This window comes from Cellulomonas massiliensis JC225 (genome assembly GCF_000312005.1).
Classification (GTDB): domain Bacteria; phylum Actinomycetota; class Actinomycetes; order Actinomycetales; family Cellulomonadaceae; genus Cellulomonas; species Cellulomonas massiliensis.
Window position 1 is genome coordinate 1,003,509 of record NZ_HE978588.1, and the last position, 57,373, is coordinate 1,060,881.

52 protein-coding genes (1 of these 52 running past the window's edge) are annotated in these 57,373 nt (G+C 71.7%); 32 read left to right on the top strand and 20 right to left on the bottom strand.

Going from position 1 to position 57,373, the window contains the following annotated elements; all coding sequences use genetic code 11:
- A partial coding sequence (locus tag HGCM_RS20365; protein WP_040398927.1) for a Sua5/YciO/YrdC/YwlC family protein occupies nt 1–171 on the bottom strand: 171 nt, incomplete at its 3' end.
- 476 nt (nt 172–647) lie between these two features.
- On the opposite strand from HGCM_RS20365, the gene HGCM_RS04790 reads away from it, so the two are divergent.
- Entirely contained in the window at nt 648–1,427 is a 780-nt protein-coding gene (locus HGCM_RS04790; protein ID WP_019135735.1) for an ABC transporter ATP-binding protein, read from the top strand.
- Nucleotides 1,427–3,991 (top strand): ABC transporter permease, encoded by a 2,565-nt coding sequence (locus HGCM_RS04795; RefSeq protein WP_019135736.1) that lies wholly within the window; start codon nt 1,427–1,429, stop codon nt 3,989–3,991. Before HGCM_RS04790 ends, HGCM_RS04795 begins: the two co-directional genes overlap by 1 nt.
- Before the next feature lie 57 nt (nt 3,992–4,048).
- Here the strand turns inward: HGCM_RS04795 and HGCM_RS04800 are convergent, their stop codons facing one another.
- The 4 genes from HGCM_RS04800 to HGCM_RS04815 all read right to left on the bottom strand — a co-directional run bounded on the left by HGCM_RS04800 (nt 4,049) and on the right by HGCM_RS04815 (nt 10,889).
- The gene (locus HGCM_RS04800) at nt 4,049–6,103 is read right to left on the bottom strand and encodes an elongation factor G (RefSeq protein WP_026075264.1); all 2,055 of its coding nucleotides are present in this window, start codon (nt 6,101–6,103) and stop codon (nt 4,049–4,051) included.
- 193 nt (nt 6,104–6,296) lie between these two features.
- Nucleotides 6,297–7,244 carry an FKBP-type peptidyl-prolyl cis-trans isomerase gene (locus HGCM_RS04805; RefSeq protein WP_019135738.1) on the bottom strand — a complete coding sequence of 316 codons (948 nt, stop codon included), beginning with the start codon at nt 7,242–7,244 and terminating at the stop codon, nt 6,297–6,299.
- A 103-nt stretch (nt 7,245–7,347) separates the two neighbouring features.
- Nucleotides 7,348–8,652, bottom strand: a complete 1,305-nt coding sequence (locus HGCM_RS04810; protein ID WP_019135739.1) for a glycosyltransferase — start codon at nt 8,650–8,652, stop codon at nt 7,348–7,350.
- Nucleotides 8,649–10,889, bottom strand: a complete 2,241-nt coding sequence (locus tag HGCM_RS04815; RefSeq protein ID WP_019135740.1) for a glycoside hydrolase domain-containing protein — start codon at nt 10,887–10,889, stop codon at nt 8,649–8,651. Before HGCM_RS04815 ends, HGCM_RS04810 begins: the two co-directional genes overlap by 4 nt.
- Nucleotides 10,890–11,040: 151 nt before the next feature.
- Between HGCM_RS04815 and HGCM_RS04820 the strand changes: the two genes are divergently transcribed.
- Entirely contained in the window at nt 11,041–11,475 is a 435-nt protein-coding gene (locus HGCM_RS04820) for a DUF2510 domain-containing protein (RefSeq protein WP_019135741.1), read from the top strand.
- Nucleotides 11,476–11,478: 3 nt separating this feature from the next.
- On the opposite strand, the gene HGCM_RS04825 is transcribed toward HGCM_RS04820, so the two are convergent.
- Nucleotides 11,479–12,099 (bottom strand): Pr6Pr family membrane protein, encoded by a 621-nt coding sequence (locus HGCM_RS04825; RefSeq protein ID WP_019135742.1) that lies wholly within the window; start codon nt 12,097–12,099, stop codon nt 11,479–11,481.
- A 228-nt stretch (nt 12,100–12,327) separates the two neighbouring features.
- Here HGCM_RS04825 and HGCM_RS16915 point away from each other — a divergent pair, with 228 nt between their 5' ends.
- The gene (locus tag HGCM_RS16915; protein WP_019135743.1) at nt 12,328–12,573 is read left to right on the top strand and encodes a PspC domain-containing protein; all 246 of its coding nucleotides are present in this window, start codon (nt 12,328–12,330) and stop codon (nt 12,571–12,573) included.
- 16 nt (nt 12,574–12,589) lie between these two features.
- On the opposite strand, the gene HGCM_RS04835 is transcribed toward HGCM_RS16915, so the two are convergent.
- On the bottom strand, nt 12,590–12,970 hold the full coding sequence (locus tag HGCM_RS04835; protein WP_019135744.1) for a winged helix-turn-helix transcriptional regulator: 381 nt from the start codon (nt 12,968–12,970) through the stop codon (nt 12,590–12,592).
- 116 nt (nt 12,971–13,086) lie between these two features.
- Here HGCM_RS04835 and HGCM_RS04840 point away from each other — a divergent pair, with 116 nt between their 5' ends.
- From HGCM_RS04840 to HGCM_RS04880, 9 genes are all read left to right on the top strand, one after another.
- On the top strand, nt 13,087–13,941 hold the full coding sequence (locus tag HGCM_RS04840; RefSeq protein ID WP_019135745.1) for an SDR family oxidoreductase: 855 nt from the start codon (nt 13,087–13,089) through the stop codon (nt 13,939–13,941).
- A gap of 178 nt (nt 13,942–14,119) precedes the next feature.
- Nucleotides 14,120–15,766: an ABC-F family ATP-binding cassette domain-containing protein gene (locus tag HGCM_RS04845; RefSeq protein WP_026075265.1), complete on the top strand. Its 1,647-nt coding sequence runs from the start codon at nt 14,120–14,122 to the stop codon at nt 15,764–15,766.
- Between the two features lie 10 nt (nt 15,767–15,776).
- Nucleotides 15,777–16,868, top strand: coding sequence for a Gfo/Idh/MocA family protein (locus HGCM_RS04850; RefSeq protein WP_026075266.1), 1,092 nt, complete (start codon nt 15,777–15,779; stop codon nt 16,866–16,868).
- Nucleotides 16,869–16,923: 55 nt separating this feature from the next.
- Entirely contained in the window at nt 16,924–17,907 is a 984-nt protein-coding gene (locus tag HGCM_RS04855; RefSeq protein WP_019135748.1) for a TIGR03557 family F420-dependent LLM class oxidoreductase, read from the top strand.
- 30 nt (nt 17,908–17,937) lie between these two features.
- Nucleotides 17,938–18,303, top strand: a complete 366-nt coding sequence (locus tag HGCM_RS04860) for a hypothetical protein (protein ID WP_019135749.1) — start codon at nt 17,938–17,940, stop codon at nt 18,301–18,303.
- 107 nt (nt 18,304–18,410) lie between these two features.
- Nucleotides 18,411–19,568, top strand: coding sequence for a VIT1/CCC1 transporter family protein (locus tag HGCM_RS04865; RefSeq protein WP_026075267.1), 1,158 nt, complete (start codon nt 18,411–18,413; stop codon nt 19,566–19,568).
- Between the two features lie 73 nt (nt 19,569–19,641).
- The gene (locus HGCM_RS04870; RefSeq protein WP_019135751.1) at nt 19,642–20,607 is read left to right on the top strand and encodes a siderophore-interacting protein; all 966 of its coding nucleotides are present in this window, start codon (nt 19,642–19,644) and stop codon (nt 20,605–20,607) included.
- A 391-nt stretch (nt 20,608–20,998) separates the two neighbouring features.
- Nucleotides 20,999–21,274, top strand: coding sequence for a helix-turn-helix domain-containing protein (locus HGCM_RS16920; RefSeq protein WP_019135752.1), 276 nt, complete (start codon nt 20,999–21,001; stop codon nt 21,272–21,274).
- 265 nt (nt 21,275–21,539) lie between these two features.
- Nucleotides 21,540–21,935 (top strand): hypothetical protein, encoded by a 396-nt coding sequence (locus tag HGCM_RS04880; protein WP_019135753.1) that lies wholly within the window; start codon nt 21,540–21,542, stop codon nt 21,933–21,935.
- 553 nt (nt 21,936–22,488) lie between these two features.
- On the opposite strand, the gene HGCM_RS20245 is transcribed toward HGCM_RS04880, so the two are convergent.
- Nucleotides 22,489–22,683 carry a hypothetical protein gene (locus HGCM_RS20245; protein WP_147572671.1) on the bottom strand — a complete coding sequence of 65 codons (195 nt, stop codon included), beginning with the start codon at nt 22,681–22,683 and terminating at the stop codon, nt 22,489–22,491.
- A 187-nt stretch (nt 22,684–22,870) separates the two neighbouring features.
- Here HGCM_RS20245 and HGCM_RS04900 point away from each other — a divergent pair, with 187 nt between their 5' ends.
- From HGCM_RS04900 to HGCM_RS04930, 6 genes are all read left to right on the top strand, one after another.
- Nucleotides 22,871–23,233 (top strand): hypothetical protein, encoded by a 363-nt coding sequence (locus tag HGCM_RS04900; RefSeq protein ID WP_019135757.1) that lies wholly within the window; start codon nt 22,871–22,873, stop codon nt 23,231–23,233.
- Nucleotides 23,233–24,228, top strand: a complete 996-nt coding sequence (locus tag HGCM_RS04905; protein ID WP_161604965.1) for a hypothetical protein — start codon at nt 23,233–23,235, stop codon at nt 24,226–24,228. Before HGCM_RS04900 ends, HGCM_RS04905 begins: the two co-directional genes overlap by 1 nt.
- 363 nt (nt 24,229–24,591) lie before the next feature.
- A complete protein-coding gene (locus HGCM_RS19300; RefSeq protein ID WP_019135760.1) occupies nt 24,592–25,290 on the top strand; it encodes a hypothetical protein in 699 nt (232 codons plus the stop codon).
- Nucleotides 25,291–25,303: 13 nt separating this feature from the next.
- On the top strand, nt 25,304–25,735 hold the full coding sequence (locus HGCM_RS04920; RefSeq protein WP_019135761.1) for a hypothetical protein: 432 nt from the start codon (nt 25,304–25,306) through the stop codon (nt 25,733–25,735).
- 1,312 nt (nt 25,736–27,047) lie between these two features.
- Nucleotides 27,048–27,560, top strand: a complete 513-nt coding sequence (locus tag HGCM_RS04925) for a hypothetical protein (protein ID WP_019135762.1) — start codon at nt 27,048–27,050, stop codon at nt 27,558–27,560.
- A gap of 52 nt (nt 27,561–27,612) precedes the next feature.
- Nucleotides 27,613–27,831 (top strand): hypothetical protein, encoded by a 219-nt coding sequence (locus HGCM_RS04930; protein WP_019135763.1) that lies wholly within the window; start codon nt 27,613–27,615, stop codon nt 27,829–27,831.
- 330 nt (nt 27,832–28,161) lie between these two features.
- On the opposite strand, the gene HGCM_RS19305 is transcribed toward HGCM_RS04930, so the two are convergent.
- Both HGCM_RS19305 and HGCM_RS20370 read right to left on the bottom strand, forming a co-directional pair.
- Nucleotides 28,162–28,881 carry a hypothetical protein gene (locus HGCM_RS19305; RefSeq protein WP_161604966.1) on the bottom strand — a complete coding sequence of 240 codons (720 nt, stop codon included), beginning with the start codon at nt 28,879–28,881 and terminating at the stop codon, nt 28,162–28,164.
- Between the two features lie 232 nt (nt 28,882–29,113).
- Nucleotides 29,114–29,242, bottom strand: coding sequence for a hypothetical protein (locus tag HGCM_RS20370; protein WP_256998709.1), 129 nt, complete (start codon nt 29,240–29,242; stop codon nt 29,114–29,116).
- A gap of 264 nt (nt 29,243–29,506) precedes the next feature.
- On the opposite strand from HGCM_RS20370, the gene HGCM_RS16925 reads away from it, so the two are divergent.
- The 6 genes from HGCM_RS16925 to HGCM_RS04965 all read left to right on the top strand — a co-directional run bounded on the left by HGCM_RS16925 (nt 29,507) and on the right by HGCM_RS04965 (nt 39,295).
- A complete protein-coding gene (locus tag HGCM_RS16925; protein ID WP_019135766.1) occupies nt 29,507–30,043 on the top strand; it encodes an NYN domain-containing protein in 537 nt (178 codons plus the stop codon).
- Nucleotides 30,040–32,154, top strand: a complete 2,115-nt coding sequence (locus tag HGCM_RS04945; protein ID WP_019135767.1) for an N-6 DNA methylase — start codon at nt 30,040–30,042, stop codon at nt 32,152–32,154. The genes HGCM_RS16925 and HGCM_RS04945 overlap by 4 nt, the downstream gene beginning before the upstream one ends.
- A 73-nt stretch (nt 32,155–32,227) precedes the next feature.
- Nucleotides 32,228–33,733: a type I restriction-modification system subunit M gene (locus HGCM_RS04950; RefSeq protein ID WP_019135768.1), complete on the top strand. Its 1,506-nt coding sequence runs from the start codon at nt 32,228–32,230 to the stop codon at nt 33,731–33,733.
- On the top strand, nt 33,730–35,223 hold the full coding sequence (locus HGCM_RS04955) for a type I restriction-modification system subunit M (protein WP_019135769.1): 1,494 nt from the start codon (nt 33,730–33,732) through the stop codon (nt 35,221–35,223). The genes HGCM_RS04950 and HGCM_RS04955 overlap by 4 nt, the downstream gene beginning before the upstream one ends.
- On the top strand, nt 35,220–36,359 hold the full coding sequence (locus HGCM_RS18735; RefSeq protein ID WP_019135770.1) for a restriction endonuclease subunit S: 1,140 nt from the start codon (nt 35,220–35,222) through the stop codon (nt 36,357–36,359). Before HGCM_RS04955 ends, HGCM_RS18735 begins: the two co-directional genes overlap by 4 nt.
- A complete protein-coding gene (locus HGCM_RS04965; protein ID WP_019135771.1) occupies nt 36,359–39,295 on the top strand; it encodes a type I restriction endonuclease subunit R in 2,937 nt (978 codons plus the stop codon). Before HGCM_RS18735 ends, HGCM_RS04965 begins: the two co-directional genes overlap by 1 nt.
- A 283-nt stretch (nt 39,296–39,578) precedes the next feature.
- On the opposite strand, the gene HGCM_RS04970 is transcribed toward HGCM_RS04965, so the two are convergent.
- Nucleotides 39,579–40,184 (bottom strand): AAA family ATPase, encoded by a 606-nt coding sequence (locus tag HGCM_RS04970; protein ID WP_019135772.1) that lies wholly within the window; start codon nt 40,182–40,184, stop codon nt 39,579–39,581.
- A gap of 37 nt (nt 40,185–40,221) precedes the next feature.
- Nucleotides 40,222–40,815 carry a TetR/AcrR family transcriptional regulator gene (locus tag HGCM_RS04975; RefSeq protein WP_026075269.1) on the bottom strand — a complete coding sequence of 198 codons (594 nt, stop codon included), beginning with the start codon at nt 40,813–40,815 and terminating at the stop codon, nt 40,222–40,224.
- A gap of 104 nt (nt 40,816–40,919) precedes the next feature.
- Here HGCM_RS04975 and HGCM_RS16935 point away from each other — a divergent pair, with 104 nt between their 5' ends.
- Nucleotides 40,920–41,660 carry a DUF998 domain-containing protein gene (locus HGCM_RS16935; RefSeq protein ID WP_019135774.1) on the top strand — a complete coding sequence of 247 codons (741 nt, stop codon included), beginning with the start codon at nt 40,920–40,922 and terminating at the stop codon, nt 41,658–41,660.
- Between the two features lie 61 nt (nt 41,661–41,721).
- A complete protein-coding gene (locus HGCM_RS20055) occupies nt 41,722–41,916 on the top strand; it encodes a hypothetical protein (RefSeq protein ID WP_147572673.1) in 195 nt (64 codons plus the stop codon).
- Nucleotides 41,917–42,431: 515 nt separating this feature from the next.
- Here the strand turns inward: HGCM_RS20055 and HGCM_RS16940 are convergent.
- A complete protein-coding gene (locus HGCM_RS16940) occupies nt 42,432–43,328 on the bottom strand; it encodes a choice-of-anchor L domain-containing protein (protein WP_147572675.1) in 897 nt (298 codons plus the stop codon).
- Between the two features lie 443 nt (nt 43,329–43,771).
- Here HGCM_RS16940 and HGCM_RS16945 point away from each other — a divergent pair, with 443 nt between their 5' ends.
- Complete coding sequence (locus HGCM_RS16945; RefSeq protein WP_019135778.1) at nt 43,772–45,448, top strand: glycoside hydrolase family 68 protein; 1,677 nt, start codon at nt 43,772–43,774, stop codon at nt 45,446–45,448.
- Nucleotides 45,449–45,523: 75 nt separating this feature from the next.
- On the opposite strand, the gene HGCM_RS05010 is transcribed toward HGCM_RS16945, so the two are convergent.
- The 6 genes from HGCM_RS05010 to HGCM_RS05035 form a co-directional block, all read right to left on the bottom strand.
- Nucleotides 45,524–47,503 (bottom strand): glycoside hydrolase family 32 protein, encoded by a 1,980-nt coding sequence (locus HGCM_RS05010; RefSeq protein ID WP_019135779.1) that lies wholly within the window; start codon nt 47,501–47,503, stop codon nt 45,524–45,526.
- A 71-nt stretch (nt 47,504–47,574) separates the two neighbouring features.
- Nucleotides 47,575–48,573 carry a glycoside hydrolase family protein gene (locus tag HGCM_RS05015; protein ID WP_019135780.1) on the bottom strand — a complete coding sequence of 333 codons (999 nt, stop codon included), beginning with the start codon at nt 48,571–48,573 and terminating at the stop codon, nt 47,575–47,577.
- A 4-nt stretch (nt 48,574–48,577) separates the two neighbouring features.
- On the bottom strand, nt 48,578–49,513 hold the full coding sequence (locus HGCM_RS05020) for a carbohydrate ABC transporter permease (protein WP_019135781.1): 936 nt from the start codon (nt 49,511–49,513) through the stop codon (nt 48,578–48,580).
- Nucleotides 49,513–50,358, bottom strand: a complete 846-nt coding sequence (locus HGCM_RS05025) for a carbohydrate ABC transporter permease (protein WP_019135782.1) — start codon at nt 50,356–50,358, stop codon at nt 49,513–49,515. The genes HGCM_RS05020 and HGCM_RS05025 overlap by 1 nt, the downstream gene beginning before the upstream one ends.
- Before the next feature lie 181 nt (nt 50,359–50,539).
- Nucleotides 50,540–51,832, bottom strand: a complete 1,293-nt coding sequence (locus HGCM_RS05030; protein WP_026075270.1) for a sugar ABC transporter substrate-binding protein — start codon at nt 51,830–51,832, stop codon at nt 50,540–50,542.
- Between the two features lie 82 nt (nt 51,833–51,914).
- Entirely contained in the window at nt 51,915–52,967 is a 1,053-nt protein-coding gene (locus HGCM_RS05035; protein ID WP_040398931.1) for a LacI family DNA-binding transcriptional regulator, read from the bottom strand.
- A 194-nt stretch (nt 52,968–53,161) separates the two neighbouring features.
- Between HGCM_RS05035 and HGCM_RS05040 the strand changes: the two genes are divergently transcribed.
- From HGCM_RS05040 to HGCM_RS05055, 4 genes are all read left to right on the top strand, one after another.
- Nucleotides 53,162–54,172 carry a LacI family DNA-binding transcriptional regulator gene (locus tag HGCM_RS05040; protein ID WP_040399450.1) on the top strand — a complete coding sequence of 337 codons (1,011 nt, stop codon included), beginning with the start codon at nt 53,162–53,164 and terminating at the stop codon, nt 54,170–54,172.
- 213 nt (nt 54,173–54,385) lie between these two features.
- The gene (locus tag HGCM_RS05045; RefSeq protein WP_019135786.1) at nt 54,386–55,483 is read left to right on the top strand and encodes a substrate-binding domain-containing protein; all 1,098 of its coding nucleotides are present in this window, start codon (nt 54,386–54,388) and stop codon (nt 55,481–55,483) included.
- 2 nt (nt 55,484–55,485) lie between these two features.
- Nucleotides 55,486–56,520, top strand: coding sequence for an ABC transporter permease (locus HGCM_RS05050; RefSeq protein WP_019135787.1), 1,035 nt, complete (start codon nt 55,486–55,488; stop codon nt 56,518–56,520).
- Entirely contained in the window at nt 56,517–57,287 is a 771-nt protein-coding gene (locus HGCM_RS05055) for an ATP-binding cassette domain-containing protein (RefSeq protein ID WP_051016038.1), read from the top strand. The genes HGCM_RS05050 and HGCM_RS05055 overlap by 4 nt, the downstream gene beginning before the upstream one ends.
- A gap of 62 nt (nt 57,288–57,349) precedes the next feature.
- On the opposite strand, the gene HGCM_RS05060 is transcribed toward HGCM_RS05055, so the two are convergent.
- Nucleotides 57,350–57,373, bottom strand: the 3' end of a protein-coding gene (locus tag HGCM_RS05060; protein ID WP_246119489.1) for a glycoside hydrolase family 32 protein. The gene runs 1,485 nt beyond the window's last position; 24 of the gene's 1,509 nt are visible here — the last part of the coding sequence; the start codon falls outside the window, past its right edge; it ends in the stop codon at nt 57,350–57,352.

Genomic DNA, 57,373 nt, shown 5'->3' on the forward strand with positions numbered 1-57,373 from the left:
CCGGATGCGGCGGATGCGCTCCGCGCCCTCGTGGTCGTCCATCCGCGTGCCGAGGGCGTAGCAGGAGTCGGTGGGGTAGGCGACCACCGCTCCGTCCCGGAGCAGCTGGACGACCTGGGCGATCGCGCGGGGCTGCGGGGTGGTGGGGTGCACGTCGAAGTAGCGCGCCATGCTCAGAACCTACGCGCGGCCGGGTCACCCGTCCCGGTGACCCGCACGCCAGGATCGCCCGAACGGCGGTATCGACCCGCGTGTCACACCGTGTCATACTCGTCATGACGGTGAGTGACCGGGCGCTGACACCGCGTCGGGGCGGACCGGGGGTAGCAACGTCTCGGGGGACCGAGACCCCGCCCCGACCGGTCCGGTCGCTCGAGACCGGGGGTGCTGCGCGGGTGCCGGGCGGAGGGTCGGGCACCCGCGCAGCGGTCTCAGCACGGTCGCCGCGGTGCGGTGGCGCCCGTGGGTCGACGTCGGGCGGGTGGGGTGCGTCCCACCCGCCTCGTCGGCCGTCCAGGCCCGGTCGTCGGTCGAGCACCCCCGCCCGCACCCCGGCCGTACCCCTGAGCCGGATACCGCACGCTCAGGGTGGGCATCCGGGACCTCTCCGATGTCGCCGGCCGCGGGCGGCGAGGACGATCGTCCTCGTGACCCTCACCGATGCCCGCCCCACCGAGACCCCCATCGCGTCCGCCCGCGGCCTCGTCAAGACGTACGGCCGCGGCGCCACGACCGTCCGCGCGCTCGACGGCGTCGACGTCGACTTCGAGCGCGGCCGCCTCACCGCCACCATGGGCCCGTCCGGGTCCGGCAAGTCCACGCTCATGCACTGCCTCGCCGGCCTCGACCGCCCCACGGAGGGCACGGTCGTCGTCGACGGCGAGACGGTGTCGGCGATGTCGGAGCGGCACCTCACGCGCCTGCGGCGCGACCGCCTCGGCTTCGTCTTCCAGGCGTTCAACCTCGTGCCGACGCTGACGGCGCTGGAGAACATCACGCTGCCCCTCGACATCGCGCGGCGGAAGGTCGACCGCGACCACCTCGACGCGGTCGTGCAGGCCGTCGGGCTCACCGACCGGCTCGGTCACAAGCCCGCCGAGCTCTCGGGCGGCCAGCAGCAGCGCGTCGCGTGCGCCCGGGCGCTGGTCACCCGGCCCGCCGTCGTGTTCGCCGACGAGCCGACGGGCAACCTCGACTCCACCTCGGCCCGGGACGTCCTCGGCTTCCTGCGCCGCTCGGTCGACGAGCTCGGCCAGTCCGTCGTCATGGTCACGCACGACCCGACCGCCGCGTCGTACGCCGACCGCGTCCTGTTCCTCGCCGACGGCCGGATCGTCGACGAGCTGCGCGACCCGACGCCGGACACCGTCCTCGAGAAGCTCGGCGCGCTCAGCCGCGACGCCGCCGCGCCCGCCGGGGCGCACTGATGCTGCGGGTGGCCCTGCGGGGGGTGCGCGCCCACGCGGTGCGGTTCGGGCTCTCGGTCCTCGCGGTCGCGCTCGGCGTGGCCTTCGTCGCGGGCACGTTCGCCCTGCGGACGATGCTCGCGGACACCTTCGACGGCATCGTCGAGGCGTCGGCGCCGGCCGAGGCGTACGTCCGCGGGGCGGACGAGGTCGCGGCCGGCGACATGCAGGTCGGCGACAGCCGCAACCGGGTGGCGATGGCGCTGGCCGACGAGGTCGCCGCGGTCGACGGCGTGCGCCTCGCGCTGCCCGACGTCTCGGGCCCGCTCGTCCTCGTCGGCGCCGACGGCACCGCGGTGCAGTCGACCCAGGCGCCGAGCCTCGGGATCGCCTTCGACCAGCGTGACCCCTCGATGTCGCTGCTCGACGGCCGCGCGCCCCGCTCCGCCGACGAGGTGGCCCTGGAGGAGGCGACGCTCGCGTCGTCCGGGCTGGCGCTCGGCGACGCGACGCGCGTCGTCGTCGGCGGCGAGGTCCGCGACGTCACCGTCGTCGGGGAGGTCTCCCTCGGCGGCCCGATGGCGGGCGCGACGCTCGTCCTGCTCGAGCCCGACGCGGCGGCGGCCCTGTACGCGCCGGAGGGCACCGTCTCGAGCATCGCGCTCTACGGCGACGCGGGCCTGAGCGAGCAGCAGCTCACCGACCGCGTCGCGGACGCGCTGCCGGACGTCGCGGACGGCGCCCGCGCGGAGGTCGTCACGGGTGCCGAGCTGCGCGACGGGCTGCAGGAGGACATCGGCGAGATCCTCGGGTTCGTCACGACGTTCCTGCTGATCTTCGCGGCGATCGCCCTGTTCGTCGGCGCGTTCCTCATCGCCAACACGTTCGCGATGTCGGTGCGCCAGCGGGTGCGCGAGTTCGCGCTGCTGCGGGCCGTCGGCGCGTCGCCGGCGCAGGTGTTCGCGACCGTGGTGGGGCAGGCGCTCGTCGTCGGGCTGGTCGGCGCCGGGCTGGGCGTGCTCGGCGGGCTCGGCCTCGTCTCGCTCGTCCGGGTCGTGCTCGGCACCGCCGGGATGGACCTGACGGGCGACGTCCCCCTGACGGCGCCCGCCGTGGTGATCTGCCTCGTGCTCGGCGCGGTGGTGTCCGCGGTCGCGGCCGCGTTCCCCGCCCGCACCGCCGCCCTGGTGGCGCCGGTCGAGGCGATGCGCGGCGAGGTCACGGTGCGCGAGCGGTCGCTGCGGTTGCGGGCCCTGCTCGGCGGCGTGCTCGTCGCCGCGGGAGCCGGCTCGGTCGCCGCCGCCGCGCTGCGGCCGGAGGCCGACTCCGCCGAGCAGCTCTACGGTCTCGGCGCGGCCGTCGTGCTCGTCGGGGCGCTCGTCGCCTCGCCTCCGCTGGCGCGCTCGGTGCTGCGGGTGCTCGCGGTGCCGTTCGCCTGGGCGCTGCGGCCGGTCGGCCGGCTGGCGCAGGGCAACGTCGTGCGCAACCCGCGGCGGACCGCGAGCACGGCCGGCGCGCTGATGATCGGCATGGCGCTGGTCGGGGCGGTGTCCGTCATCGCGTCCTCGGCGCAGGCGTCGCTGCGCACCGTCGTCGAGAGCTCGACGGACGCCGACCTGGTGCTGCGCTCGGCGAACCAGATGGTGCCGGCCGGCGCGGCGTCCGACGTCGCGGCGCTGCCCGAGGTCGGGTCGGCCGACGAGGTCGCGTTCGCGTACGCGGCCGTCTCGCCGGACCCGGGTCAGGACCCGTCGACGGACGACACCGCCGGCGTCGTCGGCCTCGCGCCGGGCGTGCTCGGGGGCGCGGTGCTCGTCGACGAGCGGGACGGCGACGTCGACGACCTCGCGGACGGCACGGCCGTGGTCAACACGGCGGTCGCCGACGGCGACTGGCACGTGGGCGACGCGCTCGTCGTGCGGACGTCCGAGGGCGAGCGGGACCTGCGGGTCGCGGCGGTCATCGACAGCCGGGTGCTCGGCTCGGCGGTCGTCGTCACGCGCGACGTCCTGGACGAGCTCGCGCCCGGCGACGCGCAGATGGTCGACACGGTGTTCGTCGACGCCGCACCCGGCGTCTCGCAGGCCGACCTGCGCGACGCCGTCACCGCCGCCGTCGCGCCGTACGTCGTCGTCTCGGTGCAGGACCGCGACGAGTTCGTCGACGGGATGGCCGCGCAGGTCGACCAGCTGCTGGTGATCCTCTACGCGCTGCTCGGGCTGTCGCTCGTCATCGCCGTGCTGGGCATCGTCAACACGCTCGCCCTCTCGGTGATCGAGCGCACCCGGGAGATCGGGCTGCTGCGCGCCGTCGGCCTCGGCCGGGTCCAGCTCGCCGGGACCGTGACGGTCGAGTCGGTGCTCACCGCGCTGTTCGGCACGCTCGTCGGGCTGGCGGTCGGCGTCGGGCTCGCGTCGGTCCTGCCGACGGTCTACGCCGACGACGGGCTGGACCAGCTCGTCGTCCCGTGGTCCGGGCTGGGCGTGATGGTCGGGCTGGCGGTCGTCGTCGGGGTGCTCGCGGCCCTGTGGCCCGGGGTGCGCGCGGCGCGGATGCGGGCGCTGGACGCGATCGCGAGCGAGTAGCGGCAGACGAAAGGCGGCCGGCGACCCGACGTCGCCGGCCGCCCTTCGCCGCGGCGGTCAGGCCGGGACGAGGTGGTCCGGGCAGACCTCGAACCGGTCGGGGCGGATGGTCAGCTCGGCCCGCCCGCCCGTGATCGAGCGCAGGTCCAGCACGTACCGCGCGAGCTCCTTCTCGGGCACGCTGGCCTCGATCGTCACGGAGCCGTCGTCGCGGGAGGTGGTCGCGTTGATGCGGCCGCGCCGCGACGAGAGGTCGCTCATCACGTCCCCCTGCGCGTGCGACGGCACCGTGACCTCCACGTGGCTGATCGGCTCGAGCACGATCGACCCGGCCTGCGCGAGCGCCTCGCGGACGCCGACCGAGGCGGCGGTGCGGAACGCCATGTCGGACGAGTCGACCGAGTGCGACTTGCCGTCGTAGACCTCGACGCGCAGGTCGACGACGGGGTAGCCGTGCGGCCCGCCGTGCTCCATCGCCTCCAGCACGCCCTTCTGCACCGCCGGCAGGTAGGAGCGCGGGATCGCCCCGCCGACGACCGAGTCGACGAACTCGAACCCGGACCCCTGCGGCAGCGGCGAGACCCGCAGCTGCACCACGGCGTACTGCCCGTGCCCGCCGGACTGCTTCTTGACCTTCCCCTCCGCCTCGACCGACCGGCGGATCGTCTCGCGGTAGCCGACCGGCACCGGCGAGGTCGACACGTGCACGCCGAACACCCGCGCCAGGCGCTCGATCGCCACCGTCAGGTGCGTGTCGCCGAGCCCGCGCAGGACGGTCCGGTCGCCCGAGCGGTCGACCGAGAGCGTCGGGTCCTCTGCGGTGAGGCGGGTGAGCGCCGCGGAGAGGCGGTCGTCGTCGGACTGCGTGACGGGCTCCAGGGCCAGTGCGTAGACGGGCGGGCGCTCGCGCGCGGGGACCGCCGTCATGCGCGCGCCGGGGCCGGCCTTGTCGGCGAGCAGCGATCCCGACGGCGTGCCGGTGAGCTTGGCGACGGCCACGACCTCGCCCGCGGCCGCGGACTCCACGGGCACGTGCTCCTTGCCGAGGAGCCGGAACAGGGCGGGGACGCGCTCCTCCGTGCGGGTCGTCGTGTTCACCAGCCGGTCGCCGGGCCGCAGGGTGCCGGAGAGGACGCGCAGCAGCGTGACCTGCCCGACGAACGGGTCGGCGGTCGTCCGGAACGCGTGCACCAGGAGGGGCCCCGCCGGGTCGGCGACGACGTCGACGCGCGTCTCGCCCGCCAGGACCGCCAGCGTGCGGTCGGCCGCGGCGGGCGTGAGCTCGCACAGCAGGTCGGCGAGGCGGTCGATGCCGACGCCGGTCGCGCTGGAGACGACCAGGACGGGGAACGCCTCGCCGTCGCGGACCTCGTGCGCGAGCGTGCGCTCGAGGTCGTCCGCGCTGGGCACCTCGCCGGACAGGTAGCGCTCCAGCTGGTCGTCGTCGTGGGAGACGATCTCCTCGGTGACCTCGTCGTGGAGCCGGTGCTCCTCGTCGGCCACGTCGTCCGGGAGCGCCGCGTCGTGGTGGGTCCCGTCGCCGTCGTACTCGTAGCCGTGCTCGGTGAGCACGTCGGCCACGCCGCGGAAGTCCTGCTCCTCGCCGAGCGGCAGCTCCAGCGGGACGAAGCCGTCGCCGAAGGCCGCCCGCAGCTCGTCCAGGACGTGCCGGAAGCTCGCGCGCGCCTTGTCCTCCTTCGTCACCACCACCATCCGCGGGACGCCCGCCTCGGACGCCAGCCGCCAGGCGGTGCGGGTGCCGGCCTGCACGCCGTCGACGGCCGAGACGACGACGAGCGCGAGGTCCGACGCGCTCACCGCGGCGTCGACCACCCCCACGAAGTCGGGCGACCCGGGTGTGTCCAGGAGCGTGACGTCGTACCCCGCGGCGCCGCAGCGCCATCGAAAGGGGGCGACGCCGAGGCTGAGCGAGACGCCGCGGGCGATCTCCTCGGGCTCGTGGTCGCTGACCGTCGACCCGTCCTCGACCCGGCCTGGCCGGGTGAGCACGCCGGCGCGGTGCAGCAGCGCCTCGACGAGGGTGGTCTTGCCCGCCCCGGCGGCGCCCAGCAGCGCCACGGTGCGGACCCTGGGCGTCGTTGCCTGGTCCATGATCGTCTCCCGGCCGCCGCGTGACGCGGGCACCGGCGGTGGTACCCCGCGGCTGCTGCCCACACTAATGACGGGCCCGCGGCGGCGACAGGACGTGGGTCCCTGGCGACCCCAGGGGCGCAGGACGGCTCGGGGACGACGACGGCGCGCGACCCCGAGGGGTGCGCGCGCCGTCGTGCCGGAGCGGGTGCGGTCAGTACGCGTCGACGATGTCGACGACGAAGACCAGCGTCGAGTTGGCCGGGATCGAGCCCTGCGCGGTGTCGCCGTAGCCCTGGTCAGGCGGGATGACGAGCATGACCTGGCTGCCGACGGTCTGGCCGACGAGGCCGGTGTTCCAGCCCGCGATGACCTGCGCCTGGCCGAGCGGCTCCACGACGAAGACCGACTTGTCGTCCCACGACGAGTCGAACGCGGTGCCGTCCCACAGCCAGCCGCTGTAGCGGACGACCACCGAGTCGCCCTCCGCGACCTTCTTGCCGTCGCCCTTGATGAGCGGCTGCGCGACGAGCTCCTTGGGCGCGTCGCCGGACGCGGGCTCGATCGACGGCGTGCCGTCGTCGGCGAGCGTGACCGTCGGCAGGCCGTCCTTCGGCGCGACGGCCTCGCCCTCGGCGCGCGCGGCGGGCGTGCGGGCGTCCATGACCTCGATCGCGTAGACGGCGGTGCCCTGGCCGTTGTCGACCGCCATGGCGATCCGGGCGCCGACGTGTGCGCCGGTGAGCGCCGTCTCGAGCGGCTCGATCTGCGTCTTGCCGGCGACGAGCGACTGCGGCGAGGCGTCGTAGGTGCCGCCCTGCTCGGAGCCGTCCGCGCCGCTGACGACGAGGATGTGCATCGGCAGCACGTCGCCGGTCTCGATGGCCTTCCCGTCGCCGTCCTCCACAAGGCGCGCGACCGGGGTCGTCACCGTGAACGGCTCGCTGGGCAGCGTGATGGTGGGCTTCTCGCCGGACTTGCCGGAGATCTCCACCTTCTCGAGCGCGGCCTGGTCGGCGACGGCGTTCGCCGAGGCGGACGCGGACGCCGAGGCGGACTCGCCGGGCTCGGGGGTGTCCTCGCTGCTGCAGGCGGCGAGGCCGAGGCCCAGGGTCAGCGCGAGGGCGGTCGCCGTCAGGCGCGCGGTGGTCGTGCGGCGCACGGGGTTCCTCCGTCGAGTCGGGGACCGCCGATCCACGCGGCGGACCGGGTCACGGTACGCGACCTTCCTGGGAGGCTGCCGGGAACGTCCGGCACCCGAGGTCCTAGACCGCCGCGGGGGTGCGCAGCGCCGCCACCCGCTCGAGGATCCGGTCCAGCACCGTGCCGCGGTCGAACTGCAGGGCGTGCAGGCGGGCCCGGTCGGCGAGGTCGGCGCGCTCGTCGTCCGACATGCCCAGCACGGCGCGGTCGATCGCGGCCGCGAGCGAGTCCGGGTCGCCCGTCGGGACGATCAGCGCGCTGTCGCCGACCGCCTCCGGGATCCCGCCGGTGTCCGTGGTGATGACGGGTCCACCGCCGGAGAGCATCTTCTCGACGAGCGCGATGCCGAAGGTCTCGACGAACTCGGGCCGCGGCTTCGACGGCAGCGCGAACGCCGCCGCACCCGCCATGAGGTGCGGCTTCTCGTCGTCGTCCACGTCGTCGAGGAACCGGATCCGCCCCGCGACGGCCGAAGCCGCCGCCTGCTCGCGCAGCGCCGCGGCCTGGGGCCCGGTGCCCGCCACGACGAGGTCGACCTGCCGCGCCGCCTCCGAGCGGGCGTACGCCTCGATGAGGTCGTCGACGCCCTTGGCGTGCGCGAGCCGCGACAGGAACAGGACGTACCCGCCGTCGGTCAGCCCGCGGGCGGCGAGCACGCGAGCGGTCTCCTCGTCGTCCCGCCGGACGTACGCGCCGACGTCCACGGCGGGGTAGGAGATCGCGACGCGCTCGCGGATGCGCTCGGCGAACCGGGTGCCGTGGCGGGCGTCGATCGCCTCGGCCTCGACGACGACGAGGTCGCGCGTGTACTCCGACACGGCGAGGCAGACGTCGTGCTCGAGGTAGGCCGTGAGCACCTGCGCGGCGGCGCCGAACTCGTCGCGCTCCACGCACGCGCGCACGACGTTGGTGACGTCGGAGCCGACGGCCTCGGCGACCGTCGTCACGTCGACCGGCAGACCCGTCGCCCGGGCGATGCGCGCCGCGTCCGCGACGACGAACGCGTGCGGGCTCAGGTACAGGGACATGGCGACGGTGGGGACGCCGTCGGTGAACAGCTCGACGAGCCGCCCGGTGAGACCGGCGATGTAGCGGCCGTCGACGACCTTGTAGTCCCCGACGGGCTCGGGCCGCTCGACGACGATCCCCTCGCGGTAGGGCAGGAGGGTGTCGAGCGGCTTGAGCGGCAGGCCGGAGCGCTGCAGCACGTCGATCGGCCAGGTGACGATGCGGACCTCGTCGAACCCGCGGTCGAGCGCGGCCTCGGCGAGGTTGCGGGCCTCGCCGGAGTGGCCGCAGATGACCGGGTCGGCCCGGACCACGACGACGAGGCGGCGGGTGGGGCGGCTGCCCGTGGTCGTGCTCATGGGGTCGTCCCTCCGGTCGGGGTGGGGAGCTGGGGGCGTCGGGCCGGGGCGGTCGACGAGGGCGGGCGCTCGGCCTTGCCCCACGGCGACGGGTCGGGGCCGAGCTCGACGAGGAGCCGGCCCCCGCGGTGCACCTCGTGGCCGCTGAGCCAGGTGCGGTCGAGCGGGTGCCCGTCGAGCCAGACCGCCTGCACGTACTGGGCCGGCCGGTCGGGCGCGGGCTCCCGGAAGCCGGCGGTCTCGAGCGTCAGCGTGCCGCTCGGCACGTCGATCGCCGCCTCGCGCCACGTCGGCGCGTTGACGAGGAACGTGTTCTGCCCGGCCACCGGGAAGAGCCCGAGGCTGGCCCAGACGAACCACGACGAGAGCCCGCCGGAGTCGTCGTTGCCCGGCAGCCCGCCGCGGCCGGTGCCGAACTGGTTCTGCACGACCGCCTGCACGACGTCGGCCGTCCGGTCCGGCCGCCCGGCGTAGTGGTACGCCCAGGGCGCCTCCATGTCGGGCTCGTTGTTGAGGCCCTCGAAGCGCTGCAGCGCGTAGCCGGCGGTCATCTCCTCCAGCGTCGGGTGCACGCCCGGCTGCGTGACCGCCGGTGCCCCGAAGCCGAAGAAGCGGTCGAGCAGCCCGACGAACGCGTCGTCGCCTCCCGCGAGGCCGATGCGGGACGCCATGTCGTGCAGCAGCCGGAACGAGTAGTTCCAGCGGCCGCCCTCGTAGAACTCGGAGTCGTGCAGGAGCCCGGTGCGCTCGTCGTAGGCGTTCGCCCAGCGGGCCGCGAGCGGCTCGAACTGCTCGACGAGCGTCGCGTCGCCCAGGTGCCCGGCGACCACCGCCGTGCACCAGTACCCGAACGCGAGGTCGAGCGTGTGGCTGATCGGGTGGGCGCGCCCCCGCAGCAGGAAGTCCTCGCCGTACGTGCGCCGCAGGTCGTTGTGCATGTGCACGAGCGCCCAGTCCCAGTCGACGCCCGGCAGCCCGAGCTGGCACAGGTCGGCGAAGAACGTGTGCGCGAGCGCCGAGCCCTGCCGGCTGAACCGGTCGGCGCCGCGCGCCATCCGGTAGCCGATCGGGAGGTTGCCCTCCTCCTCGGCGATGTGCAGGAGCGCGTTCGCGAGCTCGACGGCGCGGTCGGGGACGAGGGCCGTCAGCAGCGGCAGCTGCGTGCGGTAGATGTCCCACATCGTCGAGATGTCGAAGACGAACGGCCCGGGCGTCGGCCAGAACGGCGACTCGTCCGCCGCCAGGCACGGCTTGACGAGCGAGTGGTACAGCGCGGTCGAGAAGACCGTGGACGCCTCGCGCGTCGGCGCGTCGACCCGGACCTTGTCGAGGTGCTCGCGCCAGGTCGCGGCGGTGTGCGCGCGGCGCCGCTCGAAGCTCGACGGGCCGGGGCCGCAGTCGTCCTCGAGGTTCCGTCGCGCCTGATCGACGCCGCGCAGGCTGAACCCGATCCGGATCTCGATCGTCTGGCCCGGCTCGCTGGGCCCGGCCCACATGAGGCCGAACGTGCGCAGCGTCGTCGGGCGGATGCGGTCGAAGTCGAGCCGCGTGCCGCCGGGCATGAGGCGCCGGTCGTACCAGAGCATCTGGCGCCACTGCGCGGCGTCGCACTCGACGTGCACGGCGAGCGGCGCACCCTCGACGACGATCTCGCCCTGCGCGACGCCCGGCGCGACCGAGTGCAGGTGCGCCCGCAGGGGGACCGTCCGGCCGTAGGGGATCGTCAGGCCGCCCATCGAGAAGTCGATGACCACCCGGGCGTCCCGGTGCGCGGGGAACGTGTACCGGTGCACCGCGCTCTTCGGGCCCACCGTCAGCTCCGCGCGGATCCCGCTGCCGAGCGTCGCGGCGTAGTAACCCGGCTCCGCGTACTCGTCGTCGACGTCCCACGTCTGCCCCAGGTCGTCCAGCGGCTGCAGCATCGGCGTGACGCGGAAGTAGTTGTAGTACTTGCGGATCGCACCCGTGCCCGACTGCTGGAAGTGCGTGAAGCCAGACGCGACGGTGCGCTCGTGCAGGACGGGCGGCAGGCCCTCGGTGGACAGGTCGTAGCGGCCGTAGCCCGTCGGGTAGGCGCCGCTGTACGCGCAGGCGCTGACCATGCCGAGCGGGTGGGTCGCGCCCGGGTGGGTGTTGCCCACCTGCGGCTTCGGCCACCACCACGAGGCGGCGAGGCCCTGCGGGGGCGGCAGGTGGGTCGCCTCCGTGCCGATGAAGGGGTCGACGAGGTCGTACATCGCTCGCTCCCTTCCGTCCGCCCGGGACCGGGCGACGCCGCCGTGATCCGCCGGACGGTACGGCAGGAGTGTGTCGCGCACGTTGCACGACCGTGAAGGGTGCGGCGGCGCCCGGCTCAAGCCGGTCCCGGCCGCCGCCGACATACGGGGCATGAGCGACACGCGGAACCCGCCGCCCGGGTGGTACGCCGACGGCGTGACCGTCGGGGCGCTGCGCTGGTTCGACGGCGAGCGGTGGACCGAGCACCTGCAGGTGCAGACGCCGCCCGCACCGTACGGCCAGGTCCCGTCTCCGCACGCGCCCGTGCGGCAGCCGGCGAACCCGGGCGTGGGGGCCGACCCGTCCGACGCGGTGCACTGGCTCATCCCGACGGGCCGCTCCTGGCAGTCGATCGCCTCCGGCTACCTCGGCCTCGTCGGCCTGCTGCTGTGGCCCCTGGCGCCGTTCGCCGTGTGGACCGGAGCGGTCGCGCTGCGCCGCGCCCGCGACGGCGGGCACGGTCGCGGCCGGGCCGTGTTCGGCATCGTCGCCGGTGTCGCGGGGAGCGTCATCGGCGCCCTAGTGCTCGTCAACGCGTTGCGCTGACGGTCAGTCGGTCGCGCCGCCGACGAGGGCGCGCCGGCGCATGCGGCGGTCGACCAGGATGATCAGCAGTCCCAAGGCGTAGAAGCCGACGCCGTACATCAGCACGTTGAGCAGGAAGCCGCCCCAGCCGAGCTCGCCGAGGTCGATGAACCCGTATGGGTAGTCGAGCCCGAAGACCGTGCCGCGGATCGTCGTGAAGGTGACGTACGCCAGCAGGTAGCCGAACCAGTACGCGGCGTAGCGCCAGCGCATCCGGCGGTGCGCGTCGAAGAGCAGGAAGTCGAGCACCGCGAACGCCGGGTTGATCTGGTGCTCGATCTGACCGGACGTGAGTCCGGGGAAGATCTGCGGCGCGTCGGCGGCCTCCGGCGCGAGGACGAACGCGGCGACGAGCCCGGTGATCGCGAGGAACAGCGTCACGCCGCCCTTGAACCAGGCCGGCGGCTGCCCCTTGCCGCGGATCGACCCCACCGCGCCCCAGACGAGGACGATCGCCAGGAGGAAGCCCGACTGGTTCGTGAAGTAGAGCAGCCCGTCGACCTCGCCGTGGAGCCAGATCTCCTGGGTCCCGATGAGCGCGAGCATGGCGACGAACAGGCGCAGCAGCGCCACGACGTAGTTCACGTTCTCCCCTTCGACCAGCGGCTCCGTCGCCGCTGGGCGTCACGGTGCCATGAAGCGCCCGGTCCGGGCGAGCACCCGGGCGGGTTGCGCCGACGTGTCGCCGGGGGTCTGTCCGGGGCCAGTCCGGGGTCGGGCCCGGGTCCGACCGGGGTGCTCCCGGATACCCGCACGAGCGTCGCGGGGCGAGGCTGGTGCTGTCGGCGAGATCCGCCGCGAAGGAGGAGGACCATGAACGACTACCACGCACCCCTCGGCCGCCAGGGCCTCATCCGCCCGCGGTACGGGCGCGTCCTCGGCGGCGTGTGCGCGGGCCTGGGCCTGCGCTTCGGCCTGAACCCGTGGATGGCACGGCTGCTGTTCGTGCTGATCCTCATGCTCGTGCCGGGCAGCCAGATCCTTGTGTACCCGATCCTGTGGATCCTCATGCCGTCCGAGTCGGCCACCTGGCGCCCGCGCACGGCGACGACCGCGTAGCCCCTCGGAGCGTGGCTCAGCGGGCCGGGCGGGCGACGATCTCGTCGGCGTGGTCGGCGACCCAGCCGAGCAGCGGCAGCAGGTGCGCCGCGAGGTCGGTGCCCAGCGGCGTGAGCGAGTAGTCCACGCGGGGCGGGATGCTCGCGGTGACGTCGCGGTGGACGAGGCCGTCGGCCTCCAGGGTCCGCAGGGTCTGGGCCAGCATCTTCTCGCTGATGCCCTCGACCGTCCGGCGCAGCTCGCCCCAGCGCATCGTCCGCTCCGAGAGCGAGGCGAGGACGAGCACGCCCCACTTGCTCGTCACGTGGTCGAGGACCACCCGCGAGGGGCACGCGGCGGAGAGGACTCCGTCGGTGAGGAGGCGGTCCAGGACGCTGACCTCGTTGCTTACCGTCACGTCCGTACCTTACGCCGAAGTGGGTACGGCGGATCGGGAAGTGATCGCGTTGCCTGCTCGTTGGCGCCGACCGAGAGGGTGGGCACCGGCCCGCCCGGCCACGAAGGAGCACGCGCATGTCCATCGCCGTCACCGGCGCCACCGGTCACCTCGGTCGTCTCGTCGTCGAGCACCTCCTCGCCGGCGGCGTCGCGCCGGGCGAGGTCGTCGCACTCGGCCGCCGCCAGGACCGTCTGGACGAGCTCGCGACGCAGGGCGTGCGGACCGCGGTCGCCCCGTACGAGGACGCCGACGCGCTGCGCCGCGCCCTCGACGGCGTCGAGACGCTCGTCCTCGTCTCGGGCAGCGAGGTCGGGAAGCGGGTCGAGCAGCACCGCGCCGCGATCGACGCCGCGAAGGCGGCCGGCGTGACGCGCGTCGTCTACACGAGCGCCCCCCACGCCGACACGAGCACGCTCGTCGTCGTCCCCGAGCACAAGGCCACCGAGGAGCTGCTGCGGGAGTCGGGGCTCGCCGTCGTCGTGCTGCGCAACAACTGGTACACGGAGAACTACGTCGGCACCGTCCAGCAGGCCGCGCAGACCGGCGTGATCCTGGGGAGCACGCACGGCGGCCGCGTCGCCAGCGCGTCGCGCACCGACTACGCCGAGGCGGCCGCGGTGGTCGCGCGCGGCGGGCACGACGGGCGGACCTACGAGCTGTCGGGCGACGTCGCGTGGAGCTACGACGACCTCGCCGCAGCGGCGTCCGAGCTGCTGGGCCGTCCGGTCGAGCACCGCGACCTGTCGGCCGACGAGCACCGCGCCGCGCTCGTCGCCGCCGGGCTCGACGAGGGCACCGCCGGCTTCGTCGTCCAGATGGACGCCGACACCGCGAACGGCGACCTCGCCGACGCCACGACGTCGCTCCGCGAGCTCGTCGGCCGCCCGACGACCCCCCTCGTCGACGGCCTCCGCGCCGCCCTGTCCTGACCCCTCCCCGCCCGCCCGCCCCCTCCCCGCCCGCGAGTTCGTAGCGCGGCGACCGGTTCGTGGCTCAGACGCTACGAACCCGTCGGCCCGCTACGAACTCGTCCGGACGGCGCGAGGGCGGGCGGGCCGGCCCGGAAAGAGGTTCGGGGGGCGGGCCGGCTCGGGGGAGGATGGGGCCGTGAGTGCGACGGTCCAGGCCCGAGGTGTGTCCGCAGGGTTCGGGGACCGGGAGCTCTTCTCCGGTCTCGACCTCGTCGTCGCGCCGGGGGACGTCGTCGGGCTCGTCGGGCCCAACGGCGCCGGCAAGTCCACGCTGCTGCAGATCCTCGGCGGCCGACGAGCACCCGAGTCGGGGACGGTCGTCGTCAGCCCGCCCGACGCGCCGCTCGGCTACCTCGCGCAGGAGATCGAGCGCGACCCGGACGAGAGCGTGCGGGCGTTCCTCGAGCGTCGGACGGGTGTCACGGAGGCCCAGCGGCGGATGGACGAGGCCGCGGACGCGCTCGCGGCCGGCGAGCCGGGCGCCGATGACACGTACGCCCACGCCCTGGAGCGGTGGATGGCGCTCGGCGGCGCCGACCTCGACGCCCGCCTCGGCACCGTCGCCGACGACCTCGGCCTGACGGTGGACCTCGACCTGCCGATGACGGCGCTCTCCGGCGGCGAGGCCGCGCGCGTCGGGCTCGCGGCGCTGCTGCTCTCCCGGTTCGAGCTGTACCTGCTCGACGAGCCGACCAACGACCTCGACGCCGACGGCCTGGCCCGCCTGGAGCAGTTCGTCGACGAGGTGGACGCGCCGGTCGTCGTCGTCAGCCACGACCGCGAGTTCCTCAGCCGCACGGTGACGACGGTCGTCGAGATCGACCGCTCGCTGCAGCGGGTGGCCACGTACGGCGGCACGTACGACGCCTACCTCGACGAGCGCAGCACCGCCCGCCGCCAGGCGCGCGAGGCGTTCGAGGAGTACTCGGCCCGGCGCGAGGCGCTGCAGGCCCGGGCCCGCCGGCAGCGCGCGTGGATGGAGAAGGGCGTGCGCAACGCGCGCCGCAAGGCGACCGACGGCGACAAGCACGTCAAGCACCACCGCGGCCAGACGTCCGAGAAGCAGGCCGCGAAGGCGCGGCAGAGCGACCGGATGCTGGAGCGGCTCGAGGTCGTCGAGGAGCCGCGCAAGGAGTGGCAGCTGCGCATGACGATCGCGACGGCGGGCCGCTCCGGCGACGTCGTCGCGACGACCCGGGCGGCGACGGTGCGGCGGGGTGACTTCGTGCTCGGCCCGGTGGACCTGCAGCTCGACCGGCAGGACCGCGTGGCCGTCACCGGGCCGAACGGCTCGGGCAAGTCGACGCTGCTCGCGCTCCTGCTGGGCCGGCTGGCTCCGACCGAGGGGGCGGCGAGCCTGGGCTCCGGCGTGCTCGTCGGCGAGGTCGACCAGGCCCGGGCGGCGTTCGAGGGGGACGAGCCGCTGGGCACGGCGTTCGCCCGCGAGGTGCCCGACTGGCCGACCGCGGACGTCCGGACGCTGCTGGCGAAGTTCGGGCTCGGCGGCCACCAGGTGCCGCGCCCGGCGTCCTCGCTCTCGCCGGGCGAGCGCACCCGTGCGGCCCTGGCGCTGCTGCAGGCGCGCGGCGTGAACCTGCTCGTCCTGGACGAGCCGACGAACCACCTGGACCTGCCCGCGATCGAGCAGCTCGAGCAGGCGCTCGACGCGTTCGACGGCACGATCCTGCTCGTCTCGCACGACCGCCGGATGCTCGAGACGGTCCGCCTCACGCGCCGCTGGCACGTCGAGGACGGCCGCGTCACGGAGGTCGTCCCGGACTAGGGTCGGCAGCATGGCTCCCCTCCCCTTCGGTGTGGTCGGCAGCGGGTGGCGCGCCGAGTTCTTCGTGCGCATGGCGCGGCTCATGCCCGAGCGGTTCACGTGCGTCGGCGTCGTCACGCGGTCGGCCGAGCGCGGCGAGCAGGTGGAGCGCGCGTGGGGCGTGCCGACGGTCCGGACGATCGAGGAGCTGATCGTCGCGACCGGTGCGACGACCGACCGACCGGAGCTCGTCGTGACCGCCACGCCGTGGCCCGTCACGCCGGACGCGGTGCGCGAGGTCGCGGCGGCGGGGGTGCCCGTCCTGGCGGAGACGCCTCCGGCGCCGGACGTCGAGGGGCTGCGCGAGCTGTGGGCGGACGTGGGCCCGACAGGGCTCGTCCAGGTCGCGGAGCACAGCCCGTTCATGCCCGCGCACGTCGCGCGCCGCCAGGTCGTGCTCTCCGGCGCGATCGGCGAGGTCACGCACGTGCAGGTCTCGTCGACGCACATGTACCACGCGGTCGGGCTCGTCCGGCACCTGCTCGGCGTCGGCCGCGGCGAGGTGACGGTGCAGGCGGCGGCGCTCACGGCCCCGTTGATCGACCCGATGGACCGCAACGGGTTCACCGGCGACGACGAGCCGCACCCGGCCCGCACGCTGCTCGCGACCCTCGACTTCGGCGGCGGCCGCTCGGCCCTCTACGACTTCACCGACAACCAGTGGCACAACCCGCTGCGCACCAACCGCATCGTCGTCCGCGGCTCGGCGGGCGAGATCGTGAACGACACCGTCACCCGCTGGGCCGGACCCCGCACGGTGCTGGAGTCGACGATCCGGCGGCGCGTCTCGGGGCTCGAGCAGAACCTCGACGGCTTCGACCTCGAGCACCTCAGCCTCGACGGCCAGGTGCTCTACCGGAACCCGTTCCACGGCGCCCGGCTCGCGGACGACGAGATCGCGGTCGCGGCGCTCCTCGACGCGACCGGCGCCTGGGTCCGCGGCGACGCCCCGCCGCCCTACCCGCTCGCCGACGGCTGCCAGGACCACCTGCTCGGCCTCGCCCTCGACGCGGCGACCGACGGCGCGATCACCACCGCCCGCGAGGCCTGGGCGGACGCCTGAGGGCGGTACCCCGCCCCCGGATGCGGGCCCGCCCGACTCGGACGACGGTAGGACCGTGACCCGATTCGGCTACACCCTCATGACCGAGCAGTCCGGCCCGCGCGAGCTCGTGGGGTACGCCGCGGACGCCGAGCGGCGCGGCTTCGACCTCCTCGTCTCGAGCGACCACTACTTCCCCTGGCTCGACAGCCAGGGGCATGCGCCGAACGCCTGGACGCTGCTCGGCGCGGTGGCGCAGGCGACGAGCGACGTCGAGCTGATGACGTACGTGACGTGCCCGATCCTGCGCTACCACCCGGCCGTCGTCGCGCAGCAGGCGGCGACCCTGGGGGTGCTGTCCGGCGGGCGGTTCCTGCTCAACCTGGGCGCGGGCGAGAACCTCAACGAGCACGTCGTGGGCGAGCGGTGGCCCGCCGTCGGCGAGCGCCACGAGATGCTCGAGGAGGCGGTGGAGATCATCCGCGACCTGCTCACGGGCGAGCGCGTGACGCTCGAGGGCTCGTACTACCGGGTCGACTCCGCGCGGGTCTGGGACCTGCCCGACGACCCGGTCGAGATCGGCGTGGCCGTCTCCGGCTCGCAGTCCGTCTCCCGGTTCGCGCCGCTGGCCGACCACCTCGTCGCCGTGGAGCCCGACGCGGACCTCGTCCGCGGCTGGGCCGAGGCCCGGCCCGCCGACGCCGGACCGTCCCGCACGATCGGGCAGGTCCCGATCTGCTGGGACCCCGACCGCGACGCCGCCGTCGCGCGCGCCTACGACCAGTTCCGCTGGTTCGCCGGCGGCTGGCACGTGAACGCCGACCTGCCGACCACGGAGGCCTTCGAGGCAGCGAGCCAGTTCGTGCGCCCCGAGGACGTCGCGGAGCAGATCCCCTGCGGCCCCGACCTCGACCAGATCGTCGAGACCGTCTCCGCCTACTGGGAGGCGGGCTTCACCGATGTCGCGCTCGTCCAGGTCGGCGACGAGGGCCAGCAGCGCTTCCTCGACGAGGCCGCGGGGCCGCTGCTCGAGCGCCTGCGCGCGGCGGCGCCCGCCTGACCCTCGTCCCCTCCCGGAAGGAGCACCGCCGTGTCCGTGACCGCGTTCCAGGACCTGCCCCTCGCCGACCGCGACCGCGAGTGGGACGGCGCCGCCGCCGAGAGGCGCGTGCGCGCGTGGGCGAAGGCCGAGGACGAGCCGAACGAGCGCTACCGCGACGCGCACGTCTGGTACGACGCCGAGGCCAAGGAGAACTTCACCGCGTACAAGCTGCTGATCGCCGACGTCGTCGACGGGCGGCTCGTCGCCGTGCCCCGCGGCGTGTTCGCGGCGGCCGCCGTCATGCAGGGCAGCCGGGGCGGCGTGGACGTGCCCGACAAGGACCGCGACCGCATCAGGAGCCACCTCGCGAAGTATTACGCGAAGCTCGACGACACCCCGCCGTGGGAGTCCTGACCGGCCGGACGGGCGCCCGGCACGCGCCGAACCGGGTCCTCTGACCTGCGGATTCGGGCGTCCGAAGACCGCCGGATGTCCGGATTGCGCAGTCATGGGATGTCACGATGGAGCGCGTGCCACCCACTTCCGCCCAGATCCGCCGCTGGCGCCGGTACCTCGCCGACGAGCGCGCCGAGGCCGCCGTCTACCGCGACCTCGCGTCCCGTCGCACCGGTGAGGAGCGCGCGATCCTGCTCGCGCTCGCGGACGCCGAGCGCCGGCACGAGCAGCACTGGCTCGACCTGCTCGGCGACGACGTCGGCCGCCCTCTGCGGGGCGACTGGCGCACGCGGTTCCTCGGGTTCCTGGCCCGCCGGTTCGGCTCGGTCTTCGTCCTGGCGCTCGCGCAGCGGGCGGAGGCGCGGTCCGAGTACGGCGACGAGGCGGACGCGACGCCGCGCATGGCCGCCGACGAGCGGATCCACGAGGAGGTGGTGCGCGGGCTCGCCACCCGTGGCCGCCAGCGGATCTCCGGCACGTTCCGCGCGGCGGTGTTCGGCGCGAACGACGGGCTGGTCTCCAACCTCGCGCTCGTCCTCGGCATCGGAGCGAGCGGGGCGGCCCAGCACACGGTGCTGCTGACCGGCCTGGCGGGCCTGCTCGCGGGCGCCCTGTCGATGGGCGCAGGCGAGTACGTGTCGGTCCGGTCGCAGCGGGAGCTGCTCGAGGCGTCCCGCCCGGCGCAGGCGGCCGGTGACGCGCTGGCGTCGCTCGACGTCGACGCGAACGAGCTCGCGCTCGTCTACCGCGCCCGGGGCATGGACGCCGACGCGGCCCAGGAGCGCGCGGACGTCGTCCTCTCCTCGCTGGAGCGCTACCAGGCGCAGCAGCAGGTGTCCGGCGCGCTGCTGCGCACCTCGGTCGCCCTGCCCGGCGGCACCCCCGCGCCCACGGCCGACGACGAGGAGGCCGAGGCCGCGCCCGAGGTCGACGAGCACGAGGCGATCGGGACGGCCTGGGGTGCGGCGAGCGCGAGCTTCTGCTTCTTCGCGTCCGGCGCGATCATCCCCGTGCTGCCGTACCTGTTCGGCGCGAGCGGGCTCGCGGCCGTGGCGTGGTCGGCCGGGCTGGTCGGCCTCGCGCTGCTCGGCACGGGCTCCATCGTCGGGCTGCTGTCGGGCACGTCGCCGGTCAGGCGCGCGCTGCGCCAGCTCGCGATCGGCTGGGGCGCCGCCGCGGCGACGTACCTGCTCGGTCTCGCGTTCGGGACGAGCGCGGCGTGACCGTCCGGCGGTGGACGTGGGGTGCGTCACTCCCTCTTCACAGGTGAGGGTTGCCTTCCCTTATGCTGCTCGCGTGACGACGACCACGACGACGCCCGACGCCTCGGCGCCCGCTCTCGAGGTCGCCTCCCCGTTCCGGATGTTCGCGGTGACGGTGTCCCGCATCGACCGGGTCTGCGAGAGCGTCCTGCGGGTCACGTTCACCGGCGAGGACCTCGACCGGTTCGCGGACAACGGGTTCGACCAGCGCATCAAGTTCTTCCTGCCGATGGAGTGCGGGTACGGCGAGCTGCTCGACCTCGCGTCGACCGCCGACTGGTACGGCCGCTGGCGCGAGCTGCCCGACGACCGTCGCCACCCCATCCGCACGTACACCGCACGCGGCGTGCGCCCGCACGCCCGTGAGCTGGACGTCGACATCGTCCTGCACGGCGACGGCGGCCCCGCCTCCCGCTGGGCGCGGTCCGCGCGGCCCGGCGACGAGCTCGTCGTGCTCGGCCCGAACGCCGACGCCGTCGGCCCGCACGGTGGCGTCGACTTCGTCCCGCCGGCGACCACCGACCGGCTGCTCATCGCCGGCGACGAGACGGCCCTGCCCGCGATCGCGGGCATCCTCGAGCGCCTGCCCGCCGACGCGCGCGGCGAGGTCGTCATCGAGATGCCGACCAGCCTGGACGTGCTCGAGCTGACCGCCCCCGAGGGCGTGACGGTGCGCTGGCACGGCCGCGACGGCGCCGCGCACGGCAGCTACCTCGTCCCCGCGGTCCAGGCCGCGTGCGCGCGCCTCATGCCGGGCGAGGCCCCGGAGGCCGAGGTCGTCCTGGAGGACGTCGACGTCGACCACGGGCTGCTGTGGGAGGTGCCCGTCGACGCCGAGGGCCACCCGCTGCGGGCGTCCGCGTCGCTCTACGCGTGGCTCGCGGGCGAGGCCGGGGTCATCAAGGAGCTCCGCCGCCACCTCGTCACCCGGTGCGGCGTCGACCGCAAGGCCGTGGCGTTCATGGGCTACTGGCGCGAGGGGCGCAGCGAGCACAGCTGAGCGCCCCCTGCGTGCCGAGGCTCGCCGACCGTGAGAACGGGACGTGACGGTGAGAACGGTGAGAACGGGATCGTCCGCAGTGGTGAGCGTGAGACCAGATGCGTCCGTACAGGTCCTTTCGCCGCCGTTTGAGGCGCAACCGCTGCGGCCGTCGCGTCCAATCCGGGGCCGTGGCGACCAGCTGCGGGCGCAACCCCGCCTCCACGTCCGCCTCGTGGTCTCGCCGCGGCACTGGCTAGCCGGATTGGTCGACGAGCTCGCCGGAGACGCACACCGACCGTGGGGCGTTCTTTGGGCGTGGCGCTCGGCGATGCTCGAGGTGGCAGACCGACGCTGTCCTGACGCATCGCGGGGTGACAAGGGGTACCGCAACGTATAGACAACGGTGTCCATGATCGACTCGGTCCTGGCAGTGCCGTACCGTCCGGGTGTGCAGAACGACGACCGCAAGGCCGAGCGCCGCGCGGCGGTCGGCCGGCGAATCCGCGAACTGCGCCAGTCCCGGGGCCTGACCCAACAAGACCTGGCGACGCGGTCCGGTCTTGCCCGCAGCTACATCGCGAGCCTTGAGACCGGCGACCGGAACATCTCCAACGACGCGTTGTGGGCGCTGGCCGACGCGTTCGGTCTGACTCCCGCCGCGTTCTACCTCGGTTCGGAGCGGTAGCCCTCCCTTCCATCACTGTGCGTCCCAACCGTTCGCCCGGTGGACATCGCGTCCAGTATGGCACGAACAGAGTGTTCCGCATAGTGTCATCCATTCGATGCCCGGCGTCGGCATGGAGGCGGTGCGTCCAGCATCTCGGACTCCGGTGATCATGCGGCATCGCCACGCCAAACACTCCCGTGCTTGACGCCTCTGGCATCGCCCTGCTTCGCTAGGTATGTATCGGATAGTAGACATGCCTCGTGTCCGGTGAAAGGAGTGGTCGATGTCAACAGCCAGCAGCGAGTGGGGCCCGAACCTCAGCCCGCGCCTCGCCGGCGCGCGCTGGTGGGGTGGCGCCATCGTCACCACGGCCCTCGGCGTCGCCGCCGGCGCGTCGACGCTCCTGGCTGGCGGGCCGACCGGTGCGTCAGTCGCGATCTTCGCGCTGACCGCCACCTGCGCCGCGTACAAGGTCGGCGCCCGGCTGGAGTCCCGACGAGGTTGGCGACAGGGCTACGAATCCTCAGCCCGCGTCATCATCGAACGCGTCCAAGGCCGCGTGTCCGACATCGAGACACGCGCCGTCCTTCTCGGGGACCCGACACCTGAGCCCTGGGACCCGCACGTACCCATCAAGATGCCGCCGGGCTGGCGCCGCAACGAGGCGCAGCATGGGTGACGCAGCCGTCCCGACGCTCACCCTGGCGAACGCGATGAGCACGTGGGCCGTGCGGTCGATCGACCGGCGCCCGTACCTCAGCAGTTGGTGGTGCCAGGACGCGGCCATCGTCACCGAGCCAGGCACCGGCGACGTCCAAGCGCACCTGCCGCCGCGGCTGTCAGCGATGCCCCGCACCGGTCCGTGTTCGTCGACGGGGCCGGCTGGCGACCGCTGGGGGCCGCTGGTGCGTCTCCCGCGGTGGCTTACCACGGAGTCGTCGTGAGCAGCGGGGTCGTCGACGACGACAGCGGCGACGCGTTCGTCGGTGCCCGACGAGCGGCCGCCGACAACTTCAGGCCCGGATGGTCGCTGCCGCGGACACGTGGTTGGTGTGGTGCGCCACCGCTGGTGTGCATCCCCTCAGCGGTGACGTCGGGGACCTGGAGCGCGCCGCCCGGCAGCTGCGCGGCTCGGGCGCGACGGAGCGGGACGTGCTGGACCTCGTTGACCAGGTCGGCTTCATGACGGGGATGTGGCGTACCGCGGCCTGGGTCCAGCTCCGGCGAACGATCTAGGCGGGGGCTGCGGTGCGTGTCGTCGAGGAGCTCGTGCTGGCGGAGGCGTCCGGGTCGTGGCTGGTGCGGTCGGGGTTGCAGCCGCCGTTCGTGATGGACGCCGACGTGATGGCGGTCAGCCGGGTGCCGTACGTCGCCGGCCCGACGGCGGTGATCGACGGGGTGTGGTTGCGCATCGGGTGCGTGCTCATCCCCGGCCGGGACGGCTGGAACGACATCCGGGTTGGTGCACGACACCTCTACCACCTGAGGTCGGGTTAAGGCAGAGGTGACTACAGCTCGTGGTGGCAGGAGCCGGTCACCCGGATCGACGCCGTCACCGAGGACGACCTGGCGGTACTCCCCGGCTGGCTCCCGGCCAGGGCCGAGGGTCAGGACATGCCGATCTTCGAGGTCGTACTCGCGGACGTGGTCGGTGTGCTGGCGGTGTACTCGACCACCGCGACTGTCTACTACCTGGACGCGGATGTTCCGGCGTTGTTGCGGGTCCCGGGCGCGAGCTCGCGCACCGGGCCGAGTGACTTCAGGTGGGTGCCGCTGCTCGAGGTCGAGTCGGCCACCCGCGGCGGCCTCGGTGTGCTGCGGGTGGGTGACCGGCACCGCTGGTCCTTCGCCTACCAGGACTCCAACCACCCGCAGGCGCCGGCGCGTGGGTGGTGGCTGCAGCAGACGGCGGTCCGCATCGAGCCGGTCACGGACCCGGACCTCGCAAGACTCCCGCCGCGGATCGGGGCCTGGTGATGGACGAGAACATTCGGGACGTCGAGGCGCTCACGCTCGCTGACGCGACGGGCATCTGGGCGCTGGGCACCCACAAGGGACAGCTCTGGCTGCTCGACGCTGACGACCACCGGCTCGCCCTCGTGGCCGCGCCCGACCAGGGTGCCGAGGGGTCCTCGGCGGCGATCCGCTGGTCGCGGGTGGTGCTGGTGCTCCGGGCGCCCGACACCGAGACCGGGGTCCTGCACGTCGGTTCCCTGCACCTGGTCGAGCTGGACCACGACAACCAGACCGGCACCCGGACGCACTTCGTACCGATGCGAATCACGTCGATCTCCCGCCTGACACCCCCCGGCCTGGTCGCCCCGCCATCGCCCCCAGCGCGTGCCAGCGCCGCGGCGCCCGGACAGGCCAAGGCGAGCGCGCGTGAGCGGCGTCACGCCGAACTGCGGGCGCGCGCACTGGCGGGTGACGCGGTGGTGGTTCTGCCCGACGGGGAGCACGTCGTCATCAAGGACCTGGACGAAGAGCCCATCGTGCTCCCGGACCGCGCCGTCCAGGACCTGTTCGCCGTGGGTCTGGCACTGGGGCCGACGCCCCGCGTCCGCAAGCGAGACCGTCCCCGGCTCGTCGTCGATGACCGGGCCGAGTTCCGCGCGGGCGGCGTCGACCTCTCCGTGAAGGAAGGGCTACGCGCCGTCCGGGACGGCCTGGCCTACGCCGTGCGTCGCGGGCTGGAGGACGCCCGGGCCGACGTCGACCAGGTTCTCGAGCCGGAGCCCGCCGCGGATCTCCCGGCGACCGCCCACGACCCTCCCGTACCCGGCGAGGCTGGTGAGTTGACGGTCGACCTGACCGAGCTCGGTGCACCGACGGACGACCTGCTCGACCAGGTCACCGAACACGGGCGTCGCATCGTCCTGACGAACGAAGGACACCGCTCTGCGGTGCTGCTCCCGTGGCCGCAGTGGCGCGACCTCAACCGCCCTCCGGACCCCGCCGGCCGGTCGACGTGACCCCCGAGTGCCTCGACCCCTTCACACACCCGGGCCGGCTCATCGTCACCACGGAATCGGGTGCGACGTACCTGTTCGACTCCCGCAACGACGACCGCCCCGTCACCGTCACCCGGGTCATCGCTCACAGCCTGGGCGAACCGGCGGACCTTCGCCGGGACGGCCGACCGATCGCCGTGCTCGCGGTGGCGCACGAGAGTGACGGGAGGTACGCGGCGGGGATCCGCGTCGGTTCGCCGATGTGCCTGTCCCTCGAGCCGCTCGGCCCGCACGCCGAGATGACGATGCGGATCTCGACTCCCGTCACACAGATGACCCACCTGCCGGACGGCTCACCCGGCCCTACACCCCCAGGAGCCTGACGTGCCCGACGGCGAAACGGCCGACCGGCCCGTGGCCGACGAGCGCCAGCCAGCGGCCGAGCGCGAACGAGCCAAGCGGATCGCGGCCCGCCGCGCCCTGCTCGAGCTGCTGCCGGTGGGCCCGCAGGACCTGGACGCCGCCGCACGGCGCTGGTGCTCCTGCCACCCCCAGCCGGCAGGCGACCCCCATCACGGCGAGACGTGCGTCTGCCAGCTCACCGAACCCGAACGACGCCAACGCACCGCACGCGCTCGCGAGACCGTCCGGCAGATCGCCGAAGGGTCACGGCCCGCGCGCGAACAGCACCTACGCGAACTCCCGGCGACCGCCGCCGAGCTCGGCGTCGACGCCCACGAAGAAGTCATCGCCGCACCCTGGGTCCTCACCGGCACCGTCGACGGCGTCGCCTGGTACATGAGGGAGCGGTGGGACACCTACGCGATCGCCATCTCCAGCGGTGAGGACCCGAGCATCCAGCCCTGGGGCGCACGGGGCGTCCAGACCACCACCATCCGCGAAGGCGACGCCAACGACCTCTACCAGGGCACCCCGCCCGACTACGGTCACGCCCTGCGGTTCATCGTCGGCGTCATCCGCGAGCACCTCACCCGGGCCAGCTGCGAGCACCCGCACCGCGACGGCGACCGCTACTGCCCACGATGCGGCGTCGCTCTCACCGACCCCGCCCAGACCCGGTGAACGACGGCACGCCATGAACGACGACTCCAGCGGCCAACCGAACGTCGAGCACGGCCCGACCAAGCCCGCCAAGCAACAGGCGCGCGTCACCGGCAGCACATGGGCCGAACAGGTCGGACCGTCCCTCACCGAAGCCGACACCGCACGGCTCCTGGATAGGGACGTGTGCGCCGTCGCGGACGACCCCGGCCTGCTGCGGCTCCGCACCGACAACGGCCGACTCGTCTATCCGTTCTTCCAGTTCCACGACGGCCACCAGATCGACGGCATCGCCGACGTCGTTCGAATCCTGCCACCGGTCCTGTGCCCAACCACCATCGCGTCCTGGCTGACACACCGGCAGCCGTTCACCGGTGGGCGGCGTCCCCTTGACGCGCTCATCGACGGCGACAGGACGCTGGTCCTCGACGCCGCAGCCGACCTGGCCTCCACCGCCGCGGGCTGAGCGGAAGTCGCCACTCGTCGGGAGTGGTCCCGCGCGTTGGCCACGAGACCCTCGGTCGCGGACCGCCCGGCGCACCTATCACGCCCCCAACAAGAGCTCTCAGAGCACCACCCACAGGGGACGGACCGAAGATCGGGGCCGCACGACAGCGTCAACCTCAAGGTGTACGGACGAGCGTGTCACGCTCGGCGGCTTCGTCCGCTCAGGGCCCGCTATGAAGGGGCCGAGAAGGTTAGGGGATGCGCGAATAGCGGGTTCGTCGAGGGTGCTTCCGCTTGTAGCGCGCCCACCACGACTCGGGCAGCGGAGGTGGCAGCACCGCCCCAGTCTCGCGAACTCCGCGACCCGCACGATGCCCTCGGCCGCCCACGGCTCCACGGATCTCGAGTTTCGGTGTACTCGGCGCGCTCAAGGCACCATACAGCCCGCTGACCTGGGGCGACACCGCCTCCGCGCCCACGCCGCACCACGCTCACCACAGCGAACATTATGAGAATCGCCAAAGCGCGTTATGAGGCACTGACGCGCAAGCCTCGGATCAGGACCTTCATGATTTGTGCTAGGTCCCTTCCAAGCGCGGATGGTGATCGCGGTGAACGCTGGCTCGTGTGGTGCGCGAGCAACGGTGTGAACCCTTTGGACGCGACCCTAACCGACTTGGAACGCGCTGCCACACAGCTCCGCAGCGCCGGGGGAACGGACTCGAATGCTCGACCTTCTCGACCAGGTCGGCTTCATGACGGGACTGTGGCGCACGGCAGAATGGCTTTAGCTCCGTCGCGCCCGCTAGTTCGCCCGGGCTGGCCGACGTGGAGTTCACGATGCGCACGCCTCGTGCGCGCTGCCAGCTCAGTCACCATCGCGCGCGCCACCAATGGTGAACACCCGCAACGGGCTCGCCGTCATGGGTGGGGACTGATATCCACACCCGACGAACGCCGCGCGCTTCGGCGAGCACGTGAACGCGCCGACCGGATTCTCAAAGCTACCTACCGAGACGACCCCGTCAGCCCTGGCCAGCGACGGCCGCCGACTTCCCCATGAACCCGACGACCGCTGCTCGAAGGCGCCACGCCAGTCGCCGGTGCCCGAGCGCGCGCGCCCGCGAGACCGCGCGGTGTCGCCGGATGGTCCGCCTGGGGCATCAAGCGTCGCCGCCACCGCACGACGGGGGATCGGTGGCATGAGCCGTCAAGCGCTGCGCCCCACTCGAAGCTGAGGTCCTGGACTCGCTCGCCGACTGACCCCGGCGCACTGACCCGTGGGTGCCCTGCGGTACGTTGCCGGAGGTCCAAGCCTCGAGGGAGAGCGTGTGCACGAGCAGGAAGTCCACTGGCGCACCGACGGCCATCAGCTCGACCCCACGGACGACATCGGGATGCTCCGGTTCGAGGTCGCGGACCTGAACGTCATCATCAAGGCGGCCGCGGCCGCCAGCCCGCTGTACGACGACATCGTCGCCGCGCGAGGCCTGCCGGGCGGCACGAGCGTCCTCCCGCTGAGCTGCTTCGCCCTCACCGACGAGTGGACACCGGAGCGTCTCGCCGAGGGCACCCGGTTCCGGATGTACCGGGAAGCGCCCGCGCACGTCCTCCTCGACGCCGGGTTCGAGCTGTGGCCGACGGCCGTCTCCGACGAGAACGGCCCCGACCCGCGCAACGAGGTCCACTTCGACCTCATCGTCGCCGCCAGCACCGACCTGCGGCTGGAAGAGCTCGGCATCGACCAGCCCAAGCAGACCCGCGCGAACGCGCGCGAACGCCTCGCCCCGGCATTCCGGCGTGCCCTCGACCTGCTGGGTGATCCTGTGGACCTGCCCGGGTAGTTGCCTACCCGCGCGGGTAGAGTTCAGGATGAACCGGAAGAGGAGGTGCACGATGGCAACGCTGGTCCGCATGCAGAGCATGCTCGAAGTGCCTCCTGCCGCGCGCCCGAACGGGTTCGTGCACGTCCACTCCGTCCAGCTCGACGAACCTCTCGACGTCGGCATGTGCGTGGAGTTTCAGGACGAGGGCGGCAACTGGCTGACAGGCGACGTCGTGGCCGTCACGACCGACCGGCTCGGCCCTCGGTACACCCTGCGCCTGCAGGGCTGACCGCTTCCCGTTTCTCCGCAACAGCCGGGGCGGCCGCATCATCGTGCCCCCGAGCCATCCTGCGACTCCGCCGATCGACTCCCTCACAGCGCTGCGGTCCTATTCAGAGTCGATCGACGGCTAAGCGCAACGAGAGCTCGGTACAGGTGTCCGGCGCGATCGGCGGCGGTCAATCCCGCGCCCCAAATCCGGAGAAGTGGTCAGATTCCGCGGTGGGGACCCCGTCGTCACCTTAGGCGCGCCGGGCGGCTCCTCGCCCGTTCGCCCCAAGCAGTGGGCTCGGGAGAGACCACCCGCGCTTCCGGGGCGAGTTCGTGCATCGCTGCGGTGTCAGATGCGGGAGCGGGTCTTCAGCAGAGTGGCGACACGCTGCGTGCTTGTGAGCCAGGTACGAAGTTCGGGGTCGATCCATCCGGCGACGTCGTACGCGGCTTTAATCTGCCGTTGGGTGCGTCCCGCGTTAAGTAAGGGCTCGAGGTGCGCGACCCGGTTCCTCAACTGGTAAACGCGGTCGACCTCATCCGTCACCGCTTGCCCGCTGTAGCCGGTCGGCAAGTGCGGGAACGCATGCGCGATCTCGGCCTTCCACAGGAGTTGGCGGCCTGCGTCCGTGTCGGGCAGCAGGAAGCGCCAAGTCCCGAACGACGTCTGCGCGAGCACGTCAGCGTGTCCTACCGTCGGATTCGGCCGCCCTGCGGCCGCAGTGGCAGCTCGGTCAGCGGCCTCGGTCACCGCCCGCTCGGCGAGTCGTGCCAGCAATGGAGCTGGGTCGAGGAGCCAGTCGCTCCCGTAGCTCCGATTGGTGTCTCGGTCGCGCTGGGTCGCGTTCCAGATGCACAGGCGCGCGTCGATCGCGTTGCGCAGGATCACCTCGAACCTGTGGAGGATTCCGTACACGCCGGCTGACAGGTCGATGTTCCACTCGTACAGTCGCAGGGCCCGAGTTGGGTTGCCGCCCGTGCATGCGAGGTACGGCGCGAGCCTCGGTGCTGCGATCGACGCCATGCGTGCCGCGTGAGGGGCGACCCCCGCTTGAGCCGGTGTGGACACGTTGGTAGACTAGATGACGAAAGCGGAGACAGGTTCTTCGTTATGCTCTTGTCCAGTGGTCCGCCCGGTTCAGTCCGGCGGGCCATTGGCGTTATATAGGCGGTTCGTTGCCTGACTGGCTCGCATCGATGCGTCGCGTGACGGCCTGGATTCGCCGACGGTGGGTAAGCGGTCGATCCCGCTGCCTCCATGGGCGCGGACCGGCAATGCCCGAGGCGTCGGCTTCAGATTGTCAGTGCGAGAGACCAACTCCGTCGGCGGTCACCGCTTCCACTCGACCTTCCGCTGCTGGCAGTTCGTTCTCTTCCAGCCGGCGCGAACGCAGTTCGATGGAACCCAGTTCGGCTCGAATCGACTGCACGCGCGGATCGTTGCCGCGCGCATTCGGAGTTGCCTCGGACGAGGCGCTGCTCAGCGGCCCCGCGACGGCGCAATCCGAGCGACACCCTTACCCGCTCGGCAGACGCTTCGACGCTCCGGGACCATGCCACGTCGCGAGTTCACACTTCACGGCAGTCTCGATGTGTGGTGTGAACTGACTTCGACGCTTGACGGGTGCTGGGGTCTGTTCTACGATCGCCTCAAGGGGTCGGAGTCGCCGACTCAAGAACGCGGAGGACTACCAATGAACCGGCAGCACATCCCGCATGGGACTGCCCAGGCCCGTGCACTGTGCACCGGCCGGACTCTGTACCTGATCGACATCGAGAACATGGCAGGCTGCAGCAGCCTGGCGACTGCCGAGGTGGCCACCATCCAGGCGCGCATGCGGGCGATGGGCATGCTGGCGACCGGTGACCCGGTTGCCGTGGCGAGCAGCCATCACAACGCTCTCGCAGCACATTTCGGTTGGACAGGCTCGGCTCAGCGCCTGGTCCGTAGCGGGCCGAGCGGCGCCGACCAGGAACTGCTGAGTGTCATCGCCGACGTTCGCTGGATCTCGGCCCGCTACTCGCGTGTCGTGCTCGCATCTGGGGACGGCATCTTCGCCAATGCGATCGCTGAGCTGAAGCGGGCGGGTTGCCGGGTGACGGTCGTCCCTCCAGATCAGGGGCTCTCGAAGCGGCTGCGCCTGGCTGCCGGCCAGGACGTCACGCCGATGCCCGCCACTGCGCCGAGCAACGTAATCTCGCTCTTCCCTATCCACAAGGACGTGATGTGAACGCCCGGGCGCACGAAGCAATCCTCATCACCAAGAGCGACATCGCTGAGCTCGCTGGGGTCGGGCGCTCCACCGTGAGCAACTGGACGAGCCGACACAAGGACGATTTCCCGGCACCCGTCGCCGGCACCGCGACGAGTCCCCGCTACGACGAGGCGGCAGTTGTCGCCTGGCTGAACGCGCGCGGGCGGACGGTTGACACGTTTCAGATCGACCGGGCACTTTGGAGTTCCCTTGATGCTTGGCGCGGCTTCGGACGCCCCGAGGCAGTATCGGCGCTAGCGGGCTCAATGGTTGCCTGGCGGTTCCTGAGCGACCCCGACTCGCCCGGCTTTGACCCCGGCGTCGCCCCTGGGGCGCGATGGCACGCCGTCGCAGAGGAGCAGGACGCGTCGCTCGGGCCCCGACTTCGAGCGGCGATGGAGAGCTACGACGAACGTCAGCCGACCGAGTACAGGCTGTTCGGCTCAGTGACCTCGGGCCTGTACACCACACTCTTCGACGAGCTCGAACGACGACCCGATGCACTGCGTGCCTTCGTCGTGGCGCTGAGTTCGATCGACGCCAACAGCCTCGCTCGGGCGTACGAGGCGTTCCAGGACCGACTCACCACGTCCGTGCTTCGCGGATATGACGACAACGCGACGAGCGAGACGCTCGTGGATCTGATCGCGTCGGCAGCGGCCTCCGTGAGTGGGCCGGCACATGACCCGTGCGTCGGCTCGGGGCGCCTCCTGCTCGCCGTCGCCGAGCGCGGAGAGGAGCGTCAGCCGCTGAGCGGACAGGAGTTCGCCACGTCGGTCTGCATGCATGCCCGGCAACGCGCGTTGCTCACGGGCTATAGCGTGACTGTTCGAAACGAGGACGCCTTCGAATCCTCGAGCTCGGCCGACGCTGCGGTCGTCGTCCTCGATCCGCCTTTCGGACTGCGTTCGCACGACCCCCAGCGCCTCGCTCTCGATGCCCGTCTTCGGTTCGGCATGCCTCCCGCCTCGAACCTCGACACCGGGTGGCTTCAGCTGGCCATCTGGCATCTGCGGGAAGGGGGGCGTGCGTTCGTGCTGCAGCCCACGGGCAGCGCGTACCGCGGCGGCCGGGAGGCGGAGATCCGAGCCGAGATGGTTCGCGCCCGCGCGGTCGAAGCTGTCGTCGCGCTCCCTGGAGGGCTCGCCGCCCGCACCAACATCCCGTTGAACCTCTGGGTCCTGGCGCGCCCAGGCGAGGCCGCCCACCCCTCGCGCGTGCTGCTGATGGACCACAGCACAGATGCGAGCCTCGACATTCCGGCGATCGCCGCCGCGCTCAAGGATTGGCGCGAGCGCCGGATCAAGCCGGCCGGCGCGCGCGCCGTCGCTGTGTCGTTCGACGAACTCGCGACGGAGCAGTTCAACCTCGGCCCACAGAGGTGGCTAGCCGTCGCCCAGCCCGCGCCGACCGTCGACAAGATCCGTCAGCATCTCGAGAGCCTGAAGTCGAGCCTCGCCCGGCTCGAAGAGCTGCCAGTACCGCCCGCAGCAGACCTCGATGCGCCACCCGCACCACCGCGTATGGCGACTATCAAGGACCTCGGGCAGTTGGGGGTCGTCACCGTGATACGTCCACCGGCACGGCCGATCCGAGACCTGCTGAGTGCGAGCGGCACCCTCGTCGCGACATCCCGCTGGATCCGTGACGGGGCAGACTCCGTGCGCATCGACACTGACCGCCTGAAGGGAACGCCCAGGATCACCGAGCCCGGTGATGTCGTGGTTGAGCTCGCCCATCGCATCGCCGCACGAGTCGACACCGAGGGCGGCCGCGTCGTGGCAGCCCCTCACACGTGCTTACTGCGGATCATGTCGGCAGACCTCGACCCGCACTACGTCGCGGCGATGCTGACCAGTCGCGCGAACGACTCAACTATCGCGGGCGCTACGGTCCAACGCGCTAGCGTGCTCGGATTCAGGGTTCCCGTTGTACCGATCGCGCAGCAGCGGCAGATCGTCGAGACGCTGGCCGCGCTCGACGAAGTCACCAATGTGACAGAGGACGTTCTCGACGCGGCTCGTTCAAGCCGCTGGGCGCTGGTCGAAGGCGTCTCAGCCGGCACCGCGGCCCCGGCGGAGGCGTGATGCGCCCAACGGCACCCGCCGACCATCCCGACCAACCCCTCAACGCACCAGCTTCGAAGACGACAGGACGACCATGACCGACCGCGTCACCCAGCCTGAACTCGAGCAGTACCTCGCACGTGCGGCCGACCTCCTGCGCGGCAGCATCGACCAGGCCGACTTCAAGGCGTACATCTTCCCGCTGATGTTCTTCAAGCGGATCAGCGACGTCTACGTCGAGGAGTTCGAGGCCGCTCTCGAGGAGTCCGGGGGCGACCACGAGTACGCCGCCTTCGCCGAGAACCACCGCTTCACGATCCCGGACGGCCACCTGTGGTCCGACGTGCGAGAGCGCACTGAGAACATCGGCACCGCGCTTCTGACGGCGTTCCGCGAGATCGAGAAGGCCAACCCCGAGACGCTGTTCGGCATCTTCGGTAACGCCAACTGGACGAACAAGCACAAGCTCCCTGACCGCAAACTCGCCGACCTGATCGAGCACTTCTCGACCAGGACCTTGTCGAACGCAACCGTTCCTCCAGACGTGTTCGGAAACGCGTATGAGTACCTCATCAAGCGATTCGCGGACCAGTCGAACAAGAAGGCGGGCGAGTACTACACGCCGCGCTCAGTGGTCGGTCTGCTCGTGAACATCCTCGACCCGCAGGAGGGCGAGAGTGTCTACGATCCCGCCTGCGGAACCGGCGGCATGCTGATCGAGGTCATCGAGCACGTCAAGGAGCACGGCGGCCACGTCAACACGCTGTGGGGCAAGCTCTATGGCCAGGAGAAGGTGCTCGCCACCTCCGCGATCGCGCGTATGAACCTGCTGCTGCACGGCGTCGAGGACTTCAGGGTCGTCCGCGAGGACACCCTGAGGAACCCTGCCTTCTACTCCGGCAACCGCCTCGCCCAGTTCGACTGTGTGGTCGCCAACCCGCCCTTCTCTCTGAAGAACTGGGGCGAGGACGAGTGGGCCTCGGACAAATGGGGCCGCAACACGCTCGGCGGGGTGCCACCGAAGGGGTACGCCGACTGGGCCTGGGTCCAGCACATGCTTACCTCAGCGCGCTCGACGACGGGCCGGGTTGCTGTCGTCCTGCCGCAGGGCGCGCTCTTCCGGCAGGGGGCCGAGGCGCGTATCCGCTCCCACGTCCTCAGGCACGACATGGTCGACGCCGTGATCGGCCTCGCCCCGAACCTGTTCTACGGCACAGGGCTTGCGGCGTGCGTGCTGGTCCTGCGCCACACCAAGCCCGCCGAGCGGCGCGGCAAGGTCCTGTTCATCAATGGCGAGTCCCTGTTCAAGCGCGGGCGCAACCAGAACACTCTCGAGCCCAAGCACGCCGAGCGGCTCTTCGAGCTCTACCAGGGGTTCGACGAGGTCGACGGCCTCGCCCACGTCGTCAACCTCGCCGAGATCACCGGCAACAACGACAACCTCAACATCCCGCTCTACGTCGCCCCCGCTGACGACGGCGAGAAGGTCACGCTCGCCGATGCGCTCGCCAACCTCGAAGCCGCGCACGCCCGCGCCGCCGAGACCCGCGCAGCGCTGGAGCAGGAACTTGCGAACTGGGGATTGGAGGCCAGCGCATGAGCACGCGCATTACCCAGCGCGAGCTGGAGTCCTACCTGTGGGGCGCGGCGATCGTGCTCCGCGGCCTCATCGACGCCGGCGACTACAAGCAGTACATCTTCCCGCTCGTGTTCCTCAAGCGGATCTCCGACGTGTATGACGAAGAGCACGCCACGGCGATGGAGATCTACGGCGAGAAAGCACTCGCCGACCTTCCGGAGAACCACCGCTTCGCCATCCCCGCGGGCTGCCACTGGGACGACATCCGCTCGACGACGGAGAACATCGGCGCCACGATCGTCAAAGCCATGCGCGCCATCGAGTCCGCCAACCCCGACACGCTCCCCGGTGTGTTCGGCGACGGCGACTGGGGCAACAAGAACCTCCTGCCAGACTCGACACTCGCCGACCTCATCGAGCACTTCTCCACCAAGACGCTGTCCATCGCGAACCTGCCCGAAGACGAGCTCGGCAACGGCTACGAGTACCTGATCAAGAAGTTCGCCGACGACTCCGGGCACACCGCCCAGGAGTTCTACACCAACCGCACGCTCGTGCACCTGATGACGCTGATGCTCGAGCCCCAGCCCGGCGAGTCGGTCTACGACCCCACCTGCGGCACCGGCGGCATGATCATCTCCGCCGTCGCCGAGCTCAAGCGACAGGGCAAGGAGTGGCGCAACCTGCGCCTCTACGGCCAAGAACTCAACTACGGAACCTCCGCCATCGCCCGCATGAACCTGTTCTTGCACGGCATCACCGACGGCCACATCGCCCACGGCGACACCCTCGCCCGGCCGGCCTTCCTCAACGCCAAAGGCGGCCTGGAAACCTTCGACGTCGTGCTCGCCAACCCGCCCTACTCCATCAAAGCCTGGAACCGCAACACCTTCGCCAAGGACCCCTACGGCCGCAACATGTGGGGCGTCCCGCCCCAGGGCCGCGCCGACTACGCCTTCTTCCAGCACATCGCCAAGAGCCTCAACCCCAAGACCGGACGAGCAGCAATCCTCTTCCCCCACGGCGTCCTGTTCCGGCGCGAGGAAGCAGCGCTGCGCGAGGCACTCGTCAAGTCCGACCTCATCGAGTGCGTCCTCGGACTTGGCGCCGGCCTGTTCTACAACAGCCCGATGGAGGCTGTCGTCGTCACCCTGCGCGCCAACAAGCCCCCGGACCGCGAGGGGAAGGTCCTGTTCATCAACGCGGTCAACGAGGTAGCCCGCCAGTCCGCGCAGTCATTCCTCCGGGAGACTCACCAGCAGAAGATCCTCGACGCCTACCGCGCGTTCGACGACGTCGACCAGTTCGCCGCCGTCGCGACCCTTGACGAGATCGCCGCGAGATCGCACAGCCTCGCGATTCCTCTCTACGTCGCGGGAGCCAAAGCCTCAGGCGCCGGGGAACAGATCGACGTCGCCGATGCCGTCGGCGAATGGCGAGCCGCAGCAGACACGTCCGACGCCGCCATCGCCGACGTCCTCGAGCTTCTCCGATCGGAGGTCAGGGCATGACCCTGAACCTCGACAAGTCCACGTGGAAACGCGTCGCGTTCGGTGACGTCGTGCGCAATGTCAACGAGACCGTCCGCTACCTCGAATCCACAGGACTCGACCGGATCATCGCGATGGACCACATGGACCCAGGCGAACTGAAGATCAGTCGCTGGGGCACAGCCGAAGACGGCACAACATTCACGCGGCGCGTGAAGCCCGGCCAGACCTTGTTCGGCAAGCGCCGCGCCTACCAACGCAAGGTCGCCTACGCGGAGTTCGACGCCATCTGCTCTGGAGACATCTACACCTTCGAGGCCGACGAGACTCAGATGCTCGGGGAGTTCCTCCCGTTCCTCGTCCAGTCGAACGAGTTCTTCGACCATGCCCTCGGAACCTCGGCTGGCTCGCTGTCACCACGCACCAACTGGCGTGACCTCGCCAACTTCGAGTTCGATCTTCCACCGCTTGACGAGCAGAAGCGCATCGCCGAGCTCCTCTGGGCCGTCGAGCTGCACCGGCTGGCCGTCCTCGGCCTTTCGGCGTCGCTGCAGAGCGCGCTCGACGCCCGTCTCGGTGAACTGTGGGATGCCGATGGGGGCAAACTGGCGATCGGCGAGATTGCCGACTGCGTCACAGGCACCACGCCTTCGAAGTCCAACGCGTCCTATTGGGACAACGCTGAAGTGCCGTTCTACACACCGTCGGAGATTGATGGGGAAACGATCCGCATCGCGCGACAGCGAGTAAGCGAGGCGGGGGCCAAGTGCGGCAGGCGTCTTGCGCCTTTCTCCGTAGCTGTTGCATGCATCGGCGGCGACATGGGCAAGTCCGCAGTCATCCAAGAACCTGGGATTTCTAACCAGCAGATCACCTCGATCATTGGGCTCGGAGAAGACGACGCGTACTTGGTGCAGTCGCTCCTTGCGCATCCTCGGGGTCGGCAAGCCATGGAGGCGCGCGAGACGACCACGATCGTGAGGAAGCTCAACAAGAGTGACCTCATGAAGGTAGAGGTGCCCTGGCCTGACGATCGTTTGGCCCTGCGCCAGCTGGTCGCAAAGAGGCGAGCGGGATTGGCCGGGGCGGACGCGGAGCGCGACGCTCTCCGCCTCCTCACCTCAGCACTCGAGTCAGCTGTCTTCGGAGGCGAGTGATGGCCCCCCAGTTCAATGAGGCGAACACCGTCCGGGACTTCGTGCGCGATCTGGTTCAATCTGTCGATGTCCAGTTCGTGCCGGGGAACGAGCTTCCGCGACGCACGGACGAGGTGCTGCTGGAGGGCTCAACCAAGGCTGCGCTCGCGCGCCTGAACCCTGAGATTGCAGCCGACCCCGCCAAGGCGGACGAGGTCATCTACAACCTCCGGGCGATCCTGCTCTCCGCTCGTACGTCTCCGCACCCGGTGCCGGCGAACGAAGAACTCATGGCGTGGCTGACCGGCCAGAAGTCGATGCCGTTCGGCCCGAACGGTGAGCACACCACCGTCCGCCTGATCGACTTCGACCACCCCGAAGACGACTCGTCGAACCAATGGATGGTCTCCACCGAAGTCACGTTCGCCCAGGGGCGCGTGGAGAAGCGGTTCGACATTGTGCTGTGGTGCAACGGCCTCCCGCTCGTCGTCGGCGAGGCGAAGACCCCGATCCGATCGGCGTACACGTGGATCGACGGGGCCGCGCAGATTCACGACGACTACGAGGCGTCCGTCCCCCAGTTCTTCGTCCCGAACGTCTTCTCATTTGCGACCGAAGGCAAGGACTTCCGGTACGGCACCGTTGGCATGCCCGTCGAACTGTGGGGTCCATGGCGGGAAGACCCCACCGACGAGGACGGGCCGGTCAAGATCGGCCTCGAAGCGGTCCGCGAGGCCGTCCAGGGCGTCCTCGCGCCCCGCGCCGTGCTGGAGTTCCTGCGGTTCTTCACGCTGTACGCGACCGACAAGAAGCACCGAAAGATCAAGGTCATCGCGAGGTTCCAGCAGTTCCAGGCGACCAACCTCATCGTCGAGCGCGTGCTGCACGGGCGGATCAAGCAGGGTCTGATCTGGCACTTCCAGGGGTCGGGCAAGTCGCTGCTCATGCTGTTCACCGCGCTGAAGCTGCGGGCCATAGCCGAGCTGACGAACCCGACGATCCTGATCGTCGTCGACCGGATCGACCTGGACACCCAGATCACCGGCACCTTCAACGCCTCCGACGTCCCGGGACTCGTGTCGACCGACTCGCGCGCCCAGCTCCAGTCGCTGCTGAGTACCGGCGCGCGGCGGATCATCATCACGACGATCCACAAGTTTGGTGAGGCTCCCGGCGTCCTGGACGACCGGCACAACATCATCGCGATGGTCGACGAGGCCCACCGCTCCCAGGAGGGTGATTACGGGCAGAAGATGCGCCAGGCGCTGCCGAACGCGTTCCTCTTCGGTCTGACCGGCACCCCGATCAACCGGCGCGACCGCAACACCTTCATGTGGTTCGGCTCCCCCGAGGACGAGGGCGGCTACCTGTCTCGGTACTCCTTCCACGACTCCATCCGAGACGGCGCAACCCTGCCGCTGCACTTCGAGCCGCGCCTGTCGGAGATCCACATCGACCAGGAGGCGATCGACACCGCGTTCGCCGAGCTCGCCGAGTCAAGCGACTTGTCTGAGCAAGACAAGACGACGCTGTCGAAGAAGGCAGCCTCGCTCGAGGTGCTCATCAAGGCGCCGAACCGAGTCGCGCAGATCGCCGCCGACATCGCCGAGCACTTCCGCACCAAGGTCGAACCCGAGGGGTTCAAGGCGCAGGTCGTCGTCTACGACAAGGCCTCGTGCGTTGCGTACAAGCACGAGCTCGACAAGCACCTCGGGCCCGAGGCGTCGACGATCGTCATGTCCAAGTCGCGCGGCGACTCACCGGAATGGGCGAAATGGACGCCGAACGCCGAGGAGCTGGAGCAGGTCACCGCACGGTTCAACGACCCAGCCGACCCGCTGAAGATCATCATCGTCACCGCGAAGCTGCTCACCGGCTTCGACGCCCCGATCCTGTACTGCCAGTACCTCGACAAGCCGCTCAAGGAGCACACGCTCCTGCAGGCCATTACCCGCACCAACCGGGTCTACCCGCCCCGCAAGACCCACGGCCTCATCGTCGACTACCTCGGCATCTTCGACGACGTCGCCAAGTCTCTGGCATTCGACGAGAAGTCGGTCCTCCGGGTCATCTCGAACATCGCCGAGCTCAAGGCGCAGTTCGCGCCGGCGATCACCGCCGCGCTCGCGTTCTTCCCCGGCGTCGACCGTACCGTCGGTGGCTACGAGGGTTTGATCCAGGCGCAGGCCGCGATCGCCGACGACGCCCAGAAGGACGCGTTCGGTCTCGCGTACAGCGTCGTCTCCCAGCTGTGGGAAGCGATCAGCCCGGACCCGATGCTGGCAGAGTTTGGCCACGACTACCGCTGGCTCACCGACGTCTATGAGTCAGTCCGGCAGCCCGACATCACCGGCCGGCTGGTCTGGCACGCGCTCGGGGCCAAGACGCTCGAGCTCATCAATGAACACGTCGAGGTCGAACTTCCGCAGGCCGCCGACACCATCGTGCTCGACGCACAGACCATCGAAGACCTGATGGCCGGAAAGAAGGACGCCACCCCGGAGGAGATCGAACGGCAGATCACCGCCCGGATCGCCCGCCACCTCAACAACCCCGTCTTCGTCGAGCTCGGACAGCGGCTCAACGCGCTGCGAGAGAAGTACGCCGACATCCAGCACTCAAGTCTCGACTTCCTCCGACAACTACTTGAGCTGGCACGGGACACCGTGGCCGCCGAGAAGGCCATCAACGAGGTGCCTCGTGAGGAACGCGGCCGGGCCGCGCTCACCGAGCTTTTCGACGCGCTCAAGGGAGACCAGACGCCAATCATCGTGTCCAACGTCGTCGACCGGATCGACGAGGTCGTTCGCGCCGTCCGGTTCGAGGGATGGCAGTCGACGATCCGCGGCGACCAGGAGGTCCGCAAGGCACTGCGCTCGACGCTCTACGTGCAGTTCAAGATCCGCGATAACGACGTCTTCGAGAAGGCGCTCGGCTACGTGCGGGAGTACTACTAGTGGGGCGCGAACGCTGGTACGCGCTTCGTCGAGGGCCGATCCGTCGGAGAGTGGCGGCTGAAGCCCTCAAGGCCTGCGATCTGATCGGCCGTGAGCGGTAGCGCGCCACGCCCTCGCGAGGGACCGGCCGTAGTACGTGCCAGTGAGGCGTGGCGCGCTCTGCACTTCGTGACGCTCTGACCTGCACCTTCTCAGGTTCGACGAGCCAGCGGATCTCACGTTCGCTGATCTGAGCGCACCAAATCTCATCTCCGCAGGCCCTCGGCATGCGGGCATCGGACGGTCACCGGACGAACCCGGCCGCGACCTTCAGGCGCTGCACCTGGTACCTCCAGGGCGCCAGCCGCGGCGCGTCCAGCGTGAGGCCGGCGTCGGCGGCGATCCACTCGACGACCTCGTCCGTCGTCCGGTCGTCGGTCTCCACGTGCGTGGCGTAGTGCTCCTGGGCGAGGGCGGCCACGCAGCGCGGGATCTGCTGCACGGCCCAGGTCTCGCGACGCAGGCCGGTGCGCCCGAGCGTGACGCGGGTGCGGAGCCGCGCGCGCAGCGTCTCCGGTCTGGCGACGAGGGTGTAGTGGCGGACGTCCACCCCGCGGGCACGCAGACCGCCGACGATCTCCTGGAAGTACTCGTCACGCACGATCGTCATCGGCACGAGCACCGGGCCGGCGTGGGTCGCCTCGGCCTCCTGGAGGATGTCGACGACCGCGGAACGCCACGGGGCGAGGTCCTGGAAGTCCTCGGGGCGCACTGCGGGCGGGAGCGTCCGCCGGAGGGCGAGACCGACGGGCTCGGGGTCGGCGACGTGCGCGTCGGCCGACCGGCGGCGGAGCTCGACGGCGGTCTGGCTCTTCCCCGCGCCGAACGCGCCGTTGATCCAGACGATCACCCGTCGGAGCCTAGAGCGCCTGACGTAGCACGGCCCGTCAGTGGCGGCCGGCGGCGCCGTGCCGCGCCCAGCCGTCGTCGAGGAGCCGGAAGCCGGCGTCGACCGTCGCGCGGGGGTCCTCGCTCCTGGTCGCGAGCAGCTGGATCTGCAGCGCGAAGCGCACGTACAGGCGGATCGCGTCGTCCGGCTCGGCGAGCCCCGCCTCCGCGGTGAGCTGGTCCACGAGCGCGTCCTCGTGGCGCAGCCACATGCGCTCGGCGTGGTCGACCAGCGACGGCGTGCGGGACATGAGCGCGAGGACCTGCCGGTAGGGCTCCGAGGAGAGCTCCGCGATCTCCGCCAGGTAGTGGTCCCGGAGCGCGGCCGAGACGCTCGTGCCCGCCCGGCGGTCCCGGACCGCGGCGACGAGGCGCTCGTGCCGCTCGGCCTCGTCCGAGAACGCGAGCGACTCCTTCTGCGGGAAGTACGCGAACACGGTCGTCGGGGAGACGTCCGCCCGGTCCGCCACCTCGCGCACGCTCACGGCGTCGAAGCCGCGCTCGAGGAACAGCTCCAGGGCGGCGTCGCGGATCGACTCCCGCGTCGCCGCCTTCTTGCGCTCCCGTCGGCCTGCGCGGGGTGCCTCGCTCACGACGATCAGCATAGGACCGAACTCGAACTGACACCAATACTGTATTGACTACACGTTTGAACCGGGTCCAGACTCGGCGTTCTCCGACGGAAGAGAGGCGTCCCATGACCGACATCGCCACCCAGGAGCACGCCGGCTCCCCGGGCGCTGCCCCGCCGGGCACCGGGCGCGACGGCCAGCGGCGCGCCGCCGGCGCCTGGCTCGTCGCCGGGCCGGCGATCTTCCTCGTCGCCGAGCTCGTCACGGCGGCGGCGTGGACCGACCCGCCCTACAGCTACACGTACGACTTCATCAGCAACCTCGGCGTGCGAGGCCCGTCGACGCTCTTCGGCCAGGCCATGGAGTCGCCTCTGTACTGGCTGATGAACGCTGGCTTCTTCGCGTTCGGGATCGCGATCCTCGTCGGCGTCGCGCTGCTGCGCGGGGTCTCCGGCTGGAGGCGGTGGGCGGCGCTGCTCCCGGCCGCGCTGCTGGCCGGCGGCGGGGTGCTGCTCGGTCTGTTCCCGGGCTCCGGCGAGGCGCTCGAGAACGGCACCGGGGACCTGCACAGCACGGGCGCGTTCGCCGGCTTCCTCGGCGGCAACGCCCTGGCGATCGTCCTGGGGCGCTTCCACCGGCGGCTCGGCCTCTCGGCGGGGATGGGCCGGGCGCTCGTCGTCGTCGGCGTCGTCGGTCTCGTCTCGACGGTCGCCTACCTCACCCTGATCATGCTGTCCGCCGGCAGGTCGACCGTCGGCGTCATCGGCCTCGTCGAGCGCGGGGCCGTGCACCCGTTCCTGATCGGCACGCTGTGCGCCGGGGCGTCGATCCTGCGGAGGCCCACCCCGACGAGGCGGCGCGACTGAGCCCGCGCCGGTGAGCCCGTGCCGTCAGGCCGCCGCGCGTCGCGCCCGGACGACGAGCGGGATGCCGACCCCTGCGCCGACGGCCACGATCCCCAGCAGCCACCACACCCAGGCCGGGGTGCCGCCGTCGGTCTGCTCCGGCGACGGGGTCGGCGTCGGCGTCGGTGTGGGCGTCGGCGTGGGCGTCGGTGTCATCGTGGGCGTGCTGCTGGGCGTCGGGCTCGGCGTGGGAGCCGCCTCGGTCCCGGTCGGCTGAGCCGACGGGGGTGTCGCGACCGGCGGCTCGGCGGGCGTGGTCGGCGCGGGCGTGACGACGGACGTCGGCGACGGACGGGCCGGTGTCGTGGCCGTGGCCGTGGCCGTGGCGGTCGGCCGAGTCGGGACCGTGGCGGTCGGCGTCGGCCGTGCGGGCCGGGTCACGGTCGGCGTCGGCCGTGCCGAGACCGTCGGCAGGGTCGCCGTCGGCGACGGCACCGTCCTCGTCGGGCTCGGCCGCTCGCCGCCGTCGCCGCACGCGGCCAGCAGCAGCAGGGCGACGAGCGCACCCAGCACAGCGGGTGTCCTCCACGTGCTCCGCCTCGCAGGTGCGGCCACGGCGCGTCCCTTCCGGCAGCTGCGCGGCGGCAGCTGCCGCCCAGGACGCCGCACGAGCCGCGCCCGTCAGAGCCGACGGTAACGGCGGCGGTGCCCGCGCGGAAGGCCCACCCGGCGTGCCGCCGCTGCCCGGGGCGCGGTGCCCCGCGGTCCCCGGGCAGCGGACGCCCGACGGGGTCAGGGCAGCGGCCGAGCCAGCCTGGCCGCCGGCGCCAGGGCCCTCGCCGGGACGCGGGTGGAGCGGAGCGAGTCCGCCGCGATGAGGGCGGCGGTGTCGAGCTGTCCGTCCCCCGTGTCGGCGACCGCGATGCGGACGGCGACACGTTGCCCCGGGGTGACCCGGGCGGTGCAGGTGAGCGACCAGGTGAAGGCGTTCAGCTCGGTGTCGTAGTCACCGGCCCCGGGGTCGTTCGCTGCGAAGTTGGCCTCGTAGTAGCGGCGGTTCGTGTCGGCGTTGACGGTGTCCGTCCCGACGAGGACGCGCGTGGACGGGACGTAGGAGCACGGCGCCCCGCCCACCCAGATGGCGAACGCGTCGGAGTAGCCGCGCTCCTGCCAGACCGCGTACTCCTCCGAGCCGAGCGCGTACGTGAGGCGCAGGACCCGACCTCGCGGCACGACCTGCATCACCAGCACGGCGGCGTCGTACGTCGACGTCTCGAACAGGCGCGTCAGCCGACGGTCGCCCGCGCCGCCGAGGTCGCCCGTCGTGGTCAGCGACGCGTTGGGACCGAGCAGCGACGAGCGCGTGAAGTCGACGTCGTCGTCGGAGTCCGGGTCGGCGTCGACCACGGAGCCGGTGGACAGCACGACGCCGTCCGCGTCGAGGTCACCGACCTCGACGCCGGAGTACGTGCCGGCCTGGAAGGGCTGCCCGACGAACCTGGCGCTGCGCAGCGTCACGTTGCGTCCGACGAGGGTCGACGCGAGCTCGAAGGCGGTCTGGTCCCGCAGTGAGACGACGTCCTGCCCCGGGGACGCGGCGGCGGACTGCCCCCCGGCGGCGAGCCCCGCCGCGAGCAGACCCGAGATGGCGACCGTCGCGAGCGCGCGACGGGCGTGTGGCTCTTTCATGATGCTCCAGGTGACTTCGGGCACCACGTGCCGCATGGCGCATGGTGCGACGTGTGCGCTGACGCGATGGGGGAACCACCTGTGTCGCCCGAAGTGGCGGCGTCGCTGCCGCCGGAGCGCGGCCCGGGAGCGGGCCCGCCTCGTCCCTCCTGATGTGTCCGGTCGTCCACCGGACGGAGTGGCGGTCTCCTTGCTGAGGCCATGTGGCCGACCGTGGGTCGGCGTGGTCGGGGGCTGTGCGGCGCATCCCGACGTGGTGAGTCCTTCCTACTCCCGCTCCCGGGCACGGTGTCAAGGGTTGTGTGATGCCCATCGCCGTCTCCGTGACTGCGGCGTGCCCAGGTGGTTGACACCGCGACCGACCGCGGGTCTACCGTCGGATCGCTGGGGGAACAGCTGGTCGCTCGAAGACGTCACTCCCGCAAGGAAGCGAGATGACCTTGATGTCTTCGACCCCGGCGCGCCGTGCGCGCCGTTCCTTCGCCGTCGCGACCGCGACGGCACTGCTGATCGGTGGGGCCGCCGTCGCGGCGCCCACCTCGGTCGCCGCGGACGACCCGTCCGACGACGTGACGATCCTGCGCGAGCCGGGCTTCCCGGCGCCGTCCCTGCACAGCCAGAAGGCGTTCGACATCGAGTCGGACTTCACGGCCAGGTGGACGCGCGCGGACGCCCTGCAGATCAGGGCGATGAGCGATCCCGGCGCGCCCGCCGGTGCGAACTCGCTGCCCGAGGAGTACACGATGCCCGACATCCCGCAGGACTTCCCGGTCCTGACCGAGGAGGACGGCACGCAGATCTGGGTGTGGGACACCTGGACGCTGACGGACGGCCGGTCGAACCAGGTGAGCTTCAAGGGCTGGGAGGTCATCTTCGCGCTGACCGCCGACTCGACCGCCGGGTACACCTTCGACGCCCGGCACACCCACGCCCGGCTCGGGTTCTTCTACCGCAAGGCGGACGTGCCGGCGGACCAGCGCCCCGAGAACGGTGGGTGGATCTACGGCGGCCACGTCTTCCCGGACGGCGCAGCGGGGGCCATCTTCGAGGACCAGTCGTTCTCGACGGTCACGGAGTGGTCCGGCTCGACCCGCATCATGGACGGGAACAAGCTCCGGATCTTCTACACCGCGGTGGCCTTCTACCGGGACGCGAACGACGAGGAGATCCAGCCCGCGGACCCGCGCATCGTGCAGTCCGAGGGTCGGATCTTCGCCGACGAGGACGGCGTCTGGCTCACCGGCATGCGGGACCAGCACCAGCTGCTCGTGCCCGACGGCACCTACTACCAGACCCGGGAGCAGAACGCGTTCGTCAACTTCCGCGACCCGTTCACGTTCGAGGACCCGAAGCACCCGGGCAAGACGTACATGGTGTTCGAGGGCAACACCGGAGGCGAGCGGGGGTCGGTCCCGTGCACCGAGGCGGACCTCGGCTACCGCGAGGGGGACCCGTACGCGGAGGACCCCGACACGGTCACGGCGTCCGGCGCGAACTTCCAGATGGCGAACGTCGGCCTGGCGGTGGCGGACAACAAGGCCCTGACGAAGTGGCACTTCCTGCCGCCGATCCTGTCCGGGAACTGCGTGAACGACCAGACCGAGCGCCCGCAGATCTACCTCAAGGGCAACAAGTACTACCTGTTCACGATCAGCCACCGGCACACCTACGCCCGGGGCGGCGAGAACGACTCGGCGGACCCGCGCTTCTGGTACATGGACGGACCGGACGGCGTCTACGGCTTCGTCGGCAACGGGGTCCGCTCGGACTTCCAGCCGCTCAACGAGGGGAGCGGGCTCGCCCTCGGCAACCCGACCAACCTCAACTACGAGGTCGGGACCCCGGCCTCCCCGGGGAACGGCCAGACGGCGCGCTCCTTCCAGGCGTACTCGCACTACGTGATGCCGAACGGGCTCGTGGAGTCGTTCATCGACGCGATCGGCAACCCGGACGTGCGGCGTGGAGGCACGCTCGCCCCGACGGTCCGCCTCGACATCGCCGGGACGTCCGCGGTCGTCGACCGTGACTACGGCGACAACGGCCTCGGAGGCTACGGCGACATCCCGGCGAACCGGGCACAGGCCGTGCCCGCGACGCCGGACCCGCGTCCGCTGCCCTGAGCACGGCGCCGTTCCCTGCCCTCACAGCACCCAGGGTGCTGTGAGGGCAGGGCCGTGCCGCCAGGGCGCCCGCGCTCAGTCGCTGAGCACGACGTGGTCGACCATGAGATGGCCCCAGGAGCCGGTGGCGTCGTCGAGCACCTGGAGCTGGGCGGTGCGGCCTCGCAGCTCCCGCACGTCCCACGTCACGGGGCGCAGGTGCGGTGAGTCGTCGCCCGTGGCGGTCCGCACGGGCCGGCCGTCGACCAGCAGCTGGACCGAGGTCGCCGGTTCGGAGCCGAGCGGGTGCCGGCCCCCGGCCACGAGCAGGTGCACGGTGCGGCGGTCGATCGTGAAGGGTGCGGAGGTCAGCACCCCGGTGGCGGCGTCACCGGGTCCCACGAACGTGTCCGCGACCCGCGCACCCACCTGACCGAGCAGGTCGCCGGCCGTCGGCGCCGCGGACGCCAGGTCGCCCGTCGCCGTCCAGCCCTGCGGCCACCCGTCACCCTCGAAGTCCGCCAGGACGCGCGCGGGCCTCTGCTCCGGCGCCGCGAGGTCGGTGATGCGGACGTCGTGGAACGTCGCCCGACCGCCCACCGAGTACAGGGCGAGCCCGTCGTCCGAGGGCCCGGCGAAGACCTGCGAGGAGTGGACCTGTCGGCCGTCGTCGACGAACACCTCGACGCTGGTGCGGTCCACCAGGATCCGCAGGTGCACCCGCCGTTGCCCGGGGTCGAACGGCGCCCTGCTCTCCACCCGCTCTCCGGTGGCGTCCGGGTGCCCCGTCCCGCCGCGGTTCAGGTAGCTGTAGCCACCGTGGACGCCGGCGTCGGCATGCCGGGTCCCGTCCGCCGAACGCCGGAGCTGGACGCCGACGTTCGTCGCCTCCTCCCACGTGACGTCGGCCTCGAGCTCGTAGGCCACGCCCCGGTGGTCGACCGGCAGGTGGCCGTCGACCACCACGTCGCCCAGTGCGCGCGTGCCGGTCGCCAGCGAGTGCAGCGACGACACCGGGCGGGAGGCGAGCGCGTACGAGGCACCGGTGCGCTCCAGGCGCAGCTCGCGGACGACGGAGTCCGTGCCGTTGAAGCCGTCGGCGTCCCACGTGGGTGTGGTGTACGGGTACGCCCAGCTGTTCATCCACGCGACCGCGTAGCGCCGCTCGTCCGGTGCGGTCGGGTCCTCCCAGGTCACGGCTCCGTACCAGTCGAACCCGTGGTCGAGCCAGCGCGGCCGGGCCTCGTCCTCGCGGAAGGCCGTGCCGTCGAACGAACCCGTCCAGTATGCGAACGTCGCGGGGTCACCGGTGGCGTACCCGTTGGCGCTGACGCCGAGCACCCACCTCCACGAGCCGTCGTCGGCACGGATCCGGAACAGGTCCGGGCACTCCAGCAGGCCCAGCCCGGGCTGCTCGAACGACGAGCGGTACTCCCACCCGTGCAGGTCGCTCGACGTCCAGACGCTGACCGCGTCGCCCTCGGCGACCAGCGCGACCCACCGCTCGCGCTCGGCGTCCCACACCACCTTCGGGTCGCGGAAGTCGCGCCGGCCGCCGTTCGCGATGACGGGCTCGTCGCCCGCGGGCCGGAAGGTCCGCCCTCGGTCGGTGGAGTACCAGAGGAACTGCGCCTGCGGGCCGGAGGCGTCGACGATCTGGCCGGGGGTGGGGTGGTCCATCTGCGTCACCATCATGACGACGGCGCCGGCTCCGAACCCGGCGGTGCCCCTCTCGTCGACGACCGCTGAACCGGACCACAGGTCGTAGTTCGCGTTGGTGCCCTTGGGGGCTGCGACCCCCTGGTCGGCCCACCGGACGAGGTCCGTCGACGTCGCGTGGCGCCACGCGGTGCCGATCCGCGCGGGGTAGTCGGCGTTGTACAGGTAGTAGTAGTGGAACTGCCCGTCGAGCCACAGGGGCCGTTGCGGGTCGTTCTTCCAGTGGTCGGGCACCGTGAAGTGGTACGCGGCGCGGTACGAGTCCGGTGGGCCGGCCGCTGCTCCGGGTGCGGCGGCGGCCGTGGTCGCGAGGGCGCCGACGGCGACGAGCGCGGTCGCCAGGGTTCGTCTGTGCATGCGGTCTCCGTTGACCTCTGAGCGATGGGGGCAGGCTCGGGCGCCGCCACGTGCCGGCGCCCGAGCCGGGTTCAGGACCGCGACGCGTCGCCCTCGGGCGCCGTCGCCGTCGCCGCCAGGTCCTCCGCGTCGAGGACGAGGGTGGCGCCCTCGCGGCGGACCGGCATCGGGTCGCTGATCGTCCCGACGAACCGGCCGTCGGCGTCGTCGTGGTGGAACGCGAGCAGCGCCCACGAGCCGTCGCGACGCCGCACGAGGCGGCCGCTGTACAGCGAGGAGTCGGTGAGCTGCGCCGCCCCGGCGATGTCGTACGGACCGAGGAGGTCCGCGGCCGAGGCCGCCCAGACCCCACCCGTGGTACCCGTCGCGCGGCGGGAGCCGGACGCGTCCGTCGCGAGGCAGGAGAAGAGCAGGACGGGAAGGCCGTCCACGAGCTCGACCTGCATCACCTCGAGCTGACCGAACCCCTGACCCGGCTCGCTCAGGGGTGGCCGCACCTCCCACGTGCGCAGGTCCGGCGACCAGGCGTGACCGACGACGCCGCGCTCGTCGGCAGGTCCGCGCCCCGCCCGAGCGGTCACGAGCATGTGCCACCCCTCGCCGCCGGGATCGGCGAACACCCACGGGTCGCGGAACGCCTCGTCGTGCCACTGCCCGTCCTCGAGGCGCTCGTACCACCGCGGGTCCGCGCTCAGCACGGGGTTGTCGGGGGACTTGTGCCACGTCAGCAGGTCGGCCGAGGTCGCGTAGCCGATGCGCTGGACGTTGCCCGCGGGGGTCAACGTGGAGCCCGTGTAGAACAGGAACCAGGTGCCGTCGGGGTGGCGCACGACCGACCCGGTCCAGGTCGCCAGGTCGTCCCACGCGCCGGCGTCGCCGCGCACGAGCGCGTCGGGCAGCCGCTCCCACGCCACGAGGTCGTCGGACACGGCGTGCCCGATCGACGCCCGGTAGTGCCGCGCGTCGGGGTCGTGCAGCGCACGCGAGGCGTACAGGAAGAACAGGTGGTGGCGCTCGCCGTCGTCGGCGAACCAGAAGTCCCACACCCACGAGTCGGGCAGCTTCAGCATGTCCTCACCCCTTGACGCCGCTCGCGGCGACGCTGCTGACGAATGCGCGCTGGAAGGCGAGGAACACCACGAGCACCGGGACGGTGATCATCGAGGTGTAGGCCATGATCTCGCCCCACGCGGTGTTGAGCTGGAAGAAGTACTGCATCCCGACCATCACCGGCCGCAGCGACTCCTGCTGCACCGTCATCAACGGCCACAGGTAGGAGTTCCACGCCGGCAGGAAGGTCAGGATCGCCACGGTCGCGAACGCCGGGCCTGCCAGGGGCACGACGATCCGGCGGTAGATCGTGAACCAGCCGGCGCCGTCGATGCGGGCTGCCTCGTCCAGCGACCGTGGGATGGTCGAGAAGTACTGCGTGAACAGGAAGATCGAGAACGCGTTCGCGATGAACGGGACGATCTGCACCTGGTAGGTGTTGAGCCACCCGAAGTCGTACTTCGGCACACCGTTCTCGAAGACCAGGGTCGGCAGCTTCGAGACCCAGTAGACCATCGGCACCGCGATCGTCTCGAAGGGCACGATGAGCGTGGCGATGACGACGCTCAGCACGAGACCGCGGCCTCGCCAGCGCAGCCGCGACAGGGCGAAGCCGCACAGGCTGTTGACGAACAGCCCCAGCACCACGATCGCCGTCGTGACGATCACCGAGTTGAGCATGAACCGCCCGACGGGGACGCGGTCGAAGACGTCGGCGTAGTTCTGCAGGCTGATGTCCCCGACCGGCAGGAACGCGCGCCACGAGTCGGTGTCCGACAGGATCTGGCTGTCCGGCTTCAGGCTGGAGACCACCATGAACACGAGCGGGAACAGGAAGAAGACCGCCAGGGCCGACATGGCGAGGTAGGACCACGTGCGCCGGCGCCGGCGGAGCCTGCGCTCGCTCGGCTCCGCGGCGCGGCGGGCCGGGGCGGCGGTGGGTGCGGTGACGGTGGCCATCAGCTGTCCTTCTCCCGCGTGAGGGCGCGCTGGACGAGGGCGATGACCAGGACCAGGACGAAGAAGATCAGGGAGATCGCCGCGCCGTAGCCGGTCTCCTGCTCCCGGTAGCCCTTGCGCACGGCGTGGTAGACGATCGTGGACGTCGAGTTCACGGGGCCGCCCTGCGTCATGACGTCGATCTGGACGAACAGGCCGAGCGCGGCGATCGTGATGGTGACGAGCACGAACACCGTCGTCGACCGCAGACCGGGCCAGGTGACGTGCGTGAACTGCTGCCACGGGGTGGCGCCGTCCATGCGCGCGGCCTCGTAGAGCTCCTCGGGGATCGTCTGCAGCCCGGACAGCCAGATGAGCATGTGGAACCCGACGGCCTGCCAGATCGAGAGCACGATGATCGCGCCGAGCGCGGTGTCGGGGTCGTTCAGCCAGGCCTGCCCCTGCCACGCACCGAAGGTCACCGTGTCGATGAACGAGTTGATGAGCCCGTCGGGCTGGTACATGAACTTCCACAGGATCGAGACGACGACGATCGACGTCACGACGGGCACGAAGTAGACGACCCGGAACCACGTCACCCCGCGCAGGCGCTGGTTGACCAGGACGGCGAGCAGGAGACCGAAGCCCGCCTGGACCGGCACCACGACGACGGCGAACAGGAACGTGTTGAGGACCGAGCGCAGGAAGACGGGGTCCGACGTGAAGGCCCGGACGAAGTTCTCGAGCCCGACGAACCGCGGCGGGTTCGGTGAGATCAGCCGGGCGTTCGTGAACGAGAGCACGAACGCGAGCAGGACGGGGACGACGAGGAAGAGCACGAGCAGCACGACGGCCGGTGCGGCCATCGACAGGCCGGCTCGGCCTTCGCGCCGTCGCTGCGAGCGTGGTCGCCGCGGCGGGTTCGCGCGCTCGCGGACGGCAGGGCTGGGGGACCCCAGCGTGGATGTGTTCATGGCGTGTCCGTAGGGGTTCGGCCCGGCCGGGGCTCCGTCGAGGACCGACGGAGCCCCGGCCGGGCTGGCCGGCTCAGAAGCCGTAGCCGTCGTTCGACTGGATGTTGGTGTCGATCTCGCTGACCGCACCGTCCAGCGTCGACTGCACGTCGGCGCCGTTCATGATGTCCTTGGCCGCCTTCTCGAACGTGCTCGAGATCACCGGGTACGCCGGGGTGGCGGGCCGGGCGAGGGCGAGCTCCTGGGACAGCTCGACGAACGGGCGCAGGTCGCCGTCCTCAGCGAAGTACTTCGACGCCCCGAGCGCGGACTCGGTCGCCGGGATGACCACCTGACCGTCGCTGAAGGCGACGAGGTACTCGTCCTTGAAGCTGAACTCCAGGTAGGCGCGCGCACCGGCGGCCTGCGCCTCCGAGCACCCGGTCGAGATGCCCCACTGCCAGGAGCCGCCGCCGATCCTGGGGCCCTGGCCGAAGTCCGGCGGAGGGAGGATCAGCAGGTCGTCGCCGACGGTCTGCAGCGACTCGAGCGCGTTCCAGACCCCGGTGTAGCTCAGGGCCACCTCGTCGTCGTTGAACTCCTGGTTGCCGATCGTCCCGCTGTTCGACGTCAGGCCGCGCGCGAACGCGTCCTGGAACCAGGTGAAGAAGGCGACCGCGCCGGGGCCGTTCAGCCGGCCGTCCGCCGACAGCATCGTGTCGCGGTCGATGAGGTCGCCCCCGGCGGACTGCAGCATCGGTGAGTACGCGTACGACCACCACTCCCCGGTGTCCTCGGCGCCGATGTCGAGCGGGGTGTCGTAGCCGGCCGCCTTCAGCGTCTCGAGCGCGGCGGTGAACTCCTCGACGCTCCACGGCTGGTCGACCGTCGGGATGCGGATGTCGTTCTTCTCCAGCACCGAGCGGCGGGCGAACACCGACAGCGCGGCGTCCCAGTACCCGGCCGAGTAGATCTCGTCCTTGTAGGTGCCGACCGCGGTGGGCAGCAGGCTGTCGGTGATCTCCGACGAGATCCCGAGCGGCTGGATGTACTTCGCCCACGCCCAGTTGGGGACGATGGGCCCGTCCATGTCGAGCAGGCACGGCAGGTCGCCCGACGCCGCGGCGGCGACGATGGCGTCGTTGTACGCGCCCTGCGGGAACGACTCCTCCGCCACCTCGTAGTCGTCCTGCGAGGCGTTGAAGTCGCTGATGATCTGCTGGTAGACCGCCAGCTCGGCCGGGTTGCCGGCCGAGTGGGTCCACATCGTCACCGTGGTCGGACCGTCACCGGCCGCGTCGTCCTGACCGGCCTGGCCGCACGCGGCCAGGCCCATGACGGTCACTGTGGTCGCCGCTACCATCGCGGCGAGGGATCTGCGCTTCATCTCGGGGTTCCTCTCCTGGTGACCGACCTAGCCCGTCGGGCACCGCTCTGTGACCGCCCTGACCGGCGGTCGTGGGGGTTGCCTAGCGCCCGTCGCCGGCCCCAGGTGTCACTGAGGTCGGCGGCGGGCCCACCGAGGCCCGGCGGACGATCGGGCACGGCATGAGGTGGGCGGCGCCGTCCCCGGGTGCGGGGCGGGCGCCGACCACGACCTCCATCGCCCATCGCCCCATGTCGTAGTGCGGCAGCGCGACGGTGGTCAGCGGAGGGTCGAGCTCGGACGCGACCAGCTGCTGGTCGTCGTACCCGACCACCGACAGGTCACGGGGCACGTCCATGCCCCGGCGGTGCGCGGCGACGTAGGCGCCGACCGCCACCCGGTCGTTGAAGCAGAACAGGGCTGTCGGGCGACGCCCCGGGGGCAGGTCCAGCAGCGCCTCGGCCGCCTCCCGTCCGCCGGCCGACGTGCGGGCGTGCCGGTGCAGCGCCGGGTCCGGCTCCAGGCCGGCCGCGCGCAGCGTGTCGACGTAGGCCTGGTGACGCAGGCCCGCGGCGATGGGCTTCTCCGGCTCGTCCACGTCGACGTACGCGATCCGCGTGTGCCCGGCGGCCACGAGCTCGCGCGTCGCCGCCACACCGCCGGCGTAGTCGTCGGGGACCACGGCCGGGAAGCCGCCGCCTGCCGGGCGGCAGTCGAGGAACACCGTCCTCGACGGCAGGCCGGCCGGGACCTCCTCGAGGACCCGGTGCCACATCGCGGCGTAGATCATCGCGTCGACCTGCTGGGCGGCGAGCGCGGCGATGGCCCGGGACTCGACGTCGCTGTCGGCCCCGGTGTCCACGAGGAACACGAGGTAGCCGTGCTCCCGCGCGACGTCCTGGGCGCCCGCGAGCATCCGGCCCGCGAAGGGGGTCGTGGCGATCTGGTCCGAGATCAGCCCGATGGTCCGGGTGCGCTGCAGACGCAGGCCCCGCGCCACCGAGTTGGGCGTGTAGCCGATCTCCGCGGCGGCGCGCCGGACCCGCTCGCGCGTCTCGGCCGGGATGCGGACGTCGCGCTCGTTCAGCACGAGCGACACGGTCGCCGTCGAGACGCCGGCGGCCGTCGCGACGTCCGAGATGCGCACCCGAGCCATGGAAGAGCCTCACTTCGTCGTGAGTGGTAAATCGATTGAACGCATAGAACTGGATGGGTGCGGGCGCCGTCAAGCACGCGCGTCGACGCGCTCGCGGGTCGAGCGCGGGGGCCTCCGCTAGGGTCGCCGTCATGGCGACGGCGGGTGGCGAGGCTGCCGGCCGGCCCCACCGGTCGGTCCGTCGCCGCCCCACGATGCGGGACGTGGCCGCTCGGGCGGGCGTCAGCTTCAAGACGGTCAGCCGCGTGTTCGACCCGAACGGCCGCGTGTCGGAGGAGAAGCGCGAGGCGGTGCTCATGGCCGCGAGGGAGCTGCGCTACCAGCCCGATCCGGCGGCGCGGAACCTCCGGCAGAACCTGCGTCGGTCGCACAGCCTCGGGGTCGTCCTCTCGAGCGTCGACAACCCGTTCGCGTCCGCGGTGCACCGCGCCGTGCAGGACGTCGCGGAGGAGCGCGGCTTCGCGGTCTTCAGCGCCAGCACCGACGACGACCCGCAGCGCGAGCGACCCCTCGTCGAGGCGCTCATCGCACGGCGCGTCGACGGCCTGGTGCTCACGCCCACGGCGGACGACCAGGGCTACCTGGCCGCCGAGCTGCGCGACGGCACACCCGTCGTCGGCATCGACCGGACGGCGCACGGCCTGGAGCTCGACACCGTCGTGGTGGACAACATCGCGGGTGCGCGGCGCGCGACCGAGCACCTGCTCGATCACGGGCACTCCCGGGTCGCGTACCTGGGCGACCTGTCGACGATCACGACCGCGCGCGATCGCCACGCGGGGTACGAGGCCGCGCTCCGGGGTCGCGGCATCGCGGTGGACTCCGCTCTCGTCCGCACCGACCTGCACGACGCGGAGGCCGCTCGGCGCGCGGCGTCGGACCTCCTGGCGGGGCCGGGCCGCCCGACGGCCTTCTTCGCGAGCCAGAACACGATCACCATCGGCCTCATGCGCGCCCTGCGGGACCTGGGCCTGGACGGCCGCGTGGCCCTGGTCGGCTTCGACGACTTCCCGCTGGCCGACCTCGTCGTGCCGGCCGTGACCGTCGTCGCCCAGGACCCACGGGCGATCGGCCGCGCGGCCGCGGAACGACTGTTCGAGCGGATCGGCGGCCTCGACGCCCCCGCCGCGCGCATCGTCCTGCCGACGACGTTCGTGGTCCGCGGCTCCGGGGAGATCGCGCCGGCGCAGTCACCGGCTCCCTGACAGCCGTTCCCCGACGGCGCACTGGCCACCCCCTGCCACCTGCAGGAACGCGCGCACGGCGGGCCATCCCCGCTGGCCGGTGCGCGACAACGTTGCCAAATCGTGATGTGGGCCGGTGGTCCCGGGCTCTTGACGTCTGTGACTCCCCTCACCTAGACATGGCGCGACAACGTTGTCGCGACGGCGCGACGACGCCGGTAGAGGGGAACCGCCATGACACACGTCCGCACACGTCTGCCCCGCTTCGCGACGGCCACGACAGCTCTCGCCGCCGCAGGTCTCCTCGTCAGCGGCTGCTCGTCCGGCGGCCAAACGGGCGGCGCGCCGACGGTCGGCGCCGACGAGCCCGTCGGGGTCTCGCTGATCGTCAAGACGACGACCAACCCGTTCTTCGTCGCGATGCAGGAGGGCGCGAAGGCCGCGGCCGAGGCGGCGGACGTCGACCTCACCCTGGCCGCCGGCAAGGAGGACGGGGACGAGGACAGCCAGATCCAGGCGATCGAGAACGCGATCTCGCAGGGGCAGCAGGGCATCCTCATCACGCCCAACGGCCCCGCGGTCGTGGACGCGATCGACCGGGCGCGCGACGCGGGCCTGTACGTGATCGCCCTCGACACCCCGCCCGACCCGGCGGACGCCGTCGACATCACCTTCGCGACGGACAACCGCGACGCGGGCCGCCGGATCGGCGAGTGGGCCGCCGCGCACCTCGACGGCGAGAAGGCGACGATCGCACTGCTGGACCTCTTCGACGACAAGGTCGTGTCCGTCGACTACGACCGCGACCAGGGCTTCCTGCAGGGCATGGGCATCGACGTCGCGGACGAGAACGCGAACGGCGACGAGGCACCGACCGGCAGCTACAGCGGCGGGCAGTACGAGATCGTCTGCAACGAGGCGACGAACGGGGCCGAGGACGGGGGGACCTCGGCGATGGAGACGTGCCTGTCCAAGAACCCCGACATCAACCTCGTGTACACGATCAACGAGCCGGCCGCCTATGGTGCCCACCAGGCGCTCACGAGCGCGGGCAAGGAGTCGGGGGTCACGATCGTGTCGGTCGACGGCGGGTGCGCCGGCGTCGGGTACGTGGCCGACGGGGTCATCGGCGCGACGTCGCAGCAGTACCCGGTGAGGATGGCCGAGGAAGGCGTCAAGGCGATCGCGGACCTCGCGCGCACGGGCACCAAGCCGTCCACGTCCGCCGGCCTCGACTTCTTCGACACCGGCGTCGCTCTGGTCACGGACCAGCCCGCCGACGGCGTCGAGTCGATCACGACCGACGAGGCGCAGAAGGTCTGCTGGGGCTGACGATGACCACCGCCGCCACCGTGCCGCCCGAGGTGGACCCGGCCGAGGAGTTCCTCGACCGGCAGACCCCCGGCCGCCGCGTCCATGCCCTGCTGCGTCGCTACCCGGCGCTGTCGCCCGCACTCGTGCTCGTGCTGTCGGTCGTCTTCTTCGGGATCCTCAACGACCGGTTCCTGGCGCCCGCGAACCTCTCGCTGGTCGTCCAGCAGGTCGCCGTCGTCGGCGCGCTCGCCGCCGGTCAGACGCTCATCATCCTGACGGCCGGGATCGACCTGTCGGTCGGGGCCGTCATGGTGCTCTCCTCGATGGTCAGCGCCCAGACCGCCACGGCGAACGGCGTGCCCGCCGCGGTGGCCCTGCTCCTGGGGCTGCTGGTGGGCCTCGGCGCCGGGCTCGTCAACGGGCTCCTGGTGACCAAGGTCAAGCTGCCGCCGTTCATCGTCACGCTCGGCACCCTGAACATCTTCGTGGCGCTCACCCTGCTGTACTCCAAGGGCGCGACGGTCCGTGGCCGGGAGATGCCCGCGCTCCTGACGTGGACCGGCACGACGTTCTCCGTGGGTGGGGTGCGCGTGACCGTCGGCGTCCTGCTGATGCTCGCGCTCTACGCGGTCCTCGCCTACGTGCTGTCCCAGACCTCGTGGGGGCGGCACGTCTACGCCGTCGGTGACGACAAGGATGCCGCGCGGCTCGCGGGCATCGCGGTCTCCCGCGTGCTGCTGAGCGTGTACGTCACGGCCGGCGCCGTGTTCGCCGTCGCCGGCTGGATCCTGATCGGGCGGATCAACGCCGCCAGCCCGAACGCGGGCGCCGACGCGAACCTCGACTCGATCACCGCCGTCGTGATCGGCGGCACGAGCCTGTTCGGAGGTCGCGGTGCGATCTGGGGGAGCCTGCTCGGCGCCCTCATCGTCGGGGTGTTCCGCAACGGGCTGTCGCTCGCGGGCTTCGACGTGCTCTACCAGACGCTCACGGTCGGCGTCCTCGTCATCGTGGCCGTCTCTGTCGACCAGTGGATCCGCAGGGGGCGAGGATGAACACCACCCAGACACCCGTGCTCCAGGCGCGGGGCCTCGTGAAGACGTTCGGCCGGGTGGTCGGGCTCGACGGCGTCGACCTGGACCTGTACCCGGGCGAGGTCCTGGCCGTGATCGGCGACAACGGGGCGGGCAAGTCGACCCTGATCAAGTGCCTGTCCGGCGCGCTGCGCCCGGACCGGGGCGAGCTGCTGCTGGACGGGCGGCCGGTCACGTTCGACCGACCGCAGGACGCCAGGGCCGCCGGCATCGAGACCGTCTACCAGAACCTGGCCGTGTCGCCCGCTCTCGACATCGCCAGCAACCTCTACCTCGGCCGGGAGCGGCGGTGGCCGGGTTGGCAGGGCTCCCTCCTGCGGCGGCTCGACCACCGCGGGATGCGGGAGTCCGCACGCCAAGCCGTGCGCGACCTCGGCATCACGACCCTGCAGGACGTCACCCAGCCGGTCGAGACGTTGTCCGGCGGCCAGCGGCAGGCCGTGGCGGTCGCGCGCGCCGCCGCCTTCGGGTCGAAGATGGTGATCCTGGACGAGCCCACCGCCGCCCTCGGGGTGCGGGAGTCCAACCAGGTGCTGCAGCTCGTCAAGGACCTGCGCGAGCGGGGCCTGCCGGTCATCCTGATCAGCCACAACATGCCCCACGTGTTCGAGGTCGCCGACCGGATCCACATCCAGCGCCTCGGACGGCGGGCGGCGGTCGTCACACCGGAGACCCACACGCCGAACGAGGCGGTCGCCATCATGACGGGAGCCGCGACGGCGGCCTGACCGCCTCCCCGACCGGCGCGAGGCCGCGACCCGTGCGGGGGCGCGGCCTCGCGTCATCGCGGTCACGGGGAGCGCAGCGGCCGCAC

Coding starts and splice junctions, on each gene's coding strand:
- HGCM_RS04795 (WP_019135736.1), top strand. CDS start 1,427: ATGCTGCGGGTGGCCCTGCGGGGGGTGCGCGCCCACGCGGTGCGGTTC.
- HGCM_RS04800 (WP_026075264.1), bottom strand. CDS start 6,103: ATGGACCAGGCAACGACGCCCAGGGTCCGCACCGTGGCGCTGCTGGGC.
- HGCM_RS04810 (WP_019135739.1), bottom strand. CDS start 8,652: ATGAGCACGACCACGGGCAGCCGCCCCACCCGCCGCCTCGTCGTCGTG.
- HGCM_RS04815 (WP_019135740.1), bottom strand. CDS start 10,889: ATGTACGACCTCGTCGACCCCTTCATCGGCACGGAGGCGACCCACCTG.
- HGCM_RS04820 (WP_019135741.1), top strand. CDS start 11,041: ATGAGCGACACGCGGAACCCGCCGCCCGGGTGGTACGCCGACGGCGTG.
- HGCM_RS16915 (WP_019135743.1), top strand. CDS start 12,328: ATGAACGACTACCACGCACCCCTCGGCCGCCAGGGCCTCATCCGCCCG.
- HGCM_RS04840 (WP_019135745.1), top strand. CDS start 13,087: ATGTCCATCGCCGTCACCGGCGCCACCGGTCACCTCGGTCGTCTCGTC.
- HGCM_RS04850 (WP_026075266.1), top strand. CDS start 15,777: ATGGCTCCCCTCCCCTTCGGTGTGGTCGGCAGCGGGTGGCGCGCCGAG.
- HGCM_RS04865 (WP_026075267.1), top strand. CDS start 18,411: ATGGAGCGCGTGCCACCCACTTCCGCCCAGATCCGCCGCTGGCGCCGG.
- HGCM_RS16920 (WP_019135752.1), top strand. CDS start 20,999: ATGATCGACTCGGTCCTGGCAGTGCCGTACCGTCCGGGTGTGCAGAAC.
- HGCM_RS04880 (WP_019135753.1), top strand. CDS start 21,540: ATGTCAACAGCCAGCAGCGAGTGGGGCCCGAACCTCAGCCCGCGCCTC.
- HGCM_RS20245 (WP_147572671.1), bottom strand. CDS start 22,683: ATGAGCACGCACCCGATGCGCAACCACACCCCGTCGATCACCGCCGTC.
- HGCM_RS04900 (WP_019135757.1), top strand. CDS start 22,871: ATGCCGATCTTCGAGGTCGTACTCGCGGACGTGGTCGGTGTGCTGGCG.
- HGCM_RS04905 (WP_161604965.1), top strand. CDS start 23,233: ATGGACGAGAACATTCGGGACGTCGAGGCGCTCACGCTCGCTGACGCG.
- HGCM_RS04920 (WP_019135761.1), top strand. CDS start 25,304: ATGAACGACGACTCCAGCGGCCAACCGAACGTCGAGCACGGCCCGACC.
- HGCM_RS04930 (WP_019135763.1), top strand. CDS start 27,613: ATGGCAACGCTGGTCCGCATGCAGAGCATGCTCGAAGTGCCTCCTGCC.
- HGCM_RS16925 (WP_019135766.1), top strand. CDS start 29,507: ATGAACCGGCAGCACATCCCGCATGGGACTGCCCAGGCCCGTGCACTG.
- HGCM_RS04950 (WP_019135768.1), top strand. CDS start 32,228: ATGACCGACCGCGTCACCCAGCCTGAACTCGAGCAGTACCTCGCACGT.
- HGCM_RS04955 (WP_019135769.1), top strand. CDS start 33,730: ATGAGCACGCGCATTACCCAGCGCGAGCTGGAGTCCTACCTGTGGGGC.
- HGCM_RS18735 (WP_019135770.1), top strand. CDS start 35,220: ATGACCCTGAACCTCGACAAGTCCACGTGGAAACGCGTCGCGTTCGGT.
- HGCM_RS04965 (WP_019135771.1), top strand. CDS start 36,359: ATGGCCCCCCAGTTCAATGAGGCGAACACCGTCCGGGACTTCGTGCGC.
- HGCM_RS16935 (WP_019135774.1), top strand. CDS start 40,920: ATGACCGACATCGCCACCCAGGAGCACGCCGGCTCCCCGGGCGCTGCC.
- HGCM_RS20055 (WP_147572673.1), top strand. CDS start 41,722: ATGCCGACCCCTGCGCCGACGGCCACGATCCCCAGCAGCCACCACACC.
- HGCM_RS16940 (WP_147572675.1), bottom strand. CDS start 43,328: ATGAAAGAGCCACACGCCCGTCGCGCGCTCGCGACGGTCGCCATCTCG.
- HGCM_RS16945 (WP_019135778.1), top strand. CDS start 43,772: ATGTCTTCGACCCCGGCGCGCCGTGCGCGCCGTTCCTTCGCCGTCGCG.
- HGCM_RS05010 (WP_019135779.1), bottom strand. CDS start 47,503: ATGCACAGACGAACCCTGGCGACCGCGCTCGTCGCCGTCGGCGCCCTC.
- HGCM_RS05015 (WP_019135780.1), bottom strand. CDS start 48,573: ATGCTGAAGCTGCCCGACTCGTGGGTGTGGGACTTCTGGTTCGCCGAC.
- HGCM_RS05020 (WP_019135781.1), bottom strand. CDS start 49,513: ATGGCCACCGTCACCGCACCCACCGCCGCCCCGGCCCGCCGCGCCGCG.
- HGCM_RS05025 (WP_019135782.1), bottom strand. CDS start 50,358: ATGGCCGCACCGGCCGTCGTGCTGCTCGTGCTCTTCCTCGTCGTCCCC.
- HGCM_RS05030 (WP_026075270.1), bottom strand. CDS start 51,832: ATGAAGCGCAGATCCCTCGCCGCGATGGTAGCGGCGACCACAGTGACC.
- HGCM_RS05035 (WP_040398931.1), bottom strand. CDS start 52,967: ATGGCTCGGGTGCGCATCTCGGACGTCGCGACGGCCGCCGGCGTCTCG.
- HGCM_RS05040 (WP_040399450.1), top strand. CDS start 53,162: ATGCGGGACGTGGCCGCTCGGGCGGGCGTCAGCTTCAAGACGGTCAGC.
- HGCM_RS05045 (WP_019135786.1), top strand. CDS start 54,386: ATGACACACGTCCGCACACGTCTGCCCCGCTTCGCGACGGCCACGACA.
- HGCM_RS05050 (WP_019135787.1), top strand. CDS start 55,486: ATGACCACCGCCGCCACCGTGCCGCCCGAGGTGGACCCGGCCGAGGAG.
- HGCM_RS05055 (WP_051016038.1), top strand. CDS start 56,517: ATGAACACCACCCAGACACCCGTGCTCCAGGCGCGGGGCCTCGTGAAG.